Origin of the sequence: Janibacter sp. LM (assembly GCF_039631275.1) — a bacterium.
In the GTDB taxonomy this organism is placed as follows: Bacteria; Actinomycetota; Actinomycetes; order Actinomycetales; family Dermatophilaceae; genus Janibacter; species Janibacter terrae.
Genome location: NZ_JBDIVG010000018.1, coordinates 54668 through 110616 on the forward strand (window position 1 = coordinate 54668; position 55949 = coordinate 110616).

At 72.3% G+C, this 55949-nt stretch carries 56 protein-coding genes and 1 riboswitch (2 of these 57 running past the window's edge); of the genes, 27 read left to right on the top strand and 29 right to left on the bottom strand.

The window, feature by feature from the left end; all coding sequences use genetic code 11:
- The 7 genes from ABC138_RS10860 to ABC138_RS10890 all read left to right on the top strand — a co-directional run.
- A protein-coding gene (locus tag ABC138_RS10860) for an agmatine deiminase family protein (RefSeq protein WP_068322891.1) crosses the window boundary here: on the top strand, positions 1-378 show its end. The gene continues 669 nt to the left of window position 1, outside the view; 378 of the gene's 1047 nt are visible here — the last part of the coding sequence; the start codon falls outside the window, past its left edge; the stop codon is at positions 376-378.
- Positions 375-1043 (top strand): lysoplasmalogenase family protein, encoded by a 669-nt coding sequence (locus ABC138_RS10865; protein ID WP_345913682.1) that lies wholly within the window; start codon positions 375-377, stop codon positions 1041-1043. Before ABC138_RS10860 ends, ABC138_RS10865 begins: the two co-directional genes overlap by 4 nt.
- Before the next feature lie 39 nt (positions 1044-1082).
- On the top strand, positions 1083-1499 hold the full coding sequence (locus ABC138_RS10870; RefSeq protein ID WP_345913683.1) for a MarR family transcriptional regulator: 417 nt from the start codon (positions 1083-1085) through the stop codon (positions 1497-1499).
- Complete coding sequence (locus tag ABC138_RS10875) at positions 1496-1969, top strand: DUF2306 domain-containing protein (RefSeq protein WP_345913684.1); 474 nt, start codon at positions 1496-1498, stop codon at positions 1967-1969. The genes ABC138_RS10870 and ABC138_RS10875 overlap by 4 nt, the downstream gene beginning before the upstream one ends.
- Before the next feature lie 63 nt (positions 1970-2032).
- Positions 2033-2323: a hypothetical protein gene (locus ABC138_RS10880; RefSeq protein WP_068322882.1), complete on the top strand. Its 291-nt coding sequence runs from the start codon at positions 2033-2035 to the stop codon at positions 2321-2323.
- A gap of 33 nt (positions 2324-2356) precedes the next feature.
- Entirely contained in the window at positions 2357-6895 is a 4539-nt protein-coding gene (locus ABC138_RS10885; RefSeq protein WP_345913685.1) for a DEAD/DEAH box helicase, read from the top strand.
- Between the two features lie 2 nt (positions 6896-6897).
- Complete coding sequence (locus ABC138_RS10890; RefSeq protein WP_068322878.1) at positions 6898-7761, top strand: DNA-formamidopyrimidine glycosylase family protein; 864 nt, start codon at positions 6898-6900, stop codon at positions 7759-7761.
- An 11-nt stretch (positions 7762-7772) separates the two neighbouring features.
- Here ABC138_RS10890 and ABC138_RS10895 read toward each other — a convergent pair whose 3' ends face one another.
- From ABC138_RS10895 to ABC138_RS10920, 6 genes are all read right to left on the bottom strand, one after another.
- Entirely contained in the window at positions 7773-8072 is a 300-nt protein-coding gene (locus ABC138_RS10895; RefSeq protein ID WP_068322875.1) for a helix-turn-helix transcriptional regulator, read from the bottom strand.
- A gap of 61 nt (positions 8073-8133) precedes the next feature.
- The gene (locus ABC138_RS10900; protein ID WP_068322872.1) at positions 8134-8619 is read right to left on the bottom strand and encodes a CinA family protein; all 486 of its coding nucleotides are present in this window, start codon (positions 8617-8619) and stop codon (positions 8134-8136) included.
- Positions 8606-9226, bottom strand: a complete 621-nt coding sequence (gene pgsA, locus ABC138_RS10905; RefSeq protein WP_068423645.1) for a CDP-diacylglycerol--glycerol-3-phosphate 3-phosphatidyltransferase — start codon at positions 9224-9226, stop codon at positions 8606-8608. The genes ABC138_RS10900 and pgsA overlap by 14 nt, the downstream gene beginning before the upstream one ends.
- Positions 9227-9267: 41 nt before the next feature.
- Positions 9268-10671, bottom strand: coding sequence for a 30S ribosomal protein S12 methylthiotransferase RimO (rimO, locus tag ABC138_RS10910; protein WP_068322870.1), 1404 nt, complete (start codon positions 10669-10671; stop codon positions 9268-9270).
- A gap of 41 nt (positions 10672-10712) precedes the next feature.
- Positions 10713-11417 carry an ion channel gene (locus tag ABC138_RS10915; protein WP_068322867.1) on the bottom strand — a complete coding sequence of 235 codons (705 nt, stop codon included), beginning with the start codon at positions 11415-11417 and terminating at the stop codon, positions 10713-10715.
- Positions 11418-11484: 67 nt separating this feature from the next.
- Entirely contained in the window at positions 11485-14304 is a 2820-nt protein-coding gene (locus ABC138_RS10920; RefSeq protein ID WP_345913686.1) for a DNA translocase FtsK, read from the bottom strand.
- A gap of 111 nt (positions 14305-14415) precedes the next feature.
- Between ABC138_RS10920 and ABC138_RS10925 the strand changes: the two genes are divergently transcribed.
- Together ABC138_RS10925 and ABC138_RS10930 are read left to right on the top strand one after the other, a co-directional pair.
- Positions 14416-15060 carry an A24 family peptidase gene (locus ABC138_RS10925; protein WP_338537881.1) on the top strand — a complete coding sequence of 215 codons (645 nt, stop codon included), beginning with the start codon at positions 14416-14418 and terminating at the stop codon, positions 15058-15060.
- Positions 15061-15133: 73 nt separating this feature from the next.
- Positions 15134-15249: riboswitch (SAM riboswitch) on the top strand.
- A 42-nt stretch (positions 15250-15291) separates the two neighbouring features.
- Complete coding sequence (locus tag ABC138_RS10930) at positions 15292-16509, top strand: aminotransferase class V-fold PLP-dependent enzyme (protein ID WP_345913687.1); 1218 nt, start codon at positions 15292-15294, stop codon at positions 16507-16509.
- 147 nt (positions 16510-16656) lie between these two features.
- On the opposite strand, the gene ABC138_RS10935 is transcribed toward ABC138_RS10930, so the two are convergent.
- Together ABC138_RS10935 and dapA are read right to left on the bottom strand one after the other, a co-directional pair.
- Complete coding sequence (locus ABC138_RS10935) at positions 16657-18342, bottom strand: ribonuclease J (protein ID WP_345913688.1); 1686 nt, start codon at positions 18340-18342, stop codon at positions 16657-16659.
- Entirely contained in the window at positions 18339-19232 is an 894-nt protein-coding gene (dapA, locus tag ABC138_RS10940) for a 4-hydroxy-tetrahydrodipicolinate synthase (protein ID WP_345913690.1), read from the bottom strand. The genes ABC138_RS10935 and dapA overlap by 4 nt, the downstream gene beginning before the upstream one ends.
- A 43-nt stretch (positions 19233-19275) precedes the next feature.
- On the opposite strand from dapA, the gene ABC138_RS10945 reads away from it, so the two are divergent.
- From ABC138_RS10945 to ABC138_RS10960, 4 genes are read left to right on the top strand one after another with little or no spacing between them, the layout of a single operon-like run.
- Entirely contained in the window at positions 19276-20085 is an 810-nt protein-coding gene (locus ABC138_RS10945; protein ID WP_345913691.1) for a thymidylate synthase, read from the top strand.
- Positions 20082-21074 (top strand): dihydrofolate reductase, encoded by a 993-nt coding sequence (locus ABC138_RS10950; RefSeq protein ID WP_345913692.1) that lies wholly within the window; start codon positions 20082-20084, stop codon positions 21072-21074. Before ABC138_RS10945 ends, ABC138_RS10950 begins: the two co-directional genes overlap by 4 nt.
- A gap of 37 nt (positions 21075-21111) precedes the next feature.
- Positions 21112-21741 (top strand): SatD family protein, encoded by a 630-nt coding sequence (locus tag ABC138_RS10955; protein WP_068423406.1) that lies wholly within the window; start codon positions 21112-21114, stop codon positions 21739-21741.
- Complete coding sequence (locus ABC138_RS10960; RefSeq protein ID WP_345913694.1) at positions 21738-22499, top strand: hypothetical protein; 762 nt, start codon at positions 21738-21740, stop codon at positions 22497-22499. Before ABC138_RS10955 ends, ABC138_RS10960 begins: the two co-directional genes overlap by 4 nt.
- A gap of 27 nt (positions 22500-22526) precedes the next feature.
- Here the strand turns inward: ABC138_RS10960 and ABC138_RS10965 are convergent, their stop codons facing one another.
- Positions 22527-23516 (bottom strand): SMP-30/gluconolactonase/LRE family protein, encoded by a 990-nt coding sequence (locus ABC138_RS10965; RefSeq protein ID WP_345913695.1) that lies wholly within the window; start codon positions 23514-23516, stop codon positions 22527-22529.
- A 76-nt stretch (positions 23517-23592) separates the two neighbouring features.
- Between ABC138_RS10965 and ABC138_RS10970 the strand changes: the two genes are divergently transcribed.
- The 4 genes from ABC138_RS10970 to ABC138_RS10985 are packed head-to-tail and all read left to right on the top strand — an operon-like array spanning position 23593 to position 25899.
- Entirely contained in the window at positions 23593-24315 is a 723-nt protein-coding gene (locus tag ABC138_RS10970) for an enoyl-CoA hydratase-related protein (protein ID WP_345913696.1), read from the top strand.
- Complete coding sequence (locus ABC138_RS10975) at positions 24315-24869, top strand: GNAT family N-acetyltransferase (protein WP_068423399.1); 555 nt, start codon at positions 24315-24317, stop codon at positions 24867-24869. Before ABC138_RS10970 ends, ABC138_RS10975 begins: the two co-directional genes overlap by 1 nt.
- The gene (locus ABC138_RS10980; RefSeq protein ID WP_338537876.1) at positions 24866-25582 is read left to right on the top strand and encodes an AzlC family ABC transporter permease; all 717 of its coding nucleotides are present in this window, start codon (positions 24866-24868) and stop codon (positions 25580-25582) included. The genes ABC138_RS10975 and ABC138_RS10980 overlap by 4 nt, the downstream gene beginning before the upstream one ends.
- Positions 25579-25899 carry an AzlD domain-containing protein gene (locus ABC138_RS10985; protein ID WP_068322831.1) on the top strand — a complete coding sequence of 107 codons (321 nt, stop codon included), beginning with the start codon at positions 25579-25581 and terminating at the stop codon, positions 25897-25899. Before ABC138_RS10980 ends, ABC138_RS10985 begins: the two co-directional genes overlap by 4 nt.
- Before the next feature lie 18 nt (positions 25900-25917).
- Here the strand turns inward: ABC138_RS10985 and dapB are convergent, their stop codons facing one another.
- Complete coding sequence (gene dapB / locus ABC138_RS10990; protein WP_345913698.1) at positions 25918-26658, bottom strand: 4-hydroxy-tetrahydrodipicolinate reductase; 741 nt, start codon at positions 26656-26658, stop codon at positions 25918-25920.
- 114 nt (positions 26659-26772) lie between these two features.
- Here dapB and ABC138_RS10995 point away from each other — a divergent pair, with 114 nt between their 5' ends.
- Positions 26773-26940 (top strand): hypothetical protein, encoded by a 168-nt coding sequence (locus tag ABC138_RS10995; RefSeq protein ID WP_169701824.1) that lies wholly within the window; start codon positions 26773-26775, stop codon positions 26938-26940.
- Positions 26941-27073: 133 nt separating this feature from the next.
- Here the strand turns inward: ABC138_RS10995 and ABC138_RS11000 are convergent, their stop codons facing one another.
- The 7 genes from ABC138_RS11000 to lpdA form a co-directional block, all read right to left on the bottom strand.
- Entirely contained in the window at positions 27074-29503 is a 2430-nt protein-coding gene (locus tag ABC138_RS11000; RefSeq protein WP_338537874.1) for a polyribonucleotide nucleotidyltransferase, read from the bottom strand.
- 176 nt (positions 29504-29679) lie between these two features.
- Positions 29680-29949, bottom strand: coding sequence for a 30S ribosomal protein S15 (rpsO, locus tag ABC138_RS11005; protein ID WP_068322822.1), 270 nt, complete (start codon positions 29947-29949; stop codon positions 29680-29682).
- 124 nt (positions 29950-30073) lie between these two features.
- Positions 30074-30370 (bottom strand): hypothetical protein, encoded by a 297-nt coding sequence (locus ABC138_RS11010; protein ID WP_068322819.1) that lies wholly within the window; start codon positions 30368-30370, stop codon positions 30074-30076.
- Positions 30371-30397: 27 nt separating this feature from the next.
- Complete coding sequence (locus ABC138_RS11015; protein WP_345913699.1) at positions 30398-31312, bottom strand: hypothetical protein; 915 nt, start codon at positions 31310-31312, stop codon at positions 30398-30400.
- Positions 31309-32151 (bottom strand): hypothetical protein, encoded by an 843-nt coding sequence (locus ABC138_RS11020; RefSeq protein ID WP_345913700.1) that lies wholly within the window; start codon positions 32149-32151, stop codon positions 31309-31311. Before ABC138_RS11020 ends, ABC138_RS11015 begins: the two co-directional genes overlap by 4 nt.
- Positions 32152-32158: 7 nt before the next feature.
- Positions 32159-34078, bottom strand: a complete 1920-nt coding sequence (locus tag ABC138_RS11025) for a M6 family metalloprotease domain-containing protein (protein WP_345913701.1) — start codon at positions 34076-34078, stop codon at positions 32159-32161.
- 206 nt (positions 34079-34284) lie between these two features.
- A complete protein-coding gene (gene lpdA / locus ABC138_RS11030; RefSeq protein WP_345913702.1) occupies positions 34285-35682 on the bottom strand; it encodes a dihydrolipoyl dehydrogenase in 1398 nt (465 codons plus the stop codon).
- 77 nt (positions 35683-35759) lie between these two features.
- Here lpdA and ABC138_RS11035 point away from each other — a divergent pair, with 77 nt between their 5' ends.
- Both ABC138_RS11035 and ABC138_RS11040 read left to right on the top strand, forming a co-directional pair.
- A complete protein-coding gene (locus tag ABC138_RS11035) occupies positions 35760-38057 on the top strand; it encodes a carbon starvation CstA family protein (protein WP_345913703.1) in 2298 nt (765 codons plus the stop codon).
- Entirely contained in the window at positions 38054-38257 is a 204-nt protein-coding gene (locus ABC138_RS11040; protein ID WP_068322804.1) for a YbdD/YjiX family protein, read from the top strand. The genes ABC138_RS11035 and ABC138_RS11040 overlap by 4 nt, the downstream gene beginning before the upstream one ends.
- Here ABC138_RS11040 and ABC138_RS11045 read toward each other — a convergent pair whose 3' ends face one another.
- The 9 genes from ABC138_RS11045 to ABC138_RS11085 are packed head-to-tail and all read right to left on the bottom strand — an operon-like array spanning position 38258 to position 47328.
- On the bottom strand, positions 38258-40255 hold the full coding sequence (locus ABC138_RS11045) for a penicillin-binding transpeptidase domain-containing protein (RefSeq protein ID WP_338537869.1): 1998 nt from the start codon (positions 40253-40255) through the stop codon (positions 38258-38260). It abuts the gene before it with no gap.
- Positions 40252-40740 (bottom strand): rod shape-determining protein MreD, encoded by a 489-nt coding sequence (gene mreD / locus ABC138_RS11050; RefSeq protein WP_169701823.1) that lies wholly within the window; start codon positions 40738-40740, stop codon positions 40252-40254. Before mreD ends, ABC138_RS11045 begins: the two co-directional genes overlap by 4 nt.
- Positions 40737-41513 carry a rod shape-determining protein MreC gene (gene mreC / locus ABC138_RS11055; RefSeq protein ID WP_068322794.1) on the bottom strand — a complete coding sequence of 259 codons (777 nt, stop codon included), beginning with the start codon at positions 41511-41513 and terminating at the stop codon, positions 40737-40739. The genes mreD and mreC overlap by 4 nt, the downstream gene beginning before the upstream one ends.
- Positions 41513-42562 carry a rod shape-determining protein gene (locus ABC138_RS11060; RefSeq protein ID WP_303621104.1) on the bottom strand — a complete coding sequence of 350 codons (1050 nt, stop codon included), beginning with the start codon at positions 42560-42562 and terminating at the stop codon, positions 41513-41515. The genes mreC and ABC138_RS11060 overlap by 1 nt, the downstream gene beginning before the upstream one ends.
- 1 nt (position 42563) lies before the next feature.
- Positions 42564-42998, bottom strand: coding sequence for a nucleoside-diphosphate kinase (gene ndk / locus ABC138_RS11065; RefSeq protein ID WP_255218238.1), 435 nt, complete (start codon positions 42996-42998; stop codon positions 42564-42566).
- A 14-nt stretch (positions 42999-43012) separates the two neighbouring features.
- Positions 43013-43840, bottom strand: a complete 828-nt coding sequence (locus tag ABC138_RS11070) for an undecaprenyl-diphosphate phosphatase (RefSeq protein ID WP_068322791.1) — start codon at positions 43838-43840, stop codon at positions 43013-43015.
- Positions 43841-43842: 2 nt separating this feature from the next.
- A complete protein-coding gene (locus tag ABC138_RS11075; RefSeq protein WP_169701822.1) occupies positions 43843-44238 on the bottom strand; it encodes a DUF4233 domain-containing protein in 396 nt (131 codons plus the stop codon).
- A gap of 20 nt (positions 44239-44258) precedes the next feature.
- Complete coding sequence (locus tag ABC138_RS11080) at positions 44259-45698, bottom strand: folylpolyglutamate synthase/dihydrofolate synthase family protein (protein ID WP_068322786.1); 1440 nt, start codon at positions 45696-45698, stop codon at positions 44259-44261.
- 19 nt (positions 45699-45717) lie between these two features.
- Positions 45718-47328, bottom strand: coding sequence for a bifunctional NAD(P)/FAD-dependent oxidoreductase/class I SAM-dependent methyltransferase (locus ABC138_RS11085; protein ID WP_345913708.1), 1611 nt, complete (start codon positions 47326-47328; stop codon positions 45718-45720).
- An 89-nt stretch (positions 47329-47417) separates the two neighbouring features.
- Between ABC138_RS11085 and ABC138_RS11090 the strand changes: the two genes are divergently transcribed.
- From ABC138_RS11090 to ABC138_RS11120, 7 genes are all read left to right on the top strand, one after another.
- Positions 47418-47975, top strand: a complete 558-nt coding sequence (locus ABC138_RS11090) for an XRE family transcriptional regulator (RefSeq protein WP_345913709.1) — start codon at positions 47418-47420, stop codon at positions 47973-47975.
- 69 nt (positions 47976-48044) lie between these two features.
- Positions 48045-49076, top strand: coding sequence for an iron-siderophore ABC transporter substrate-binding protein (locus ABC138_RS11095; protein ID WP_345913710.1), 1032 nt, complete (start codon positions 48045-48047; stop codon positions 49074-49076).
- Between the two features lie 10 nt (positions 49077-49086).
- Positions 49087-50106, top strand: coding sequence for an iron chelate uptake ABC transporter family permease subunit (locus ABC138_RS11100; RefSeq protein ID WP_211596799.1), 1020 nt, complete (start codon positions 49087-49089; stop codon positions 50104-50106).
- Positions 50103-51161, top strand: coding sequence for an iron chelate uptake ABC transporter family permease subunit (locus ABC138_RS11105; RefSeq protein ID WP_345913711.1), 1059 nt, complete (start codon positions 50103-50105; stop codon positions 51159-51161). The genes ABC138_RS11100 and ABC138_RS11105 overlap by 4 nt, the downstream gene beginning before the upstream one ends.
- Positions 51158-51967: an ABC transporter ATP-binding protein gene (locus ABC138_RS11110; RefSeq protein ID WP_338537862.1), complete on the top strand. Its 810-nt coding sequence runs from the start codon at positions 51158-51160 to the stop codon at positions 51965-51967. Before ABC138_RS11105 ends, ABC138_RS11110 begins: the two co-directional genes overlap by 4 nt.
- Positions 51968-51993: 26 nt before the next feature.
- Complete coding sequence (locus ABC138_RS11115) at positions 51994-52332, top strand: helix-turn-helix domain-containing protein (RefSeq protein ID WP_068322765.1); 339 nt, start codon at positions 51994-51996, stop codon at positions 52330-52332.
- Entirely contained in the window at positions 52329-52835 is a 507-nt protein-coding gene (locus ABC138_RS11120) for an SRPBCC domain-containing protein (RefSeq protein ID WP_068322761.1), read from the top strand. The genes ABC138_RS11115 and ABC138_RS11120 overlap by 4 nt, the downstream gene beginning before the upstream one ends.
- 216 nt (positions 52836-53051) lie before the next feature.
- On the opposite strand, the gene ABC138_RS11125 is transcribed toward ABC138_RS11120, so the two are convergent.
- The 3 genes in view from ABC138_RS11125 to ileS are tightly spaced (at most 7 nt apart) and all read right to left on the bottom strand, a layout consistent with a single transcriptional unit that may run on beyond the window.
- Positions 53052-53756, bottom strand: coding sequence for an LrgB family protein (locus ABC138_RS11125; RefSeq protein WP_345913712.1), 705 nt, complete (start codon positions 53754-53756; stop codon positions 53052-53054).
- On the bottom strand, positions 53749-54108 hold the full coding sequence (locus ABC138_RS11130; RefSeq protein WP_068322755.1) for a CidA/LrgA family protein: 360 nt from the start codon (positions 54106-54108) through the stop codon (positions 53749-53751). The genes ABC138_RS11125 and ABC138_RS11130 overlap by 8 nt, the downstream gene beginning before the upstream one ends.
- Before the next feature lie 7 nt (positions 54109-54115).
- Positions 54116-55949: the 3' portion of an isoleucine--tRNA ligase gene (gene ileS, locus ABC138_RS11135; protein ID WP_068322751.1), read on the bottom strand. 1484 nt of this gene lie beyond the right edge of the window; only the last 1834 of its 3318 coding nucleotides appear in the window; its start codon lies beyond the right edge, outside the window; its stop codon occupies positions 54116-54118.

The following is a 55949-nucleotide window of genomic DNA, read 5'->3' on the forward strand; positions in this document are numbered from 1 at the left end:
TTCACCGAACCGGGGCACGTGCTGCTGCACTGGCAGGAGGACGAGTCGCACCCGGACCACGCGGTGAGCCGCGAGATCGAGCAGGCGCTGCTCGCGGCGACCGACTCCGCCGGACGCCGGCTGGAGGTCACGCGCATCCCTGCGCCCCGGACGCTCACGGACGACGAGGGACCGGTCGACTGGTCCTACGTCAACCACCTGGTGTGCAACGGCGGGGTCGTGGCCTGCGTCTTCGACGACCCGCACGACGAGCGGGCGCTCGAGATCCTGCGCGAGGTCTACCCGGGCCGCGAGGTCGTCGGCGTCGATGCCCGCCCGCTCTTCGACCGCGGTGGCGGCATCCACTGCATCACCCAGCAGCAGCCGGAGTCCTCGTGAGGCCCGACCTGCTCGGCTACCTCCCGCTCGCCGTGGCGACGACCGCGGCCGACGTGCTCGGTCGCGACCGCGCCCACCTCGTGAGCAAGCTGGCGCTCGCCCCGACGCTCGCAGCCGGGGTGCTCTCGACCCGGTCCGGGCGCAGCCCCCGCCGCACCGGCACCCTGCTCATCGCGCTCGTCGGCTCCACCGTCGGGGACTGGTACATGTACCGCTCGAGCCGGACCGAGGGCGAGCTGTCACGGGCGATGATGCGGCGGGGCGCGAGCGCCTTCGCCGTGCAGCAGGCCGGCCTCGTCGCCCTGCTCGTGCGGGACGGCGCACGGCCCCGACGGGTACCGGTGGGCGTCGCGGCGACCACCCTGGCCGGGCTCGCCGTCCTCGACTCCGACGGAGGGGCTCCCGACGCGGTGCTCACGGGCTACGGTCTCCTGCTCGGCTCGATGTCGGCGCTGGCCTTGGGCGACGGTGGCCGCGCACGCACCGGGCGGGCCGTGGCCCTCGGCGGGGCGCTCTTCCTCGTCTCCGACGCCGCGATCATCGTCGGGCAGCGGTTCGCGACGTCCCCTCGGGCACAGGCGATCTCATCCGGCGTGATCCTCTCGACCTACACGGCGGCGCTGGCGCTGCTCGTCCACGGGCTGCGCGACGAGGTCACCCCCTGATACTTGCGGGCGTAACTTACTGCTGCAAGTATGTAGGTCATGAGCACGCTCGCCCATGACCTCCACCTCCTCGTCAAGGCCCTCGACCGGTCCGCGGAGGTGCGTCTGGCCCCCTTCGGACTGACGTACGCGCGCTACCTCGCCCTGCTCGTGGTCGGCGACGCCCCGGGGCTGACCCAGCGTGACCTCGCCGCGAGGCTCGGGCTGAGCGAGGCTTCCGCCAGCCGCACGACCACCGGGCTGGGCGAGCACGGCTGGATCGACATCGCCCGGACGCCCGGATCCGGCAACCGCCGCACCCTGGCGCTCACCGAGGCTGGTCGCGCGCTGCTGGACCGCGCCGGCACGAGCCTCGGCCGGGACTTCGACGACGCCGTCCGCGCCATCGGACGCAGCCCCGAGGCCCTGGCCCGCGACGTGCGCCGGCTCACCGCCCTCCTCGCGGAGTCACCATGACCCCGCTGCTCGTCGCCCACCTGCTCGCCGCGCTCGTGGCCCTGCCGCTCGGCGGCCACCAGCTCTTCCGGCCGACGAAGGGGGACGTCCGTCACGTCCTCCTCGGCCGGGTCTGGGCGGGGCTGATGATCTGGGTCGCGCTCAGCTCGTACTGGATCCGCGACATCCGCGACGGTGAGCTGTCCCTGCTGCACATCCTCTCGACCGTCACCCTCGTCACCGTCACCCTCGGGGTGGTCCAGGCGCGACGGGGCAACATCGCCGCGCACAGGGGCAACATGCGCGGCAGCTGGCTCGGGCTGTGCGGCGCCTTCGTCGGCGCGGTGGCCGTGCCGGACCGCGCGATCCCGACCTTCGTCGTGACCCGACCGATCGAGGCACTCGTCGTGGTGGTGCTGGTCGTCGGACTGACCGTCGGGTTGGTCAGGGTCGGGGCGATGCTGGCGCGGGAGCGGGTGACGACCAGCTGACGGTTGTCCACAGATGTGCGACGGGCCCTCGGCGTGTCGCGCCGGGACGCCTATCGTGGAGGGATGACGGCGGCGGACATCGAGCGCAAGGTGCGGCAGCACGAGAACGACATCTCGGCGATCTACACGATGATCGCTGACATCCACAACACCCAGGGACGACACACCAACCGGTTCAACGAGCTGACCGAGGACGTCGGGGCACTGGGCGAGCGCATGTCATCGATCGAGACGCGGATGACCTCGCTCGAGGGCAAGGTCGACTCGCTCGAGGGCAAGGTCGACTCGCTCGGGGGCAAGGTCGACTCGCTCGGGGGCAAGGTCGACCAGGTGCTGGAGCTGCTCCAGCGCTGAGCTGTCGGTGGTCGGTGGCAGGCTGTCCCTGCGATGACCAACGACATCCTCGAGAGCTTCTCCCCCGCGACCGCGGCATGGTTCCGCGACAGCTTCGCCGCGCCCACGGAGGCCCAGACCGGGGCGTGGAGCGCGATCAGCGGTGGCAGCCACGCGCTCGTCGTCGCCCCGACCGGGTCGGGCAAGACACTGTCGGCCTTCCTCTCGGCGCTCGACCGGCTCGCCTCCACGCCGCGACCGGAGGACCCGCAGGCGCGCTGCCGGGTGCTCTACATCTCCCCGCTCAAGGCCCTGGCGGTCGACGTCGAGCGCAACCTGCGCGCCCCGCTCGTCGGCATCGGCCACGCCGCCGACCGGCTGGGACTGCCGGCGCCGCAGGTCTCCGTGTCCGTCCGCTCGGGTGACACCCCGGCGAACGAGCGCCGCGCCTTCGCCAAGGCGCCGACCGACGTGCTCATCACGACGCCCGAGTCGCTCTTCCTCATGCTCACCTCGGGGGTCCGCGACGCCCTGCGCGGGGTCGACACGATCATCATCGACGAGATCCACGCGCTCGCCGGGACCAAGCGCGGCGCCCACCTCGCCCTCTCGCTCGAGCGCCTCGACGCCCTCCTCGAGTCCCCCGCCCAGCGCATCGGCCTGTCCGCGACCGTGCGCCCGGTCGACGAGGTCGCCCGCTTCCTCGCCGGCGGCCGTCCCGTCGAGATCGTCCAGCCCGAGTCGACGAAGCAGTGGCAGCTCGACGTCGTCGTCCCCGTCGCCGACCTCACCGACCTCGGGGAGCCGACGGGCGACCTCTCCGGTGCTGCGGCCGGCGAGGAGCGCCGGGCGTCGATCTGGCCGCACGTCGAGGAGCGGGTCGTCGACCTCGTCGAGCAGCACCGCTCGACCCTCGTCTTCGTCAACAGCCGCAGACTCGGTGAGCGGCTCACCGGGCGGCTCAACGAGATCCACTCCGAGCGGGTGGGGCAGGAGACCATCCTGGCCCGCGCCCACCACGGCTCGGTGAGCAAGGAGCAGCGCTCGCTCATCGAGGAGGACCTCAAGGCCGGCCGCCTGCCCTGCGTCGTCGCCACGAGCAGCCTCGAGCTCGGCATCGACATGGGCGCGATCGACCTCGTCGTCCAGATCGAGTCCCCGCCCTCGGTCGCCTCCGGCCTCCAGCGCGTCGGCCGCGCCGGCCACCAGGTCGGCGCCGTGAGCCACGGTGTCGTCCTGCCGAAGTTCCGCGGGGACCTCGTCCAGTCCGCCGTCGTCGTCGAGCGCATGCGCGCCGGCGAGATCGAGGCCCTGCACGTCCCCGCCAACCCGCTCGACGTCCTCGCCCAGCAGGTCGTCGCGATGTGCGCGCTCGACGACTGGCAGGTCACCGAGGTGGAGGCGCTCGTGCGGCGGGCGGCCCCCTTCGCCTCCTTGCCGGCGACGCTGCTGCACGCGACGCTCGACATGCTCGCCGGGCGCTACCCGTCCGAGGACTTCGCCGAGCTGCGGCCACGGATCACGTGGGACCGGGTCGCCGGCACCATCGTCGGGCGGCGCGGGGCGCAGCGACTGGCGGTGACGAGTGGGGGCACGATCCCCGACCGCGGCCTCTACGGCGTCTTCCTCGCGTCCGGCGACGGCCCCGGCCGACGGGTCGGCGAGCTCGACGAGGAGATGGTCTACGAGTCGCGCGTCGGCGACGTCTTCACCCTCGGCACGAGCAGCTGGCGCATCGAGGACATCACCCACGACCAGGTCCTCGTCACCCCCGCCCCCGGGCATCCGGGCAAGCTGCCCTTCTGGCACGGCGACCAGCTCGGGCGCCCCGCGGAGCTCGGCGCCGCCGTCGGTGGCTTCCTCCGGGAGGTCGGCGGGCTCGACGCGAAGGGGGCGCACGCCCGCCTCGCGCAGGCCGGCCTCGACGAGTGGGCCCGCGACAACCTGCTCGCCTACCTCGACGAGCAGCGCACCGCCACCGGTCACCTGCCCGACGACCGCACGATCGTCGTCGAGCGCTTCCGCGACGAGATCGGCGACTGGCGGGTGGCGCTGCACTCCCCCTTCGGCGCGCAGGTTCACGCGCCGTGGGCGCTCGCGATCTCCGGGCGCATGCGGGAGCGCTTCGGCATCGACGTGCAGGCGATGCACGGGGACGACGGGATCGTCCTGCGTCTCCCGGACATCGAGCTCGACGCAGCGCCGGACTCCGGCGCCGTGAGCACCCAGGTCCTCGACCTCATCACCCTCGACCCGGCCGACGTCGAGCGGGCGGTCACCGAGGAGATCGGTGGCTCGGCGCTCTTCGCCGCGCGCTTCCGCGAGTGCGCCGCCCGGGCTCTGCTGCTCCCCCGGCGCCGGCCCGACCGACGTCAGCCGCTGTGGCAGCAGCGGCAGCGGGCCGCGGCGCTGCTCGAGGTCGCGAGCGGTCACTCCGACTTCCCGATCGTGCTCGAGGCCGTGCGCGAGTGCCTCCAGGACGTCTTCGACGTGCCGGCGCTGACGGAGCTCATGACGCACATCGCCGGGCGCCGGGTGACGCTCGTCGACGTCGAGAGCCCACGGCCCTCCCCCTTCGCCGCGTCACTGATGTTCGGCTACGTCGCCCAGTTCCTCTACGAAGGGGACTCCCCCCTCGCCGAGCGGCGCGCCGCGGCCCTGACGCTCGACCCCAGCCTGCTCGCCGACCTCCTCGGGCGCGGCGAGCAGCTCGCACTGTCCGACCTCCTCGACCCGGCCGCGGTGGAGCGCACCGCCGCCGAGCTGCAGAGCCTCACCCCGGAGCGCGCGGCCCGCGACGGCGAGGACCTGCTGGACCTGCTGCGGGTGCTCGGCCCGCTCTCCGTGGCCGAGCTCGACCGACGCAGCCGGCTCGACGAGGAGGACGTCCGCGCCGCCCTCGCCGAGCTCGAGCGCGGCCGCCAGGTCATCCCCGTGCGCGTCGCCGGCGAGGACCGCTGGGCGAGCACCGAGGACGCCGCCCGCCTGCGCGACGCCCTGGGCGTCAGCCTGCCGCCGGGGCTCGCCGACTCGATGCTCCAGCCGACGAGCGACCCGCTCGGTGACCTCGTCGCACGATATGCCCGCACCCACGTCCCCTTCGCGGCGGCCGACCTCGCGACCCACTACGGCATCGGCCGCGCGGTCGCCACCGACGCCCTGCGGCGCCTCGTCCAGACCGGCCGGCTCGTCGAGGGCGACCTGCTGCCCGTCGAGTGCGGCGGCCGGGGCGGCGAGTTCTGCGACGCCGAGGTGCTGCGGACCCTGCGGCGCCGATCGCTGGCCGCCCTGAGGCACGAGGTCGAACCGGTCGAGCCGCGGCAGTACGCACGCTTCCTGCCGGCGTGGCAGGGCGTCGGGCGTCGCATGCGCGGACGTGACGGCGTGCTGCGGGTCGTCGAGCAGCTGAGCGGGGTCCCGGTCCCGGCCAGCGCGCTCGAGTCGCTCGTCCTGCCCGCGCGCGTCGACGACACGGTCAGGCCGATCCTCGACGACCTCATGGCGACCGGTCAGGTGCTCTGGGCCGGCCACGGCAGCCTCCCCGGTGACGACGCGTGGATCAGCCTGCACCTCGCCGACGGCGCCGACACGACGCTCCCGGTCCCCGACGCGTCCGGTCTGGGCGATGTCGAGGAGCGGGTCCACGCGGCGCTGGCCGGCGGAGGCGCCTACTTCTTCCGCGACCTCTCCGACGCCCTCGCCCGCAGCCGGGCGGAGGACGAGGAGCGGATCGACGACGAGGAGCTCGCCGACACGCTGTGGTCGCTCGCCCACCGCGGGCTGGTCACCGGCGACACGCTTGCCCCGGTCCGGGGTCTGCTCGCCGGTGGACGCACCGCGCACAAGGCGCAGCGCCGGCCGACCCCTCGGGGCCGGTACGGCGGTCGGCCGCGGCTGGGCCGTGCCGCCCTGCCTCAGCGCAGCGGGCCCTCGCGCGCCGCCGGCCGGTGGTCTGCGTTGCCGATCGCCGAGAGCGACCCGACGACGCGCATCCACGCGGCCGCCGAGGGCTTGCTCGACCGGCACGGCGTCGTCACGCGCGGCGCCGTCGTCGCCGAGGAGGTCACCGGCGGCTTCGCGGCGATCCACCGCGTGCTCGGGGCCGCCGAGGAGGCCGGCCAGGTGCGGCGCGGCTACTTCATCGAGGGGCTGGGGGCCTCGCAGTTCGCGGTGCCGGGCGCCGTGGACGAGGTGCGCTCGACCCGCGCTCCCGAGGGGCCGGTCGTGCTCGCGGCGACCGACCCTGCCAACCCGTGGGGAGCGGCGCTGCGCTGGCCCGAGCGGGACTCCGGGCACCAGCCCGGCCGCAAGGCGGGGGCACTCGTCGTCGCGGTGGACGGGCAGCTCGTCCTCTACGTCGAGCGCGGCGGGCGCACGCTGCTGTCCTGGGAGAGCGACGAGGAGTCCCTCGCCCTGGCCGCGCGCGGGCTCGCCGACGCGGTGCACCGGGGCGCGCTCGGCCGCCTCACGGTGCAGCGGGCCGACGGCGCTCCCGTGCTCGGGTCGCAGGACCCGCTCGCGCGGGCCCTCACCGACGCCGGGTTCACGATGACGCCGCGGGGCCTGCGGCTGCGGCCGAGCGGGCGGGGCTGACCGTGCCCGAGGGCGACACCGTCTGGCGGACGGCACAGCGGCTGCACGCTGCCCTCGCGGGCCGGCGCGCGCTGCTCGTCGACATCCGGTGGGGTGAGGTCGACGAGGCGCCCTTGCGCGGGGCGGTCGTCGACGAGGTCGTGCCCCGGGGCAAGCACCTGCTCCACCGCTTCGACTCGGGCTGGACCCTGCACACGCACCTGCGGATGGAGGGATCCTGGCGGGTCGAGGCGGCGGGGTCCGAGGCGGCGAGGCGCTCCCTTCGCCGCCCTGACCTGCGCGCGGCCATCGGCAACGACGACTGGACGACGCTCGGGCTGCGGCTCGGTGAGCTCGACGTCGTGCGGCGTGACGAGGAGCACCGGCTCGTCGGGCACCTCGGACCCGACATCCTCGGGGACGACTGGGACCCCGACCTGGTCGCCCGACGGATCAGCGAGCAGCCGGAGCAGGTCTCGGTCGCCGCGGCGCTGCTCGACCAGCGCGTCCTCGCCGGCGTGGGGACCTTCTGGGCGAGCGAGGGGCTCTTCGTCCAGCGGCTGCACCCGTGGCGTCCGGCGGCGGACCTGGGCGACGACGAGGTCACCGCCCTGCTCGCCCGCCTGCACGAGCTCATGCTGCGCGGCCGGGAGCACGCGGTCCAGTCGGCCACCGGCATCCTGCGCGCCGACCAGCGGGCGTGGGTGCACGGACGGTCGGGTCGCCCCTGTCGACGCTGCGGCCAGACCGTGCGGGTCGCCCCTCTCGGGCGCCAGGGGCCGGACCGGGTCTTCTTCTCCTGCCCGGGGTGCCAGGGAGGGGTGGGGCCGACGGACGACGGCCGACCGCAGGGGCCGCTCGGCTCCCGCCGACGGCCACGGCCCTGAGGCCGAGCCGATCAGGCCGCGGAGACGACGTCCTCGGACCGGTTGGCGACCGGCAGGGTCACCGGAGCCGAGGCGCGCTCGGCGCGGTCGGCCCGCTGGGCGATCTCGGTGAAGACGAGCGACATCGGCATCTCGAGGGCGGTGCAGATCGAGGCGAGCAGCTCCGAGCTCGCCTCCTTCTCCCCGCGCTCGATCTCGCTGAGGTAGCCGAGGGAGACGGAGGCCTTGGCGGAGATGTCGCGCAGGGTCCGGCCCTGGGCACGGCGCGCATCGCGCAGCACGTCCCCGAGCTCCTCACGCAGCAGCACCATCGCGCTCACCTCCTACCTCGCATCTACTGGTTCCAACCGTACCCCGCCACCCCGACAACGGTCAGGGTGAGTCCCGCACGGCGAGGTCCAGTGCCGCCTCCACCGCCCCGGACCGCACGGCGTCCCGATCCCCCGTCAACGCCAGGCGTCGCGTCCGTAATCCGTCGGGGGTCAGGCACGCCAGCCAGACCGTCCCGGCGGGGTGTCCCTCGCTCGGCCCGGGGCCGGCGACCCCGGTCGTCGCGATGGCGACGTCGACGCCGAGGACGCGGGCGGCCCCCTTCGCCATCTGCGTCGCGACCTCCTCGTCGACCGTCCCGACCCGGGCGACCAGCTCGGGGTCGACGCCGAGGACCTCGATCTTGACCGCTGGGTCGTAGGCGACGACGGATCCGCGGAAGACCGCGGAGGCCCCGGGGACGTCGACGATCGTCGCCGCGAGCCGACCACCCGTCAGGGACTCGGCGGTGCCGAGGGACCACCCGACGGCGCGAAGGGAGGCCAGCAGCCCGGCGGCACCCGCCGGCGAGCCGTCAGCGGCCGCCACTGGCCCGACGGGCGCGCTTCATCCGGGCGCGATCGCTCGTGGTCCGCAGGGTCAGGGCCTTCATGACGTAGTCGATCGCAGTCGCGATCGTCACGACGAGCGCGGCGACGAGGATGAGCCAGGCGATCCCCCGCCACAGCCACTCGACGGGCAGGCTGCTCAGCGGGATGACGAAGAGCCCGATGGCCAGTGCCTGGAGGAAGGTCTTGACCTTGCCGCCACGGCTGGCCGGCATGACCCCGTGCCGGATGACCCAGAAGCGCAGGAGCGTGATGCCGAGCTCGCGGGCGATGATGACGACCGTGATCCACCAGGGGATCTCGCCGATCATCGACAGCGTGATGAGGCCGGCGCCCGTCAGTGCCTTGTCGGCGATCGGGTCGGCGACCTTGCCGAAGGTCGTCACCAGCCCCTTGGCCCGGGCCAGGTCACCGTCGATGCGGTCGGTGATGATCGCGACGGCGAAGACGCCCCAGGCCCACCAGCGCGTCGCCGGGTCGTCGCCGCCGTCACGCAGCACGAGCCAGACGAAGACGGGGACGAGCAGGATCCGCAGGACGGTCAGCGCATTGGGGAGGTTCCACGGGCTCGGCTCCGGGATCGGCATCGAGATGCCCTCCGGTGCCTCCGGGGTGGGATGGTCCTGGCTCACGCCAGGACCTCCGCGACGAGGTCGATGCCCTCGGTGCCGACCACCTCGGCAGCGACGAAGGCGCCGATCTCGACACCCTCGAGCGCACCGGTCAGCAGCGTGACGCCGTCGACGTCGGGGCCCTGGTGCGCGGCGCGGCCGCTCACCTCACCGCTCTCCTCGTCGACGTCCTCGACGAGCACCTCGACGACCTGGCCGATGCGCTCCTCGGCACGCTGCGCGGTGAGCTCCTCCACGAGCCGGGTGAGGCGGTCGACCCGCGTGGCGATGACATCGGGGTCGATCTTGTCTGTGAGCAGCTCGCCCTCGGTGCCGTCCTCGTCGGAGTACCCGAAGACCCCGACCACGTCGAGCCGCGCCCCGACGAGGAAGCGCTCGAGCTCGGCGACGTCCTCCTCGGTCTCCCCGGGGAACCCGACGATGACGTTGGAGCGGATGCCGGCCTCGGGCTGGCGCTCACGGATGCCCTCGATGAGGCCGAGGAAGGAGTCGGTGTCACCGAAGCGGCGCATCCGCCGCAGCAGCGGACCGGAGGCGTGCTGGAAGGAGATGTCGTACCACGGCACCACACCCTCGGTGCTCGCCATCGCCCGCAGCAGGCCGGGGCGGATCTCGGCGGGCTGCAGGTAGGACACCCGGACGCGCTCGATGCCCTCGATCGTGGTCAGCTCGGGCAGGACCTGCTCGAGGAGGTCGAGGTCGCCGAGGTCCTTGCCGTAGGACGTGGAGTTCTCGCTCACGAGGAAGAGCTCACGCACGCCCTGGGTGGCGAGCCACCTCCCTTCGGCCACGACGTCGCTCGGGCGGCGCGAGACGAAGGCGCCGCGGAAGGCCGGGATGGCGCAGAAGGCGCAGCGCCGGTCGCAGCCAGAGGCGATCTTCAGCGGCGCCCACGGCTTGTCGTCGAGACGGGCGCGCGGGAGGTCACCAGCGCCGTGACCCGGCACGGAGAGCTCGCTCGCGTCCCGCTCGACCGGGGAGATCGGCAGCAGCCTGCGGCGGTCGCCCGGGGTATGGGCCTCGGGGGCGTGCCCGTCGAGGACCGCTCGCAGGTGGCTGGACATGTCGGCATACGAGTCGAAGCCGAGGACCGCGTCGGCCTCGGGCAGCTCGTCCGCCAGCTCCTTGCCGTAGCGCTCGGCGAGGCAGCCGACCGCCACGACCTTCTGCGTGCGTCCGTGCTCACGCAGGTCGTTCGCCTCGAGGATCGCGTCGATCGAGTCCTTCTTGGCCTGCTCGATGAACCCGCACGTGTTGACGACGGCGACGTCGGCCTCGGCCGCGTCGTCGACGAGGGTCCAGCCCTCCGCCGACAGGCGCCCGGCGAGCTCCTCGGAGTCCACGTCGTTACGGGTACACCCCAGGGTGACGAGGGCGACGCTACGGGTGGGGACGGACATGCCCCCCACTCTAGGTGCTCGGTGCAGGGCGACGGACACCGTCAGCTGCGTGCCCGCATCACGGTTAGGGCGACCAGACGCGAGATGACCATCGCGACGTAGAGCACGCCGCTCAGCTGCTCGATGATCACTGCCGCTCTGGCGTGCGGTTTGACTGCGCCCACATCCGAGAGCCCGACACTGGTGAGGTTGGCTCCGGAGAAGTAGAGCAGCTCGAGGAAGGTCTTGCGGCCCTCGCCGGTGTGACCGGTGAAGGAGCCGGGCGCCAGAGTCTGGATTGCGACGAAGAGGTAGGCGAAGCCGAAGAGCAGCACGGTGAAGGCCGCCCCGACGGCGAAGAGCTCGTCCTTGGTCACCCAGGTGTCGGCGAACATGTACGAGACGAGGCCGTAGGCGACATAGAAGTAGAAGACCGCCAGGAGCGCGTGCGCGGTGAAGCCGACGACGTGGTCGGCAGGTTCGAGGACGGACCAGACCTCGAGGACGAAGGCGGGAAAGCCGATCAGCAGCGCGAGCCACGTCAGGGCCGGGGTGGAGCGCACGACCCAGATGCCGAAGGTCACCGCGAACAGCGACAACGACGTGATGACCACGCGTCCCCAGGGTTCGGACTCGACCCACGGCAGCAGGATGATCGCGAACAGCTGGATCGCGACGAGGACAGCGGATGGCTGCTTGCGCACCACCGCGGCCCAGTACCGGGCACCCGTCGGTCGGCTGTCGAGCTCGTACCAGGCCTTCGTCATGCGGCAACCCTAGACTCGCCCGTCGCCGACGGCCCGCTGATCCTGCCCCCGCTCCTGCGCCGGCCGGTCAGTGACGGTCGGTGAGGGACCAGGCGTCCTCGTCGTCGTCCTCGGTCCACTCCTCGACGACCTCGGTACCGATGGGGTCCGTCGGGTAGCGGTTGTGCGGCGCAGCCGGTGATCCCTCGCGCACGTCGATGACCGCGGTGTCCCCGGCGGCGGCCTCGGCCTCGGTGACGACGACGGCCTCGTCCTCGTCGTCGTGGGGGTCGCCCTCGTCCCCGGTGGACGCCGGCGGCTCCTCGCCGCGCATCAGGGCGAGGGTGGTCGGCAGGTCCTCGGGCGTGATGAGCACGTCGCGGGCCTTGGAGCCCTCGGACGGCCCGACGACGCCGCGCGACTCGAGCAGGTCCATGAGGCGACCGGCCTTGGCGAAGCCGACGCGCAGCTTGCGCTGGAGCATGGAGGTCGAGCCGAACTGGCTCGTGACGACGAGCTCGGTCGCCTGGAGCAGCACGTCGAGGTCGTCGCCGATGTCCTCGTCGATCTGCTTCTTGGGCGTCTCGGGGGCGACGTCCTCGCGGTAGGTCGGCTTGAGCTGACCGGTCACGTGGCTGACGACGGCCTCGATCTCCGACTCGGTGACCCAGGCGCCCTGGACACGCATCGGCTTGGACTTGCCCATCGGCAGGAAGAGCGCGTCACCCTGCCCGAGCAGCTTCTCCGCGCCCGGCTGGTCGAGCACGACGCGCGAGTCGGCGAGCGACGAGGTGGCGAAGGCCATCCGTGAGGGGACGTTGGCCTTGATGAGGCCGGTGACGACGTCGACCGAGGGTCGCTGGGTCGCGAGCACGAGGTGGATGCCGGCCGCGCGCGCGAGCTGGGTGATGCGCACGATCGAGTCCTCGACGTCGCGCGGGGCGACCATCATCAGGTCGGCGAGCTCGTCGACGATGACCAGCAGGTAGGGGTAGGGCTGGATGACCCGCTCGCTGCCGGGGATCGGCTCGACCTTGCCGGCCCTGACGGCCTTGTTGTAGTCGTCGAGGTGCTTGTAGCCGAAGGTCGCGAGGTCGTCGTAGCGCATGTCCATCTCGCGCACGACCCACTGCAGGGCCTCCGCCGCCTTCTTGGCGTTGGTGATGATCGGCGTGATGAGGTGCGGGATGCCCTCGTAGGCCGTCAGCTCCACGCGCTTGGGGTCGACGAGCACCATCCGCACCTCGTCGGGCGTGGCCCGCATGAGGATCGAGGTGATCATCGAGTTGACGAAGGAGCTCTTGCCGGAGCCGGTGGCGCCGGCGACGAGGAGGTGCGGCATCTTCGCGAGGTTGGCGATGACGTAGCCGCCCTCCACGTCCTTGCCGACGCCCATGACCATCGGGTGCTCGTTGTTGCGGGCGACGTCGGACCGCAGCACGTCGCCGAGGCAGACCATCTCCTTGTCGGCATTGGGGATCTCGATGCCGATGGCGGACTTGCCCGGGATGGGGCTGAGGATGCGCACGTCGGCCGAGGCGACCGCGTACGCGATGTTCTTCGACAGCGCGGTGACCCGCTCGACCTTCACGCCCGGGCCGAGCTCGACGACGTACCGGGTAACGGTCGGGCCGCGGTGGAACCCGGTGACCTGCGCGTCGATGCCGAACTCGTCGAGGACGCTCGTCAGGGACTCGACGACCTTGTCGTTGGCCGCCGAGCGCTCCTTGTGGGGTGCGCCGGGCTTGAGGTGCTGGCTGTCCGGGAGCGTGTAGGTGACGTCGCCGGCCAGGGCCAGCTGCTCGACCCGCTGCGGCAGCTGGGTCGTGGGCGGCGGCTCCAGGGCCGGCTTGTCCGCACTCCTGATCGGCGCGACGACCGGGTTCTTGGTCGGCCGCTTCTCCCCCGGACGGGGACCGTCGGTGGCCGCGGCATCCGCGGCCGGCTCGTCGACCGCGTCGACGGGCGCGGCGGCGCCCTTGCGCTTGCGTCCCTTCCCCGCGGGCTGGACCACCGCGGCCTGGTCGAAGGCGGTGTCGCCGTCGCGCTCGCCCAGGTTCTCGTCGTCGTCGAAGGTGCGCCGACGCCGGGCCCGCGCGACCGCGGCCTGGGGAGCGTCCCCCTTCGCCGCGACGTCGGCGCTGGTGACGTGCGAGGGGACCTCCCCGGTGAAGGCGGCCCGGACGTAGGCCAAGCGCTGCGGCACCTCGTGCAGGGGGGTGCCGGTGAGCAGGAGGAGGCTGAAGAGGCCGAGGAGGACCAGCAGGATGATGGCCGGCCACTCCGTGACCGCCGTGGTCAGGGGGTCCGCGGCGAGGAAGCCGACGATGCCGCCCGCGTCCCTCATGGGCCCGGCGCCGTCCGGCGGCTGCGGGATGTCCTTGGAGACGTGCGTCAGGCCGGAGACGGCGAAGAGCAGCCCCGCCGTGCCGAAGCCCAGGCGAGCGTCGGCCGCGGACTCGCCGGCCGAGCGCAGCAGGCGGACCCCGAGGAGCAGCAGGACGATCGGCAGCGCGTAGGCCACCCGGCCGAAGGTGCCCGCGAAGACCGCGTGCACGACGTCACCGAAGGCGCCCGACAGGCCCCACCACTCGCGGACCGCGACGACCAGGGCCAGCGCGAGGGCCAGGAAGCCCCACCCGTCGCGCCGGTGCTCGGGCTCGATCTCGCCGGCACTCGTGCCGATCCGGCGCACGCCGGCGCCGGTGGCGTGGGCGACGCCCACCCACGTCCTGTGGACCGCGGCCAGCGGCAGCGGGAGACCCCCGCCGGACGCGGCCTTCTTGCGCGGGGCGGCGGTCTTCTTCCCCTTCGCAGCGGACGTGCGACCCGACGGACGGGTGCTGCCCTTGGGGCGCGACGAGGCGCCCTTGGTGCTGCGCGAGGAGGTCGACGGACGAGTGGCCATGTTCCGCAGGTTAGGCGAAAGCCCCGCCCGACACACGCGTCACACGCGCAACAACGGCAACCTGTGGAGATCGGGGAGCGGCCCCGCCACCCGCCGAGTAGCGTCGCCGCCGTGGACGCACGCACCCTCATCGTCGCCCTCCTGGCGCTCGTCGGCGGCGTGGTCGGGTACCTCTGGCTGCGCACCGGGACGTACCGGCGGGAGGACGAAGGGGGTCCCCTCCCCCGACACCTGTGGGTCCTGCCGGTCGCCCCCTCCGTCGGGTGGGCGATCGCCCGCGGGCTCTCCGACCTGCCGTGGCCGGTGCTCGCGGCACCGCTCTCGCTGGCCCTCGCCGGCCTCGTCCTCGCCGCGGTGGACGCCGACGTCCACCGCCTGCCCAACGCGATCACCCTGCCCCTGGTCCCCGTGCAGGCCGTGCTGCTCACCTTCGCCTCCGCCGCGACCGGCGAGTGGGAGGCGTTGCAGCGGGCCGGGCTCGCGGCCCTGCTCGTCGGGGGCGGGACGCTCGCGCTCGCTTTCCTCCTCTTCGGCCGCTCGATCGGGATGGGCGACGCCAAGCTCATGGTCTCGATCGCGCCGACGCTCGCCTGGCTCGGCTGGACGCACCTCGTCGTGGGGGTCTGGGTGGGCTTCGTCATCGGTGGACTCGCCGCTCTCGCACTGCTGCTCGCGCGCCGGGCCGACCGGGGGACGCACCTCGCCTTCGGTCCCTACCTCGTCGCCGGAGCGGTCATCGCCGTCGCCCTCGGCTGACGTCCCAGGTGGCGAGATGCGCCTCGCCTCCTCTCGACACGGACCCACCGGTGTCCGATATGGTCATCCGCAAGGTCACGAGTACCAGCGACAAGCCCCGGCTAGCTGGTCGGCAACCCTCCTCCGCGGTGGGGTGCTCCGGGTGACGACCTGGCCGGCGACGCCATTGTCGCCCGGCAAGCGCGGACTCGTGGTCGACACCCGGGTCCCTGACGGACCAGGAGCATCCCCATGACCGTGTCCCACGTGCAGCAGACCTCGACCGACCTCCCCCGCCTCGTCTCCGAGGGCCTGACCTACCGCGACCGCGACGGCTCGACCGTCGAGTACGCGCACCTCGACCACGGGGCGACGACCCCGGCCTTCGAGGCCGTCGCGCAGGAGGTCGCCACCGCCGCGGTGACCTACTCGTCCGTTCACCGCGGTGCCGGCTTCGCCTCCCGGGTGACCAGCTCGCGCTACGAGCAGGCTCGCGAGAGCGTCGCCGACTTCGTCGGGGCGCGTGAGGACGACCAGGTCGTCTTCACCCGCAACACGACCGACTCCTTCAACCTGCTGGCCCGGGCGCTGCCGGCGGGCACGAAGGTCTTCGTCTTCGCCTCCGAGCACCACGCGGCCCTCCTCCCGTGGGGCGACGCGCTGCGGCTGCCCGTGCCGCACAGCCGCGACGAGGCCGTCGAGCTCCTCGAGCAGGCCCTGCGCAACCACCCCGCAGAGCACCGCCTCGTCGTCGCCACGGGCGCGTCCAACGTCACGGGCGAGCACTGGCCGATCGAGCGCCTGGCCGCGGTCGCCCGCGAGCACGACGCCCGCTTCGCCCTCGACGCCGCCCAGGTCGCGCCGCACCGTCGGGTCGACATCGCTGCCCTCGGGATCGACTGGGTCGCCTTCTCCGGCCACAAGATCTACGCCCCGTTCGGCGCCGGGGTGCTCGTCGGCCGCAGCGACTGGCTCGACGCCGCCGACCCCTACCTCGCCGGTGGCGGCGCCACCGCCCGCGTCGGTCTCGACACGACAGAGTGGACCTGCGGTCCGGCCCGGCACGAGGCCGGCTCCCCCAACGTCCTCGGCGCGATTGCCCTGGCGAGGGCCTGCGAGATCATCGCCGAGCGCGAGCGGGCGATCATCGACCACGAGCAGGCCCTGCGCATCCGACTGCTGAGCGGTCTGGCCGGGATCGAGGGTGTGCGCGTCCACACGCTCTTCGGCGGTGGAGAGGGCGCCCCCGTCGCGGCGATCACGGTCGACGGCCACGACAGCAGCGAGGTCGCGCGCATCCTCGGCGACGACCACGGCATCGGTGTGCGCGACGGCAAGTTCTGCGCGCACCTGCTCGTCGACGACCTGCTCTCCGAGCACGAGCAGGACACCGCGGTGCGGATCAGCGCGGGCCTCGGCACCACCCCGGCGCACATCGACCGGCTCCTCGGCGCCCTTCGCGCCCTCTGACCCTCCTCGGGTGAGGTCGAAGGGGGGACCCGGCAGTCCCCCTTCGCTCAGCAAGAGAAACCTCGCCTTCGCAAGAGTCTGAAACTCTTGCGAAGGCGAGGTTTATCGGGTCACCCGAGAATCCTGGGACGCGCGGGGCACCGTCTCCTAGGCCGCCACGACCACCGGGATGATCATCGGGCGGCGACGGATCTTGCCGCCGACCCAGCCACCGACGGCGCGGCGCACGACCTGCTGCAGCTGGTGGGTGTCGGTCGTGCCCTTCCTGGTCGCCTCGTCGAGCGCGGCGATGATCTTGGGCTTGACCTGGGTGAAGATCTCGTCGTCCTCGGCGAAGCCGCGGGCGGTGATCTCGGGGCCGGCGATGACCTTGCCGGTCGAGGAGTCGACGACGACCATGACCGAGATGAACCCCTCGTCGCGCAGGATGCGGCGGTCCTTGAGCAGCTCCTCGGTGGTGCCGCCGACGCTCGAGCCGTCGACGTAGACGTACCCACAGGGCACGGCGCCGGCGATGCGGGCGCGGCCGTCGACGAGGTCGATGACGACACCGTCCTCGGCGAGCACGACGTGGTCGGGGTCGACCCCGGTCTGGATCGCCAGCTCGGCGTTGGCCACGAGGTGGCGCCACTCGCCGTGGACCGGCATGACATTGCGCGGCTTGACGATGTTGTAGCAGTAGAGCAGCTCACCGGCGCTCGCGTGACCGGACACGTGCACCTTGGCGTTGCCCTTGTGCACGACGTCGGCACCCAGGCGCATGAGGCCGTTGATGACGCGGTACACGGCGTTCTCGTTGCCGGGGATGAGGCTCGAGGCGAGCAGCACGGTGTCCCCGTCGCCCACGTCGATGCGGTGGTCGCGGTTGGCCATGCGCGACAGGGCCGCCATCGGCTCGCCCTGGCTGCCCGTGCAGATCAGGACGACCTCGTTGTCCGGGTAGTTGTCGAGCTTCTTGACGTCGACGAGCACGCGGTCGGGCACGTGCAGGTACCCCAGGTCCGCAGCGATGCCCATGTTGCGCACCATCGAGCGACCGACCATGGCGACCTTGCGGCCGTTGCGCTCGGCGGCGTCGAGCACCTGCTGGACGCGGTGCACGTGGCTGGAGAAGCAGGCGACGATGATCCGGCGCTGCGCCTTGTGGAAGACGGTGTCGATCGCGGGACCGATCTCGCGCTCGGGCGTGGTGAAGCCCGGCACCTCGGCGTTGGTCGAGTCGGTCATGAAGAGGTCGACGCCCTCCTCACCGACGCGGGCGAAGGCCCGCAGGTCCGTGAGGCGACGGTCCAGCGGCAGCTGGTCCATCTTGAAGTCACCGGTGTGCAGGACCGTGCCGCCCCCGGTGCGCACGAAGACCGCGAGCGCGTCGGGGATCGAGTGGTTGACGGCGATGAACTCGCAGTCGAAGACGCCGAAGGACTCGCGCCCGCCCTCCTTGACCCCGAGGGTCCAGGGCTTGATCCGGTGCTCCTTGAGCTTGGCCTCGACGAGGGCCAGCGTGAGCGTCGAGCCGACGAGCGGGATGTCGGGCTTGTGCTTGAGCAGGTAGGGCACAGCGCCGATGTGGTCCTCGTGGCCGTGCGTGAGGACGATGGCCTGCACGTCGTCGAGCCGGTCGAGGATGTACTCGAAGTCCGGAAGGATCAGGTCGACGCCGGGCTGGTGGTCCTCGGGGAAGAGGACGCCGCAGTCGATGACGAGCAGCTGGCCCTCGTGCTCGATGACCGCCATGTTGCGTCCGACCTCACCGAGGCCGCCGAGCGGGATGATGCGCAGCGCGCCCGGGGCGAGGGCGGGCGGCAGCAGCAGGTCGGGGTGCGGGTGGCTCATGCTGCCCCGATCCCGGAGGCGGCCAGACCCTTGCGCAGGATGTCGAGGTGCTCGTCCGGCCCCTCGACGTAGGGCAGGCGCACGCTCGCGTGCTCGATGACGCCGAGCTCGACGAGGGCGGCCTTGGCCATGATCGCGCCCTGCGAGGTGGACATGATCGCGTTGGTCACGGGGATGAGGCGGTGGTGGATCGCGCGGGCGGCGGCGAGGTCACCGGCGTCGACGGCCTCGACCATCGCCCGGTACTCGCGCCCCGCGACGTGGCCGACGACGGAGACGACGCCGTGGGCGCCCTGGGCGAGGTGCGCGAGGTTGACCTCGTCGGCACCGGAGAACCACAGCAGGTCGGTCGTGGCCATGACCTCGGAGGAGGCCCAGAGGTCGCCCTTGGCGTCCTTGACGGCGAGGATCCGCTCGTGGTCGGCGAGCGCGATGAGCGTGTCCACTGCGAAGGGGGTCGCGGTGCGCCCCGGGATGTCGTACAGCATGATCGGCAGCTGCGCCGCGTCGGCGATCGCGCGGGTGTGGGCGAGCAGGCCCGCCTGCGTCGGCTTGTTGTAGTACGGCGAGACGACCAGCAGGGCGTCGGCGCCGGCGCGGGTCGCGGCCTGCGACATCTCGATGGCGTGCGCCGTGTTGTTGGAGCCGACCCCGGCGGTCACGGCCAACCGGTCACCGGCGGCCTCCTTGACGGTCTCGACCATCGCGATGCTCTCGGCGGAGCTGAGGGTCGGCGACTCGCCGGTCGTGCCGTTGACGACGACACCGTCGTGTCCGGTGGCGACGAGGTGCTCGACGAGGTCGGTGACACCCTTCGTGTCCACCGCGCCGTCTGGGGTCATCGGGGTCACCATCGCGGTGATCACCCGGCCGAAGGGGGAAGTCGTCATGCGTCTCAGGGTAGCCGTCGGTGGGGACGTCTATCGTGGCGCCATGCGCCAGTACCTCGACCTCCTCGAGCACGTCCGCGACCACGGGGTCGACAAGTCCGACCGCACCGGCACGGGGACCCGCAGCGTCTTCGGCCACCAGATGCGCTTCGACCTGGCCGCGGGCTTCCCGGTGCTCACGACCAAGAAGCTGCACCTGCGCTCGATCATCGGCGAGCTGCTGTGGTTCCTGCGGGGCGACACCAACGTGCACTGGCTGCAGGAGCGCGGCATCAGCATCTGGGACGAGTGGGCCGACGAGCAGGGCGACCTCGGTCCCGTCTACGGGCACCAGTGGCGCTCGTGGCCCGCACCCGACGGTTCGAGCATCGACCAGATCGCCGGGGTCATCGAGGGCCTGCGCACCAACCCCGACAGCCGGCGGCACATCGTGTCCGCGTGGAACGTCGCCGAGGTCGGGGACATGGCGCTGCCGCCCTGCCACACGATGTTCCAGTTCTACGTCACGCCGGCGAGCGAAGGGGGCAGGCCCACCTTGTCCTGCCAGCTCTACCAGCGCAGCGCCGACGTCTTCCTCGGTGTCCCGTTCAACATCGCCTCGTACGCGCTGCTGACGATGATGGTCGCCCAGCAGGTCGACATGGAGCCGGGTGAGCTCGTGCACACCCTCGGTGACGCGCACCTCTACCTCAACCACCTCGAGCAGGCCGACCTGCAGCTGACCCGCTCCCCCGGCCCGCTGCCGAGGATGGAGATCGCCCACCGCGACTCGATCGACGCCTACGAGATCGAGGATTTCACGCTCGTCGGCTACGAGGCCGCCCCGAGCATCAAGGCGCCGATCGCCGTATGAGCCGGCCCCGCCCCGTCCCCGAGGACCTGCGTGGCCGCGTGCCGCTCGTCGCCGCCTCGTACGCGGTGATGACCCGCGAGGGCGCCTCCGGCACCGAGGTGCTGCTGCAGCTGCGCCGGGGCACCGGCTTCATGGACGGCTGGTGGGCGTGCGGCGCCGCCGGCCACGTCGAGGACGTCGCACCGCCCAGCGAGGCGCTCGCCCGCGAGGTCGACGAGGAGCTCGGCGTGCGGGTCGTCACGGCGTCGCCGCTCACCACCGTGCAGCGCTCGACGCTGGCGGGACGTCTCGAGCAGCGCGCCGACTTCTTCTTCCACGTCACCGACTGGGTCGGCGAGCCGACGTTGCGGGAGCCGGACAAGGCGGCGGACCTGCGGTGGTGGCCCCTGGCCGGGCTGCCGGCGCGGGTCGTGCCGCACGAGCGGGTCGTGCTGGAGGGGCTGCGTGACGGGGGGCCGCCCCCCTTCGTCGAGCTGGGCCACGACCAACGGCTCGTCCTCGTCGCCGCGCTCGGCGCCAACCGTGCCATCGGCGTCGACGGCGGCATGCCGTGGCACCTGCCCGAGGACCTCGCGCACTTCAAGGCCCTGACCATGGGCGGGGTGATGATCATGGGCCGGCGCACCTGGGACTCCATCGGGCGCGCGCTGCCCGGGCGCACGACGATCGTCGTCACCTCCGACCCCGCTTGGTCGGCCCCCGGCGCCGTCGTCGTCCACTCGCTCGCCGAGGCCCTCGTCGCGGGCGGCCCCGGAGAGGTCTTCGTCGTCGGGGGCGGCGAGATCTACCGCCAGACCATCGCCCTGGCCTCGCGGCTGGAGCTGACCGAGATCGACGCCGCGCCCGACGCCGAGGTCTTCTTCCCCGAGGTCGACCCCACGGCGTGGCACGAGGCGCGGCGCGAGGCGCGAGAGGGCTTCGACTTCGTGACCTACGAACGGAACCCCTCATCAACCGCAGAGGTTGATTTTCGTTTAGATCAACGTTAGCGGTTGATTTATCGATGAATTCACCTATGGTGTTGACATGAGCACCGTGGCCACCCTCATCGGGGACGTCGTCGGATCCCGGACCACCCCCGACCGTCACGCCCTGCACGACGCCCTCGAGACCGCCCTCGAGACCGTCAACACGATGACCTCGCCCGTCCAGCCGCTGCGGATCACCGTCGGCGACGAGTTCCAGGGTGCCTGGACGCGCCGCGGCGAGGCGGTCCACGCGGCCCTGCTGCTGCGCCTGGCGCTCCTGCCCGCCGTCGACACCCGCTACGGCCTCGGGTTCGGCGAGGTGACAGCACTCAGCGACGACGGCGCCGTCCAGGACGGTCCCGGCTGGTGGCTGGCGCGCGAGGCGATCACCCGCGCCAAGGACGACGAGGAGCGCACCCGCGCCGACGGCCGGGTCGTGCGCACGCGCTGGTGCGAGGACTCCCCCACGGGCCTGGCCATCGACGCCGCCGTGCGCCACCGAGACCTGCTCATCGCCGCGCTCGACGACCGCTCGGTCCGCCTGCTGCGCGGGCTGCTCGCCGGGCGCACCCAGCGCCAGCTCGCGGCCGACGAGGACATCTCCGCGGCTGCCGTCAGCAAGCGCGTCCACGTCGACGCCCTCGACCAGCTCATCCGCCTCGACGCCGACCTGGAGGTCCTCCCGTGAGCGTGCTCGCCGCCCTGCTCGTCGCCGTCGGCGCCGCTGACCTGCTGCGCAGCCTCGGCCCCCAGCCCTCCGACGCCGGCCGCGAGACGCGTGGCGTCCCGGCCGCCGGCCTGCTCGTCCTCGTCGTCGTCGCGGCCGCCGCCGGCCTGCTCACGACCTGGGGCGGGGTCGTCCTCACCGCCCTGGCCGTCGTGGGCCTCGTCGCCTGGCTCGTCTGCGCGGAGCGGGCCGACCGCGGGAGCGGTCACGCCCGGGCCCTCGCGGTCTTCGCCCTCGCCGTGCTCGCGCAGCTCCTCGGGTCGGGGTGGGCGCCGCCGGTCGGCGGGTGGTTCGCCGACTGGCTCGCGTGGAGCCACCTGCCCTGGCAGCCCGATCCCGACCGGGCGCTCCTGCTCGCCGGCCTGGCCCTCGTCCAGCTCGCCACGGGCAACCGCCTGGTGCGCCTCGTGCTCGTCACCACGGGCGCCCTGCCGGCCCGACCGCTCCCGGGACGCAGCGACGGCGAGCTGCGCGGCGGGCGGCTGCTCGGCCCGCTCGAGCGGCTCTTCATCCTCGGCCTCGGCCTCGCCGGCGAGCTGACCGCGGCCGGGCTGGTCATCGCCGCCAAGGGCCTCATCCGCTGGCCCGAGCTGCGCTCGCACGCCGACGACGACACCTCGCCCGGAGCCATCGGGATCGACAAGGTGACGGAGTACTTTCTCGTCGGCAGCTTCGTCAGCTGGCTGGTCGCGATGACCGCCCTCGTGCTCGCCTCCTGACGACCGCGGCCGAGCGGGTGCCTCGCTTCAGCGCGGCACGTCGATCCACGCGAGCGCCGGCTCGACGAGACTGCCCAGCCAGACGCGCCCGTCCTGCTCCCGCACGCCGGTGGCCATGTGCCAGTCGGTGGCGTCCGCCGAGAGGTCGTGCACGAGCACGCCGGAGTCGTCGTGGGCGGTGACCCGGACGGTGCGGCGCGGGCTCGGCTTGAGCGCGTCCGGCAGCCGCAGCGCCAGGTCGCGCACCCGCTGCGGGCCGCGCTGGAGCAGGCCGAGGACCGGGTCCGGCGGGGAGGCGATCGCCGACCAGACGAGGCCGTCGGAGCCACGGGAGATGTTGTCGGGATACCCCGGCAGCCCGTCGACGAAGACCTGCTCCGCGGGAGGCGCGGCGGCACTCCCTTCGTCCCCCACGACGTGACCCGCCGCCGGCCGGCCAGCGTCCAGCCCGACCCGACGGATCCGCCCGAGCGCGCACTCGGCGACGAGGACGGCGCTCTCGTCCGCGAGCAGCGCGACGCCGTTGGCGAAGGCCAGCCCGTCGAGGACGGTCTCGACGCTGCCGTCGACGTCGCGGCGCAGCAGGCGACCGCTGCGGGTGTGGTCGACGAGGTCGGACTTCCACTCGTCGATGCCCCACCGACGCGAGGAGTCGCTGAACCAGACCGTGCCGTCCGCGGCGACCGCCGCGTTGTTGGTGAAGGCCAGACGCGTCCCGTCGACGTGCGTCACGAGCTCGTCGATCCCCAGGTCGCCGTCGACGTCGACGGCGAGCAGGCCGCGGCGTGCGTCGCACACGAGGAGGCGGCCGTCCGGCAGCCACTCCAGTCCGAGCGGTCGGCCGCCGGTCTCGACGACCCGCTCGCTGCGACGGCCGTCCGGGGTGATGACGATCACCGCCCCGTCGGCGGTGCCCGTCCACACCCGCCCGTCCGGCCCGAGGAGGACGTCCTCGGCTCCGGCGCCGGGCACCGGCACCGTGGTGATCTCGACGGTCGTGGGCTCGTGGTGGTCCATGACCCCACCCTAGGGACGACGGGCGGAGGAAGGGAGGGCCCGCGGGCCTCCCTTCGCCGCTTCGTATGCTGGCGACGTGCCCATCACCAGCGAGACCACCGATGCCGTCACGGTCCTGACGATCGACCGCACCCATCGCCGCAACGCCCTCGACCTGACGACGCTCGAGGAGCTCCACGCAGCAGTCGTCGCAGCCGTCGGGTCCGGTTGTCGCGCGCTCGTGCTCACCGGTGCCGAGGGGCACTTCTGCGCGGGCGCCGATCTCACCGAGCTCGAGGACGTGTCCTTCACCGAGCGGCTCGCCGAGGTTCTCCAGCACCTCGCCGGCGTCCCGATCACGACCGTCGCCGCGATCTCCGGCTCGTGCATGGGCCTGGGCATGCAGCTGGCCGTCGCCTGCGACCTGCGTGTCGTCGACGCACCAGCCCGTTTCGCGGTACCGGTCGCCAAGCTCGGCCTCATGGTGGACAAGTGGACGCTCGACCGGGTCGCGCGCTGCTGGGGCGAGGGCGCCGCCCGCCACATGGTGCTCACCGCCGCCGTCCTCACCGAGGACGACGCGTGGCGCCTCGGCTTCGCCCAGGTCCGCGGCGGCCTCGACACCGCGATCGACCTCGCCCGCTCCGCCGTGCCGCTCGCACCCCTGTCGCAGGCCGGGTCCAAGCTCGGGATGGGCGCCGCCCCCGGCCCCGACGGCGACTACTCCGCCGCCTTCGCCCGCGCCTGGGCGAGCGAGGACCTCGTCGAGGGCCAGCGTGCCTTCGGCGAGCGCCGCACCCCCACGTTCGTCGGCCGCTGATGACCACCGCCGACGCCAGCGTCCGCAGCGCCACGGTCAACGACGCACCTGCCGTCGGGCAGACCCAGGCGCTCGTGTGGCAGGAGGCCTACGACGGCATCGTGCCGCCGCAGGTGCACGCCGCCTTCGACCCCCAGTCCTTCGCCACCGCCTGGCGCGACTCCCTGCGCACGCCGCCCCAGGGGGTGCACCGTCTCCTCGTCGCCTGCGCCGGCGAGCAGGTCGTCGGCTTCGTCGCGATCGGTCCGAGCCAGGACCCCGACGCCGGGCAGGCGACCGGTGAGGTCACGGCCCTCGGCGTGCACCCGATGCACCGCCGGCAGGGCCACGGGTCACGACTCGTCAACGCCGCCGTCGACATCCTGCGCGAGGCCGGTGCCGAGCACGTCGCCGCCTGGTGCCTCGTCGAGCACGAAGGGCTGCGCGCCTTCCTCACCGGCTCCGGGCTCGAGCCGGACGGCGCCTACCGCGACCGGGTCGTCTCCCCCGACGGTGCCACCGCACGCGAGGTGCGCCTCACCGCGGCGGTGGCGGACCCCCCTTCGCCCTCGTGAGCGAAGCCGTGCGTGAGGTCGCCGAGGCCCGCAAGCAGGGGCTCTCGATCGGCATCGCGAGCGGGACGTACGGCATCAGCTTCGGCGCCCTGTCGATCGCTGCCGGGCTCGACCTGTGGCAGACGATGGCGTTGTCGCTGCTGCTCTTCACCGGGGGCTCGCAGTTCGCCCTCGTCGGGATCATCGGCTCCGGCGGCAACCCCGTGACGGCCGTCGCGACCTCGACCCTGCTCGGGATCCGCAACGGCCTCTACGGCCTGCAGCTCGCCCGGATCCTGCGACTGACCGGGTGGCGCCGGGTCACCGCCGCGCAGCTGACGATCGACGAGTCGACGGCGATCTCGCTGGCACAGAGCACACCCGAGGGGCGCCGGGCCGGGTTCTGGGCCGGCGGCACCGGGGTCTTCGTCTTCTGGAACCTCTCGACGCTGCTCGGCGCGCTCCTCGGCAACGCCCTCGGCGACCCCCGGGTGTGGGGTCTCGACGCGGCGGCGGCAGCGGCCTTCGTCGCCCTCATCTGGCCCCGGCTGCAGGACCGCACCGGTCGGGTGACCGCGGCGCTCGCCGCCGCGATCGCCCTCGTCATGCTCGTGCCCACGCCTGCCGGCGTACCGGTCCTGCTCGCCGCGATCGCCGCCGTCGTCGTGGGCCTCCTCGACCGCACGCCGAGCACGGCGCGCGACATCGAGCAGCCCGAGGGGGACCTGCTGTGAGCACGACCGCCCTGTGGGTCACCGTCCTCGCCGCGTGCGCGCTCGGCTTCGCGGCGAAGTACGCCGGCTACCTGGTGCCGGAGTCCCTCGTCGACGGACCGAGGCGCTCGCGGATCATCGGCCTGCTGCCGGTCGCGCTGCTCGCCGGGCTGCTCGTCACCCAGAGCGTCGGCGGTGGCGACGGGATCGTCCTCGACGCCCGGCTGGCCGCCGTCGCGCTGGCCGTCGTGCTGATGTGGCTGCGGGCGAACTTCGTCGTCGTCATCTTCGGCGCGGCCGCCCTGGCCGCAGGCCTGCGCGCACTCGGCTGGGGCTGACGGACCCGACCTCGGGTCTCACAGGCCCAGGACGTGCTCCAGGCCGACCGTGACGCCGGGGTGCTTCGCGACCTCACGCACACCGGTGAGGACACCGGGCATGAAGGAGACCCGGTCGAAGGAGTCGTGGCGGATCGTCAGCATCTCGCCCTCGTTGCCGAGGAGGACCTCTTGGTGGGCGACGAGGCCGCGCAGGCGGACCGCATGCACCGGGACGCCCTCGACGCGCGCACCGCGGGCGCCGTCCGGGTCCTCCGTCGTCGCATCCGGGACCTCGCCGAGCCCCGCCTCGGTGCGCGCCTGCGCGATGAGCTCGGCGGTACGGGTGGCGGTGCCGCTCGGGGCGTCGACCTTGCGCGGGTGGTGCAGCTCGACGACCTCGACGGACTCGTAGAAGCGCGCGGCCTGCTTGGCGAACTGCATCATCAGGACGGCACCGATCGCGAAGTTGGGGGCGATGAGCACGCCCACTCCCCCCTTCGCCTCGACCTCGGTCCGCAGGGCGGCGGCGCGCTCGTCGGTCCACCCGGAGGTCCCGACGACGACGTGGACGCCGCGCTCGACGCAGTGGCGGACATTGCGCTCGCTCGCGGACAGGACGGTGAAGTCGATGGCGACGTCGGCGCCGCCGAGGTCACCCAGGTCGTCCCCGTCGTCGAAGCGGGCGACGAGCTCGAGGTCGTCCGCCCCCTCGACCGCCTCGCACGCCGTCCCACCCATGCGCCCCGCGGCGCCGATCACTGCCACCTTCGTCGTCATGGGCACAGCCTACGAAGGGGATCAGCACGCGACGCCACCGGCGGGTTGTTCACCTTCTGTTCATGTCGGTGCTATGGTCCGACATGAACACAAAGTGAACAGGAGGTGTCCGTCATGACCGTTACCCATCTCGAGCAGGCCGATCCGAAGAAGGCCGAGACCACTCGCCCCACCCCGAGGCTGACCTGCACCTGGGTCGCCGTGCGCGGAGAGGACGGCGAGACCCGCATGGAGATGCGCTGGCTCGACGAGACCCGTCGCACCGCACGTCACGCTGCCTGAACGAGCCACCGCTCCCCCAGCCAGGAAGCCCCGCCACCACGTCGCTGGTCGCGGGGCTTCCTCGTGTCCCCACGCACGACGAAGGGGGCCGACCCTCCCGTGGGAGAGCCGGCCCCCTTCAGGGACCCTGGGGTCAGTCGTCCTGAGCGGCACCGGACTCGTCGGAGCCCGACCCGGACACGGACGCGGGGCCCGACTCGCTGGCCTCGTCGTCACCGCGGCGGCGACGACGGCGACCGCCGTCGCGACCACCCTCACGACCACCGTCGCGACCACCCTCACGACCACCGTCGCGACCACCCTCACGGCGACCGCCACGACCACCCTCGTCGTCACCGCCGGAGGCCATCTCGGCCTCCTGCTCGGGGGTGAGGACGGCGGCGAGGCTGAGCTTGCCGCGCGGGTCGATCTCCTTGAGCTCGACCTGGACCTTCTGGCCGATGCCGAGGATGTCCTCGACCGCGTCGATCCGCTTGCCGCCGACGAGCTTGCGCACCTCGGAGATGTGCAGCAGGCCGTCCTTGCCCGGCAGGAGCGAGACGAAGGCACCGAAGGTCGTCGTCTTGACGACGGTGCCGAGGAAGCGCTCACCGACCTCGGGCATCTGCGGGTTGGCGATCGCGTTGATCGCGTTGCGCGCGGCGTCCGCGGACGGGCCGTCGACCGCACCGATGAAGACGGTGCCGTCGTCCTCGATGCTGATGTCGGCGCCGGTGTCGTCCTGGATCTGGTTGATCATCTTGCCCTTCGGGCCGATGACCTCACCGATCTTGTCGACGGGGACCTGGACGGTGATGATGCGCGGCGCGGTCGGCGCCATCTCGTCCGGGGTGTCGATGGCCTCGTTCATGACGTCGAGGATGTGCAGACGCGCGTCGCGGGCCTGGGTGAGCGCGCCACCGAGCACGGAGGCGGGGATGCCGTCGAGCTTGGTGTCGAGCTGGATGGCCGTGACGAACTCACGGGTACCGGCGACCTTGAAGTCCATGTCGCCGAAGGCGTCCTCGGCGCCGAGGATGTCGGTCAGCGCCGCGTACTGCGTCTGGCCGTCGACCTCGTCGGAGACCAGGCCCATGGCGATGCCGGCGACCGGCGCGCGCAGCGGCACACCGGCGTTGAGCAGCGACAGGGTGGAGGCGCAGACGGAGCCCATCGAGGTCGAGCCGTTGGAGCTCAGCGCCTCGGAGACCTGACGGATCGCGTAGGGGAACTCCTCGCGGGGCGGCAGCACCGGCATGAGCGCACGCTCGGCGAGCGCTCCGTGGCCGATCTCGCGGCGCTTCGGGCTGCCGACCCGGCCGGTCTCACCGGTCGAGTAGGGCGGGAAGTTGTAGTTGTGCATGTAGCGCTTCTTGGTGACCGGGCTCAGTGAGTCGATCTGCTGCTCCATCTTGAGCATGTTGAGCGTGGTGACACCCATGATCTGGGTCTCGCCGCGCTCGAAGAGCGCCGAGCCGTGGACGCGCGGCAGCACCTCGACCTCCGCGCCGAGGGCGCGGATGTCGGCGAGGCCACGGCCGTCGATGCGGACCTTGTCGCGCAGGATGCGCTGGCGGACCTGCGCCTTCTGCACGGAGCGGTAGGCGGCGGACAGCTCCTTGTCCCGACCGAAGAACTCGCCGGGAGCCTCCTCGGTGCCCGCGAGGGAGGCCTTCATGGCGTCCTTGATCTCGTCGAGCCGGTCCTCGCGCTCGACCTTGCCGGCGATCGTCAGCGCGGTCGCGAGATCCGCGGAGGTCGCAGCCTCGACGGCGGCGTAGGCGTCGTCCTGGTAGTCGAGGAAGATCGGGAAGTCCTCGACCGGCTTCGCGGCCTTGGCAGCGAGGTCGGCCTGGGCGTCGCACAGGACCTTGATGAACTGCTTGGAGGCCTCGAGGCCCTCGGCCACGACCTCCTCGGTCGGGGCGGTCTTGCCCTCGTTCTTCACGAGGTTCCACGTGGACTCGGTGGACTCGGCCTCGACCATCATGATCGCGACGTCGTCACCCGCGATGCGGCCGGCGACGACCATGTCGAAGGTCGAGCGCTCGATGTCGCTGAAGTTCGGGAAGGCGACCCACTGGCCGTCGATGAGCGAGACGCGCACCGCACCGATCGGGCCCGAGAAGGGCAGACCGGAGATCTGGGTGGACGCGGATGCCGCGTTGATCGCGAGCACGTCGTACTGGTGGTCCGGGTGGACGGACAGGACGGAGATGACGACCTGGACCTCGTTGCGCAGACCCTTCTTGAAGGTGGGGCGCAGCGGGCGGTCGATCAGACGGCAGGTGAGGATGGCGTCCGTGCCGGGACGACCCTCACGGCGGAAGAAGCTGCCCGGGATGCGACCCGCGGCGTACATGCGCTCCTCGACGTCCACCGTCAGGGGGAAGAAGTCGAAGTGGTCCTTCGGGGTCTTGCCGGCCGTCGTGGTCGACAGGAGCATGGTCTCGCCGTCGAGGTAGGCGACGACGGCGCCGCCGGCCTGCTTGGCGAGGCGCCCGGTCTCGAACCGGACCGTGCGGGTGCCGAACTGGCCGTTGTCGATCGTGGCCTCGGCGAACTGGATCTCAGGACCCTCCATCGGGTCCTCCTTTTCTCTCTGCTACCGGGTGCATCGTCGTTGTGCCCCGGTCATGTCTTCGGTGGTGACGGTCTTCAGTTGTCGCATCTTCAGTTGTGGTTCCTCCGGGGTTCACACTGTCCCCGGATACGCGAAGAAGCGGCCCCCAGTCTCGGGAACCGCTCTCCACGACATACTTATCGGCGCAGGCCGAGGCGCTTGATCAGCGCGCGGTAGCGCTCGATGTCGGTGCTCTCCAGGTAACGCAGGAGGCGGCGACGCTTGCCCACGAGGAGCAGCAGACCACGACGGCTGTGGTGGTCGTGCTTGTGCTCGCGGGAGTGCTCGGTGAGGTCCTTGATGCGCTGCGTGAGCATCGCGACCTGGACCTCGGGGGAACCGGTGTCACCTTCGACGGTGGCGTACTCGGTCATGATCTGCTTCTTGACTTCAGCGGTCAGCGGCATGCGGTGACACTGCTCCATTCCTGGGTTGTTGCGCGGCGCGCCCGGGCTGGTTCACCGGGGCTCTTGGATCCGCGGCCGATCTAACGGCAACCCGTGCAGATTACCAGTGCGTCGCCCACGCCCCCTAATCCGCGGGGGGCCCCTCGTCCGCGACGGAGCGGACCGTGATGCGGCGGGGGCCGGTCACCTCGACCTCGACCACCCAGGACGGCTCGCCCGACAGCCTCTCGACGAGCTCCGGGGGGACGAGCGCGGTGTACTCGTCGCCCGCGGCGTCGGTCATGAGGTGGGCCACCTCCCCGACCGGCTCGGTGCGCTCGACGCTCACGGGCACGGTGCACCACCCCGGCGCGGGCCCCTCCTCGGGACGCGAGCCCGGGGCGCACCACACGAGCGAGCGGTTCTCCATCGCCTGCACCATCTCGACTCCTTGCTCCGGGCCGCGGTCTCAGGCCGCGTCGCGTCCAGCCAACCATGTCGCGAGCGAGTGCGCGATGGGCATCCCGGTCGGCTCCTCGAAGCAGCTGTACGCGGGCGACGGGTTGACCTCGAAGCACCACCACCTCCCGTCCTCGTCGTGCAACAGGTCGACCCCCGCGAAGGGCAGCTCGAGCTCCTCGGCGAGCCGCACGCAGCCTCGCGCCAGGTCGTCGGGCAGCTCCACGGGCGTCATCGCGGTCCCCCCGCCCCCCTCCGGGTAGCGGTAGTCGAGCGTCTCCGAGTCGACGGCACAGGCATGCACGGTGTCACCGACGACGTGCACCCGCACGTTGGTCCCGGTGAGCAGCCGCTGGAACTGGGTCGGCAGGTGCCGGACCCGCTCGAGGTCGTCCAGGCGCTCCCCCGCCAGCTCGTGCACGACGGACCGCACGCCGCTCACCGACTTGTAGACCACCCGCCCGTGTCGTCGCAGGAAGCGCCGCGCCTCCTCCGGGTCGCTCGTGACCAGCGTCTCCGGCACGTCGAACCCCAGCGCGCGGATCAGCGCAGCCTGGTACGGCTTCGAGGTGTTGCTCGACATCGCACGCGGGCGGTTGGCGACACGCAGCGGAGCGACATCCGCCCACGCGGTCATCGCCGCGAGGGCCGCCTCCTGCCGACGGTCGCGAAGGGGGTCGGGGACCAGACCGGCGACGTCCGGCCCGCTGAGCCGGAGGTAGAGGCCGGTGGCGCGCGAGAGGTCCACGCGCGCGCCGTGCCGACCGCACCAGGCACCGACGACCCCGCCGCGCACCTCGACCTCGAGCTGCCAGGCGTGCGCCTCCTCCTCGGCGAGCAGGAGCACCTCCATCCCCTCCCGGGAGGCCCGGTCGAGCAGGAGGCTCACGGGTGGCTCGCTGGGGCTGCCGACGACGATGATCATGCGACGCGCCTGCCCGCGTGCTCCGCGGCGCGCCCCTCGAGGTGTCGGGCCAGCATCTGCAGACCGGCCGGTGCCGTCGTCGTGGGCACCGGGTCCACCCCGAGGACCTCCGGCCCCCCGGGGCGCGGCCCGGGCACCGACAGCAGCACGCTCGCGACCTCGAGGTCGAGGGAGCGCACGAGGGCGCGAAGGGGACCGACCAGGCCGGCGGGCGCGTCGACGACGTCCCCGCAGACGAGGACCTGCCGGCGCCCGGGCGGGATCTCGGAGCTGCCGACCATCGGCTCGGCGAGCACCGGCCGCCCTGGCCCGCGGCCGGGGGCGTCCACGTGGCGCGGGATCCCCCCTTCGACCCAGGGGCGGCGCTGCCCGCCCGGCCAGCGTTCCCCGGGGACCCGGGCCGCGTCGGCGGCGAGGAGGAGGTCCGGGGTCGCCAGCCCGACCGCGGCACAGGCGGGCGCCAGCCGCAGGAGGTCCGGCGCCGTGCCGCACAGGGCCCCCGGGCTCGGCCGGTTGACGACGACCTCACGACGGCTCCACAACCAGGACAGCCCGGCGGCGTGCATCTCCGCCGCCGCGTACTCCGCGTCGGCCGACCGGGCGAAGGGGCGGGCCCGGAAGGTGACCGCGCGACACCAGATGACGTCGTACCCGGGCGGTTCGGGCTCGAGGTCGCTCGCGCACGGGCCCGACGCCGGGGTGTGGGTCGTGCTCGCCCGCGCGAGGTGCAGGTCGTCGGCGAGCTCGACCCTCCCCACCCCCCGGCGGCGCAGCACGGCGGCCACGGCCATCGCGGTGACGTCCCGGGGTGGGGCGATGATCAGGATCGACGGGACCATCGCGGGCTCAGCCGGGCGGCAGGGTGTCGAACTCGGCCTTGGCCCCGGTCGACCCCTCCTCGACCGCCGACCGCAGCGCGTCCGGGCCACCGCTGCTGCGACCGAGGTCCGGCCGCTCCGCCTCGCCGATGAAGGGCTCGGCACCCTCGCTCCAGCCCTCGTCGGGCCCGCTGCCGCCCAGCGACTCGAGGAGACCGTGGACCGCCGTCTCGAGCGCATCGAGCCGGGCCTCGAGGTCGCCGACCGACTCCGCGGCCGGGTCGGGCGCGGACGACCACCACTGCCCTCGGCCGAAGGGACGTTCGGCGAACTTCTCCCCGAACTTGTTGTCGGGGAACTTCTCCTCACGCAGCCCCTTGCCGTCACGGACGTCCTTGAGCCCCTTGCCGCGGTCGTCGCGCAGGTCCTTGATCGGCTTGCCGTCGCGCAGGTCCTTCATCGGTTTGACGTCGACGTCGGGCCACCGCTTCCACCCGTCCCGGATGTCCTTGATGTCCTTGGCCTCCCGCAGCTTGGGTGCGGTGAAGCAGCGCACCTTCAGCTGGACGGTCATCGCGGCGGACGAGGCCGGGATGGCGGAGATCTCCACGCAGGTGGACGCCCCGGCGAAGGACGTGCTGCTCGGCGTCGACGAGTCGTTGAAGGTGGTGTTGCCGGACGAGCCGGGGAAGGGGTCGCCAGCATCCCCGCGGTTGGTGTTGAGCTCGAGGTGCCGACTGCCGTCGGCCTGGAGGAGCCCGACCTTGTAGTGCGACTCGTTGGTGTTGCCGGTGACCGCCTCGTCGATGTGCCACACGAGCAGATCGGCCCCCGGCAGCGACTGGTCGTAGCCCGTGCGCTGCCGGTTCTCGACGAGGAAGTACTCGTTGCCACCCAGCCCGTCCTTCCACAACCGGTAGGCGGTGCGGCCCGTCTTGATGTCGTTGATCGTGACCGTCGCGTTGGTCGACTGCACGACGACGCTCGCCCACCCCTGGGTGAGCTTGCACCAGGCGGACGGGTGGGTCGGGCGGTCACCGCCGCCGCCCCACGAGCCTCCTCCCATGAGGCACCAGTTGCCCACGCCCTCGGACGTGCCGTCGGTGTCGTACAGGTCGGGCCAGCCGAAGATCAGGTGCCCGATCTCGTGCGCGCTGACGCCGATCTTCGCGTCCTCGGGGATGGTGAGGTAGGCGAAGACCTTGGTGCCGTCGACGGTGCGCTCGGCGGGCAGGACCCACTTGTGCGACCAGATGTCGGTGGCCTGCCCGGTCTGCTCGGCACCGCGGCCGGCGTGCACCACGATGAAGGCGTCGACGAACCCGTTGCCGTCGTTGTCGTAGGGCCCGAAGTCGACGTCGGCGTTGGCCGCGGACAGCGCGTCGTTCGCCATCGTCCGCGCGTTGGGCGTGGTGGCCTGCGTGCCGTTGGCGCTCCCCGCGTAGCTGGCCAGGGTGCGGGGCATCCGGTACGGGCCCACGACCTCCCCGGTGATCGTCACGAGGCCGCCCGACACGTCGGAGAAGTACTCCGTCACGCTCCCGGCGGGGAGCTCACCGTACGAGAAGAAGAGCCGGCTGAAGCGGTCGTCGGCGTCCGCTGCCATCGTCTTGTCGGAGAAGTCCACGAGGACGACGACGACCCGCACGTCCCCGCGGAGGGGGGCCCGGTCCAGCGCCGCGCGCTGGGCCACGGCGGCCGTCGTCCCGGTCGGGAAGTACGTGCCGGGGAAGATGAGCCCGTCGTCGAAGCCGACGTGGTCGGGCGCCTTGAGGGTCAGGTGGTCGGCGAGGGTCCCGAGCTCCTGGTCGCGGACCTGCTCGCGCAACCGTTGGAACTGCTCCTTGAGCTGTTCGTTGAGCTCGGGGTCCGGCGCGACGACGCACAGGTCGTCGACGCGGTGTGGTCGGATCGTCCGAGGCCGTGCTGTATCGCTGTGACTGTCCATGATGACTCTCCGTCAAAACCATCGACCCCGGGTCCTGTCCGGGGGAACAGCAGCTGCGCCATCTCATCCTGACAGCGCCACCACCGGGCGACAAGGTCCCGGCCAGCCCTGTCGCCCAGCGGTAGTCGGCGCCCTCGGCGGCACCTGGGGAGGACGAGCGAAGGGGGGCGCGGCCGATGTGGCCGCGCCCCCCCTTCGTCAGTGCGTCAGAGGTTGATCATGTGCCCCGCGATGCCCTCGACGGCCTCCTTGACCGCCTCGGAGAGCGTCGGGTGCGCGAAGACGTTGCGGGCGACCTCGTCGGCGGTGAGGTCCCACTTCTGCGCCAGGGTGAGGACCGGGAGCAGCTCGGTGACGTCGGGGCCGATCATGTGGGCGCCGAGGATCTCGTTGTGCTCGGCGTCCGCGACGACCTTGACGAAGCCGACCGCGTCGCCCAGGCCCATGGCCTTGCCGTTGGCGGTGAAGGGGAAGGTCGCCGTCTTGACGTCGTACCCCTTCTCCTTCGCCTGCTCCTCGCTGTAGCCGAAGGAGCCGATCTGCGGGTGGCAGTAGGTCGCGCGCGGGATGAAGTCGTACTCGACCGGCATGGTCTCGGCGCCGTTCATGTGCTCCGCGGCGACGACGCCCTGGGCCTCGGCGACGTGGGCGAGCATGAGCTTGGCGGTGCAGTCACCGATGGCGTAGACGTTGTCGACGTTGGTGCGGCAGTACTCGTCGATCTCGATGGCGCCGCGCTCGGTGAGCTGGACGCCGATGGACTCGAGGCCGTAGCCCTGAGTGCGCGGGGCGAAGCCGATGGCGGACAGGAGGCGGTCGGCCTCGAGCACCTGGGAGTCGCCCCCCTTCGCCGGGGTGACGGTGACCTTGACGCCCGAGCCGGTGTCCTCGACGGACTCGACCTTCGTGCCGAGCATGACCTTGACGCCGAGCTTCTTGTAGTGCTTGGCCAGCTCCTTGGACACGTCGGCGTCCTCGGTGGGGACCATGCGGTCGAGGAACTCGACGATCGTCACGTCGACGCCGAAGTTCTTCATGACGTAGGCGAACTCGACGCCGATGGCACCGGAGCCGGCGATGATGATCGAGCCGGGGAGGTTCTCGTCGAGGATCTGCTCCTCGTAGGTGACGACGTTCTTGCTCACCTCGACGCCGGGGAGCATGCGGGTGGTCGCGCCCGCGGCGACGATCAGCTTGTCGAAGGAGACGGTCTTGGTCTCTCCGTCGTTCAGGGCCACGTCGACCGTGTTGGCGGAGGTGATCGTGCCCCAGCCGTCGATCTCGGTGATCTTGTTCTTCTTCATGAGGAAGTGGACGCCCTTGACGATGCCGGCGCTCACCTGGCGGGAGCGGGCGTGCGTCGGCCCGAAGGACATCGTGACGTCGCCCTCGATGCCGAACTTCTTCTTGTCGTGGGTCAGCGTGTGCGCGAGCTCCGCGTTCTTGATGAGCGCCTTGCTGGGGATGCAGCCGACGTTGAGGCAGACACCGCCCCAGTACTTCTTCTCGATCACCGCGACCGTGTTGCCGAGCTGCGCGGCGCGGATCGCCGCCACGTAGCCACCGGGTCCGGCACCGAGCACAACAACGTCGAAATCAGCCATGGCCGACAGCCTAGCCACAGGTCGACTACGTTCAGACACGAGTCCGCATCACACCGCCGTGAGCAGCAGGAGTGACCATGAGCCAGCAGGCCGGGTCGAGTCCCCTCGTCGAGGAGAGGGACGGCGTCGAGCGGGTCCGTACCGACAGCGACCGCCCTCCTGTCGCGGTGCGCGCACCGCACCTCGTGACGGGAAGGGAGAAACTCGTCTTCGCCCTCATCGGCCTGCTCGGGGCGATCGGCTGGGCGATGATCGCGGTGGTCCGCGGCGAGCACGTCACCGCGGTCTGGTTCGTCTTCGCGGCGGTGTGCACGTACATCATCGGGTACCGCTTCTACGCCCGCCTCGTCGAGTACAAGGTCCTCAAGCCGCGTGACGAGCGCGCCACCCCCGCAGAGGAGTTCGAGAACGGCAAGGACTTCATGCCAACCGACCGGCGGGTGCTCTTCGGGCACCACTTCGCCGCGATCGCCGGCGCCGGTCCGCTCGTCGGTCCTGTCCTCGCGGTGCAGATGGGGTACCTGCCCGGCACGCTGTGGATCGTCTTCGGTGTCGTCTTCGCCGGCGCGGTGCAGGACTACATGGTCCTGCACCTGTCGATCCGCCGTGGCGGTCGCAGCCTCGGCCAGATGGCCCGGGACGAGCTCGGCCGGGTGGGTGGCACGGCCGCGATCGTCGGCGTGCTCGCCATCATGCTCATCCTCATCGCGGTCCTCGGCATCGTCGTCATCGGCGCGCTCGCCAACTCCCCCTGGGGCGTCTTCTCCATCGCGATGACGATCCCGATCGCCCTCTTCATGGGGCTCTACCTGCGCTTCCTGCGGCCCGGTGCCGTCGGCGAGGTCTCGCTCATCGGCGTCGTCCTGCTCGTCGTCGCGATCATCGGTGGCGGCTGGGTGTCGGACCACCCGACGCTCTCGGGCACCTTCACCCTCGAGCCGATCACGCTGGCCTGGCTGCTCATCGCCTACGGCTTCGCTGCCTCGGTGCTGCCGGTCTGGCTGCTCCTCGCCCCGCGCGACTACCTGTCGACGTACATGAAGGTCGGCACCATCGCGCTGCTGGCCATCGGCATCCTCGTGGCACGCCCCGAGGTCAGGATGCCGGCGGTCACCGAGTTCGCCTCGACCGGGACGGGGCCGGCCTTCGCCGGCTCGCTCTTCCCCTTCCTCTTCATCACCATCGCCTGCGGAGCGCTGTCCGGGTTCCACGCGCTGATCGCCTCGGGCACGACGCCGAAGCTCATCGAGAAGGAGAGCCAGGCCCGCTTCATCGGCTACGGCTCGATGCTCACCGAGTCCTTCGTCGCCGTCATGGCGATGGTCGCGGCCGTGAGCATCGACCAGCACATCTACTTCGCGATGAACGCCCCGGCGGCCCTCACCGGCGGCGAGCCGGGCAGCGCCGCCGACTACGTCAACGGCCTGCCGCTCCTCACCCCCGGCGGCGGCCCGGTCCCGCCGGTCGACGCGGCGACGCTGCAGCAGGCCGCGGACAGCGTCGGCGAGGAGACGATCATCTCCCGCACCGGTGGGGCCCCGACGCTGGCCTTCGGCATGAGCGAGGTCATGAGCGTCTTCGGCGGCGACTCGCTCAAGAGCTTCTGGTACCACTTCGCGGTGATGTTCGAGGCGCTCTTCATCCTCACGACGGTCGACGCCGGCACCCGCGTGGCGCGCTTCATGTTCTCCGACGCGCTCGGCAACCTGCCCGGCCTGGGCCGCTTCAAGGACCCGTCGTGGCGGCCGGGCGCGTGGCTGTGCAGCTTCCTCGTCGTGGCCGGTTGGGGCTCGATCCTCGTCATGGGCATCCTCGACCCGCTCGGCGGGATCTACACGCTCTTCCCGCTCTTCGGCATCGCCAACCAGCTGCTCGCGGCGATCGCGCTGGCGGTGGTGACGACGATCATCGTCAAGCAGGGCAACCTGCGCTGGGCCTGGATCCCGGGAGTCGCCCTCGTGTGGGACCTGGTCATCACGCTGTGGGCCTCCGCGCTGAAGATCTTCAGCAGCAACCCCAAGATCGGCTACTTCGCCCAGCGCGACGCCTTCGTCGAGGCCCGGGACAAGGGTGAGCTGCTCACCGGGGCCAAGAGCGCCGCGGACATGGACAAGATCATCTTCAACTCCGGCGTCCAGGGCGCGCTGTCGATCATCTTCGCGGTGCTCGTCGTCATCGTCGTCGTCGCCGCGGTGGCCGTGATGGTCCGCGCGGCCCGCGCCGGTGGCCTGCCGACGAGCGAGACGAAGGGGGTCCCCTCCCGGATCTTCGCGCCGTCCGGCCCGATGGCGACCCCGGAGGAGAAGGCCGTCCTCGCCGAGTGGCGAGAGGCGGGCCTCGAGCCCTCCCCCGCGGCCAGGCGCGGCCACCGATGAACGCGGTGACGGGCTCCCCCTTCGACGTGCTGCGGCGGATCGGCCGCTTCGTGTCGGGGGTGACCGGCGCCGACCGCTACGAGCGGTACGTCGAGCACCTGCAGCGGGTCCACCCGGGCGCTCCCGTGCCGACGCGAGCGGAGTTCTGGCGGGCGCACTACGAGGAGCAGGAGCGCCACCCGGGCACCCGCTGCTGCTGATCAGTCCCGGACGCCCGCGAGCGTCTCGTGGATCTCCCTCGCGATCGGCGCAGCGGACGCACCACCGGTGCCGCCCTGCGACACGACGACCGCGACGACGTAGCGCGGCCTGGTCGTCGGCGCGTAGGAGACGAACCACGCCGTGTCCTCCTTGCCGTAGACCTCGGCGGTGCCGGTCTTGCCGGCAACCGGCCAGCGGCGCAACGGGAAGCCCTCGAAGGCCGAGCGGGCGGTGCCGCCGGGCTCCGAGACGACGTCACCGAGCGCGACCCGCAGCAGCGCGCCCGACTCCCCCGGCAGGTCGACCTGGCGGGCGGTCGGTGCGTCGATCGCGGTCCTGGTCCCGTCGGGGGCGATGCCCGCGCGGGCGAGGTGCGGCGCCGGCTCGCGCCCGTCAGCGGCGATGGTGCCGTAGACGCGGGCCATCTGGAGCAGGGTCGCCGTGACGTCGCCCTGCCCGATCGACAGGTTGGCCTCGTCGCCGGGACGGAACTGGTAGCCGTTGTCGCAGTTCTCCCGGGCGATCGCGGTGAGGTAGGCGCGGCGGGTGGGGTCGGCGATCTCCGGGTGGCCGCGCTCGGCCTCGCGGCAGGAGGCGTCCTTGGTCGTGTCCCACCACTCCTGCTTCCAGGCGCGGTCCGGGATGCGGCCCGCGGACTCGGCGGGCAGGTCGATCCCGGTCGGCTCGCCGAGCCCGAGGTCGCGCGCGGTGTCGATGAGGGGGTCACCGTCGTCGTCGGCGGACAGGCCGCCCTGCTCGCGCCACACGTCCTCGGCGACGCGGTAGAAGACCGTGTCGCAGGAGACCTTGATCGCCTCGCGCCAGGTGATCCACCCGTAGGCCCGCGACTCGAAGTTGTTGAAGGTCCGGTCCCCGATCCGGTGCGAGGCGGAGCAGTTGACCTCGTCGTCGAGGTCGGTACCCGCCGCGACGGCGCCGGGCAGGGTGACCGCCTTGAAGGTCGAGGCCGGGGGCTGCGCCACCCCCGCCACGCGGTCGATGAGCGGGCTGCCGTCACCCTCGGTGAGCCGCTCGTACTGCTCCTGGGTCACGCCGCGCGACCAGACCGAGGGGTCGTAGGTCGGCACGCTCGCGGAGGCGACGACCCCGCCGTCGCGCAGGTCGAGGACGACCGCGGCCGCGCTGTCGGCGGCGTTGCCGCGCGCCCTCGCGTCCCGGATCCCCTGGGCGAGAGCGGACTCCGTGCGGCGCTGGATCGGCAGGTCGAGCGTGGTCACCAGGTCCGACCCGGGGACGGGCTCGCTCCGGCCCACCTCCTCGACGGCGACCCCGCGGGCGTCGACGCGCACGTCGCGGTACCCGGGGCGCCCGCGCAGCAGCTCGTCGTACTGCCGCTCCAGGCCGGAGGCGCCGACGAGGTCGTCGGCCGAGATCGCGCCCCCCGAGGCCTCGACGGTCGCGGCATCGGGTCGCGCGAGGTACCCGGTGGTCTGCGGGGCGCCGCCCCCCTTCGCCCGTGGGTAGCCGCGGACCGGCTGCCGGGTGACGGCCACGCCCGGGTAGAGCTCGGGACGCTCGGTGATCGCCGCGGCATCGGCCGGGTCGACGTCGACGGCGACCGGCACCGGGACCAGGGCGGAGCCGGGCCAGCAGGCCGGCGGGTCGGCCGCCCCGGGTGCACCGCAGAGGGTGGTCCTCCCCCACAGCCGCGCGAAGGGGAGGTCCAGCGCCTCGCTGAGTCGGCGGACCGTCGCGCGCCCGCCGTCCGGGGCATCGGCGAGCGAGGCGCGGTCGATCGTCAGGTCGGTGCGCACCGCGTTGTCGACGAGCGGTCGGCCGTCGCGGTCCAGGATCCGGCCGCGCAGGGCGGGCAGCGCCACGCGGGTCGTGCCCGGGCCCTGCACCCCGGGGTCCGCGGCCGGGTGGTCCGTGAGCTGCAGCTGACCGAGACGCCCGAGGAGCACCCCGGCCATGAGCGCGAGGACGGCGAGCGAGGCGAGCATGCGGGCCTGCATGCGGGGCGCGCGAGGCCTCATGCCAGTCCCCTCGTCACGAGGGTGGCCTCGAGGCGCTCGACGAGGCCGACGACGACGAGACCGAGGGTCGCCGTGGCGAGCACCTGCCAGCCGAGCGCTCCCCATGCCACCGGCCGCGCGCTGGCGAGATCGATGAGCACGGGCGCCGCCCGGGTGACGACCACAGCGAGCACGACGACCGGCACCGGCCACCACCACGGGTGGCCGGAGCGCCGTCGGGCCGTGCCGGCGACCCACCCGGCCGCCGCGTAGGCCAGGCCCGAGAGACCGAGCGGCGCACCGACGGGCGGGGCGAGGTCGACGAGCCAACCGCCGACGAGCCCGATGAGCGCCCCGGAGGGCGAGCCCGCGGCGAGGGCTACGCCGACGACGACGAGCAGGACGAGGTCGGGCGGGGCGAGCACCCCTCGGGCGCCGAGCGCGAGCACGGCGACGAGGGCGAGGGCGAGGGCGAGCAGGCGCACCGGCCAGCGCAGGCCGCTCACGGGGTGCGCCGGCTCGTGCGGCCGGGACCGACGACGACCGCGACGACGTCGACGGTCGCGAGGTCGACCGCGGGATCGACGACGGCGGTGTCGGTGAGGGCGCCCGCGGCGTGCTCGACGCGCGTCACCGTGCCGACGTGGATCCCGGGCGGGTACGGCCGTTGCCCGGGGCTGCCGAGCGTCGTGACGTCGTCCCCCTTCGTCGTCCGGGCGCGGGTGAGCTGGGTGATGACGAGCTCGTCCGCGGCGTGCGTCGTCGTGGGGTCCGACCCCGACAGGGTGCCGATGACTCCTCGCGGCCCGGTGCGGACCCCGACGCCCGCATCGGGCGCTCCGACGACGGCGACGTCGGCGCTCCAGTCGGCGACGGAGACGACCCGGCCCACGAGGCCGTCCGGGGCGATGACCGCGCTGTCGACGCGCACGCCGTCGCGACGGCCGACGTCGATCGTCACCCGCTCCGGGCCGGACGCCCCGGCGCGGTCGAGCGCGACCACGCGCGCGCTGACCGTGCGCAGCTCGCCCGCGTCGAGCTCGTCGAGAGCCCGTCCCGCACGGGCCTGCTCGCGCAGGGTCCGGATCTCCTCGGCGAGGCGGATGTTGTCCCGCTCGAGCCGGTCGGCCTCGTCGTCACCGGGCGCGACGAGGCGCTCGACGGGGCCCAGGACCGCGTCGCCGGCCCCGCGCAGGGGGCCGAGCGGCGCACCGGCGAGGTCCGCCAGCAGCACGAGCAGCGTGAGCGCGAGCAGCACGGGCAGGACGCGGCGACGCATCAGAACCGGTGGCCGTCGACGAGGACGGGTTGCAGTGCGGCGAAGTCGTCGACGCACCGGCCGGCGCCGCGCACCACGGCGCGCAGCGGCGCGTCGGCGACGGTGACGGGGACGCCGAGCTCGTGGCGCAGCCGCGCGTCGAGCCCGCGCAGCAGCGCGCCACCGCCGGTGAGGGTGATGCCGCGCTGGAGCACGTCGCCGGCGAGCTCGGGCGGGCAGCGGTCGAGGACGTCACGGACCAGGCCGACGACCTCACCGACGGGCCCGGCGATGGCCCGCCGGATCTCGGCCGAGCCGACGTCGACGGTCTTGGGCAGGCCCGTGACGAGGTCGCGGCCGCGCACGCGCGTGGACACCTCGGTGGCGAGCGGGAACGCGGAGCCGACCTCGACCTTGATGTGCTCGGCGCTCCGCTCCCCGAGCAGCAGCGAGAGGTGGCGGCGCACGTGGTCGACGATGGCGTCGTCGATGGCGTCGCCGGCGGTGCGGGTGCTGCGCGAGGCGACGATCCCGCCGAGCGCGATGACGGCGACGTCGGTCGAGCCGCCGCCGATGTCGACGACCATCGAGGCCTGGGTGTCGGTCACCGGGAGGCCGGCGCCGATGGCGGCGACCATCGGCTCCTCGACGAGGTAGACGCGCCGGGCTCCGACGCGCAGGACGGCCTCCTCGACCGCCCGACGCTCGACACCCGTGATGTCGCTCGGGATGCACACGACGACGCGCGGGCGGAAGACGCGGGACATGCCGACGCGGTCGGTGAACCACCGCAGCATCTGCTCGGTGGCATCGGGCTCGCTGATGACCCCGGCGCGCATCGGACGCACCGCCCGGACGGCCCCGGGCGTGCGCCCGAGCATCTCCTTGGCCCGGGTGCCCGCGGCGACGAGCTCCCCCGTCTCGGCACTCACCGCGACGACGCTCGGCTCGTCGAGGACGACGCCGCGATCCTGGTGGTGGATCAGGGTGTTGGCGGTCCCGAGGTCGATGGCGAGGTCACGGGCCAGGCGTGGGAGCCCTCGGCGTCCTCCTCGTGCTCCCTCCGCCACGTCAGAGCTTCGGGAACCAGATGCCGATCTCACGGTCGGCGGACTCCGGCGAGTCGGAGCCGTGGACGATGTTCTCGTCCACCGCGCCGGCCCACTTGCGGCCGAGGTCGCCACGGATCGTGCCGGGGGCCGCCTCGGTCGGCTTGGTCGCGCCGGCGAGCGAACGGAAGCCCTTGATGCACTCCTGGCCCTCGATGACGACCGCGGCCACGGGGCCGGAGGACATGAAGTCCAGGAGCGGCTCGTAGAAGGGCTTGCCCTCGTGCTCGGCGTAGTGCGCGGCGAGCTGCTCCCGGGTCGGGGTGACCACGGAGAGCGCGACGAGGGTGTACCCCTTCGCCTCGATCCGGCGGATCACCTCACCGGTGAGGCCACGGCGGAAGCCGTCGGGCTTGACGAGGATCAGGGAGCGTTCGGTCTGCACGGTCTCGGTCACGGGCCCCAGCGTAGTCACGCGCTGATCGTGCCCGTACCCAGCAGGGCGAAGAGGCCGAGCGCCAGGAGGATCCGGTAGACCATGAAGGGGGTGAAGGTGTGGGTCGTGATGTAGCGCATGAACCACGCGATGACGGCGTAGCCGACGACGAAGGCGATGAGGGTGGCCACGATGATCGGCGTCCAGCCGGTCTCGCCGGTCCCTTCTCCCCCGGCGATCTTGACGACCTGCAGGCCGCCCGAGGCGATGACCGCGGGGATCGCGAGGAGGAAGCTGTATCGGGCCGCGGCCTCACGGGTGTAGCCCATGAAGAGACCGCCGGCGATCGTGCCGCCGCTGCGGGAGACCCCCGGCACGAGGGCCAGGGCCTGCCAGAGGCCGTAGAAGATGCCGTGCTTCCACGACAGCTCGGTCAGCTCGCGGCGCTGGGTGCCGAGCCGCTCGGCGGCCATGATGACGAGGGCGAAGACGAGCAGCATCGTCGCGGTGATCCACAGGCTCCGCAGCGAGGTCTCGATCTGGTCCTGGAAGAGGATGCCGAGGAGGCCGATGGGGATGGTGCCGATGATGACGAGCCAGCCCATGCGCACGTCCGGGTCGTCCCTGGCGACCTTGCCGGCGAGCGAGAGGCACCACTTGCGGATGATCGTCGTGATGTCGCGCCAGAAGTAGATGACGACCGCGGCCTCGGTGCCCAGCTGGGTGATCGCGGTGAACGCCGCGCCCGGGTCCTCCTGCCCGAGCAGCTGCCCGACGATCGAGACGTGGGCGCTGGAGCTCACCGGGAGGAACTCGGTGAGCCCCTGGACGAGCCCGAGGATGATGGCGGTGATGAGGTCCAAGGTCAGCTCTCCTGCTGGGTCGTGGCGCGGGCGGCCTGTTCACGATCGACGCGTCGGCCCACGCGCTGGCAGTAGCCGTACAGGAGCGCGAACATCGCACCGACGACGAACATCATCGGCACGAAGAGTCCCGACAGGATGGAGAGAACCTGGACGACCCATCCCAGGGCCGGCCCGAAGGGCCGCTTCATCACACCCGCGGAGACGAGCGCGAGGACGGCCAGGCCGCAGAGCAGGACGAAGGGGGTCAGCCCCGCGATCACCGCGTCCTGGTCCGGGTCGAGGCCCCGGCTCGTCAGGGCGCCGAAGAAGATGACGAGCGCCTGGCCGCCCACGACGGTGGCGAGCATCCGCCACATGAACTTGCCCTGGGGGCGCGGCTGCTGGTCGGGAGTCACGGTGGTCAAGGGTAAGCGGCTCACTCGTCGTCGAGATCCACCGGCACCTCGACCGGCGGGGCGACGGGCTCCTCGACGTCGGTCACGCCGAGGAGCAGGCGCACCTCACCGACGGTGACGATGGACCCGGTCGCGACGACACCGCCGGCGACTCCCCCTTCGTCCGCCAGCTCGGCCGCGCGGTCGAGCGCGTCGGGCAGCTCGTCGACGACCGTGACGCGGTGGTCACCGAAGACCTCCCCGGCGATCTCGCCCAGGCGGTCGGGACGCATCGCGCGCGGGGAGGTCGAGCGGGTGACGACGACCTCGTCGAGCGCCGGCTCGAGGGCCTCGAGGATCCCGACGACGTCCTTGTCCTTGAAGATCGAGACGACGCCGACGAGGTGGCTGAAGGTGAAGGAGTCCTTGAGCGCCTCGGCGAGGACCGCCGCGCCGTGCGGGTTGTGGGCCGCGTCGACGATGACGGTGGGGCTGCGGCGCACGATCTCGAGACGACCGGGCGAGGTGGCCGTGGCCAGCCCGGCGGCGAGGACCTCCTCCCCGAGCGGCTGCTCTCCCCCGCCGAGGAAGGCCTCGACGGCCGCGACGGCGAGCGCCGCGTTGCCCGCCTGGTGCGCGCCGTGGAGCTTGAGCAGCAGGTCGGGGTGGTCCCCGGCGAGGCCGCGCAGGGAGATGACCTGGCCGCCGACCGCGACCTCGCGCTCGAGGACCCCGAAGTCGGCTCCCTCGACCTTCAGCTGCGCGCCGACCTCCTCGGCCCGCTCGCGCAGGATGTCCAGGACCTCGGGCTCCTGGGGGGCGCTCACCGCGATGGCGCCGGGGTGGATGATCCCCGCCTTCTCCGAGGCGATGTCCTCGATGGAGTCACCGAGGAAGTGCTGGTGGTCGAGCCCGACGGGGGTGATGACCGCGACGTCGGCCTCGAGCACGTTGGTCGCGTCCCACGACCCGCCCATCCCGACCTCGATGATGGCGATGTCGATCGGCGCGTCGGCGAAGGCCGCGTAGGCGAGCGCGACGAGCACCTCGAAGTAGGTCATCCGCGGTCCACCCTCGGCGACCGAGCGGGTGTCGACCGCGTCGACGAAGGGGGCGATGTCCGCCCACGCGTCGAGGAAGGCCTCGCGCGTGATCAGCTCCCCGCCGATGGTGATCCGCTCCCGGATGTCCTGCAGGTGCGGCGAGGTGAACCGTCCCGTCTTCAGGCCCGACTCGCGCAGCACCGACTCGATGATCCGCGCGGTCGAGGTCTTGCCGTTGGTGCCCGTGACGTGGATCGCCGGAAAGGTGCGCTGCGGCTCGCCGAGCAGGTCCATGACCGCCCGGATGCGGTCGAGGCTGGGCTGCAGGTCGTGCTCGGGCGCACGCTCGAGGATGCTCTCCTCCACCTGGCGCATGCGCTTGCGCAGCTCGAGGTCGGCGGCGGCCTGCCGCTGGGCGGCGTCGGGGGCGGGGCTCATGCCGCAGATTGTCCCATCGTCAGGCCCCACGGCGTGCACGCAGCACGACGTCGTGCACGTGGTGCGCGGAGACCGCGCCGGCCGGGCGCTCCCGGCGCTCGTGGACCTCGACGACCCATCCGGGTCGCTCGGCGATCGCGGCGACGAGGTCATCGGTGTCGACGAAGGCGTGGTGGTCGAAGGGCCGGGTCCGGTCCGCGTCGCCGTGCGTCGCGGTCTCGTCCATGTCGTGCGTGTCGTGGTCGACGACGACGAGGTGGCCGCCCGGCGCGACGGCGTCGAGCACGTGGGCGACGCCGCGGCCGTCGGGCGTCCGCGGGACGGATGCGTAGGCGGCTGTCACGAGGTCGTGCTGCGCGGAGCCGAAGGGGGCAGCAGCGTTGACGTCGGCCTGCACCAGGACGATGTCGAGGCCGCGGTCGCGGGCGGCGGCACCGACGCGCTCGAGCGCGAGGGTCGAGATGTCGTTCGCCGTCACCCGCCAGCCCTGCTCGGCGAGCCAGAGGGCGTCGCCCCCTTCGCCGGCGCCCACGTCGAGCGCGCTGCCGGGAGCGAGGCCCGTGGCCTCCGCGACGAGCGAGCCGTTGGGGTTGCCGCTCCACTGCAGGTCGCGGGAGGAGTAGCGCCCGTCCCAGTCCGCGGCGTGGGCGAGGGGCCGGGCCGCGGCCTCCATGTCCTCGCGGGCCAGGTCGAAGCCGACCATGCTGCCCACGCGGCTGCCCGCCGCGGCTGTCGGCAGGACCTGGAGCATCGGCTCGGCGAGCGTGCCGGTGGCGTAGACGCCGGGGACCGCGGTCTCACCCGTCACGCCGTCGGCCTCGACGTACGTGGCGACGCCGCTCGGGTGCTCGCAGGCCATGAGGCCCACCCCGGCGAAGGGGGCGACGCGGGCGTGCAGCCGCGTCATGACGTGGAGGGTGTCGGCGTCGACGACGGTGCCGTCCTCGAGGCGGATCCCGATGAGCGCTCCCGAGTCGTCGCTGATCACGCGCTCCGCCCGGGCCACGACGACGCGCACCCCGGCCTCCCGCAGCTGCTGCAGCTCGGGCGCGTCGGCGACCACGCCGTCGTGGACGAGCACGGTGAGGTCGGCGGTGAGCTGCCGGAGCAGCGGCAGCGGGTGCAGACCCGTCGCCGACGTCACCATCGAGACGATCCGCCGGTCCCGGGACTCGTACCCGTGGCAGAACGGGCAGTGGATGACCGCGCCGCCCCAGTGCTCGGCGAGACCCGTCACGTCCGGCAGCTCGTCGGTGAGGCCGGTCGCGGCGACCACCCGGCGGGCGTGCACGACGTGCCCCCCGGAGAGCTCGATGCGGAAGCCGCCCTCCTCGCGGGTCACCGCGGTGGCCCGGCCGGTGAGCACCTCGGCGCCGTAGGAGCGCACCTCTTCGCGGGCGATCCGCAGGAAGTCGGCCGGGGAGCGTCCCTCGTGCCCGAGGTAGCTGTGCATGTGGTCGGCCGGGGCGTTGCGGGGCTCGCCGGAGTCGACGACGATGACCGACCGGCGCTGGCGGGAGAGCTGCAGGGCCGCGGCCAGGCCGGCGGCGGACCCGCCGACGACGGCGACGTCGACCTGCCTCTCGATGACGGGGGCGGAGTGGCTGCTGGCGTGACCCTGGGTGCTCATGACGTCCACCGTAGGCTGGTCTGGCGTATGCTGCATACACCCTTGCAGTATTCGCAAGGCCGCCGTGGCGCACCCGACCAGGAGGACCCGTGAGCGAGATCGAGCAGACCGTCCGCACCCGGCTCCGCGGCCTGCGCACGGCCCAGTCGCTCTCGCTCGACGACCTGGCCGAGCGCTCCCACCTCAGCCCCTCGACGATCAGCCGCATCGAGACCGGCAAGCGAGCGATCAGCCTCGACGTCCTCCTGCCCCTCGCCCGCGCCCTGCGCACCGACGTCGAGACCCTGCTCGCCGAGGACGTCGACGAGGACGTCGTCATCCGCCCGACGCCGACCCGGGAGGACGGACGCACGACCTGGATGCTCACGAAGGCCACGGGCTCGACGGCAGCGATGAAGGTGCGCCTCGAGGCGAGCGCCCGCGCACCGGAGCAGCGCGTCCACCCGGGCCACGACTGGTTCTTCGTGCTCGAGGGCCGGGTCCAGCTCCTCCTCGGCGATCGCACCATCGTCGTCGAAGCCGACGAGGCGGCGGAGTTCGAGACGATGACGCCCCACTCCTTCGGGGCGCTGGACGGGCCCGCCGAGGTCATCATGATCTTCGACCGGGACGGGCACCGGGTGCACCGCCACGACGGACGGGACTGACACCTCCATTCACTCGCGCGATTGAGTAGGTTAGCCTCTCCTAACCATCCATCGACCTGAGGTTCTGCCATGCCCCTGCCCCGCCTGCGCACCACCGGTGTCGCCCTCCTCGTCGCCGCACCCGTCGCCCTGAGCGCCTGCGGCTCGGACCCCGCCACCGACGCCGCCGCGACGTCCGGCTCCGACGACTCCGCATTCCCCGTGAGCATCGAGTCCGCCCTCGGCACCGCCGAGATCACCGAGAAGCCGAAGAAGGTCGTCACCCTCGGCCAGGGCTCCACCGAGACCTCGATCGCCCTCGGCACCGTGCCGGTGGGCATGGAGGAGTACGCGTGGGCCGCCGACGAGTCCGGCTACACGCCGTGGGTCCACGACGCCGTCAAGGACGAAGGGGGCACGCTCCCGGAGTTCGTCGGGGCCGGCGAGGAGCTGGACCTGGAAAAGATCGTCGAGCTCGAGCCCGACGTCATCCTCGCCCCCTGGTCCGGCATCACCCAGGAGCAGTACGACTCGCTGAGCGAGATCGCCCCGACCGTCGCCTACCCGGACAAGGCGTGGAGCACCGACTGGGACGAGCAGATCGAGATCATCGGCGAGGCGCTCGGCGAGGAGGAGCAGGCCCGGGGTGTCGTCGAGGACCTCGAGCAGCAGCTCGCCGACGAGGCGAAGAAGCACCCCGAGTGGGCCGAGCACACCTTCTCGTACGTCTACACGACACCCGACACCCTCGGTGTCTTCCTGCCGACGGAGCAGCGCGCCGCGATCGTGCAGAAGCTCGGGCTGAAGCCCGACCCGGTCGTCAAGACCCTCGAGGAGACCGAGGGAACCGACTCCGCGGTCATCGGCTACGAGAACGCCGACAAGCTGAACGACAGCGACCTGATCTTCACCTTCTACAGCGATCCGAAGGCCAAGAAGCAGGCGATGGACAACAAGCTCTACGCCTCGATCCCGGCGATCAAGCAGGGCGCGGTCGTCGCCGGCGAGGACAACGCCTTCGTCACCGCCTCGTCGATGATCAACCCGCTCACCGTGCCGTACACGCTCGAGCGCTACCCGAAGATGATCGACAAGGCCGTCGCCAAGGCCGACGGCAAGTGACCCTCGGCTGGTGACGAGCACGCCCTCCGCACGACGCACCCCACGGACCGCCTTGGTCCTCGTGGGGTGCGTCGTCATGCTCGCCCTCATCTGCTTGGCCTCCCTCGCCGTCGGATCCAAGTCCACGTCACTGCCCGAGGTGATCGGCGCTCTCACCGGGCGGCCGGACACCTACCTGGCGACCGTTCTCGACTCACGCATCGAGCGCACCCTGCTCGCGCTTGCGGTGGGGGTCGCGCTGGCCCTGTCGGGGGCGCTGATGCAGGGCGTGACCGCCAACCCGCTCGCCGACCCGGGGCTGCTCGGCATCAACGCCGGTGCGGCTGCCGCGATGGTGACCGCGAGCGCCTTCTTCGGCGTGGCGACGGGGTCGACGGCCTCGGCATGGGTCGCACTGCTCGGCGGTGGGATCGCGGCGCTCGTCGTCCACACGATCGGCACGGTGGGTGGCGGCGGCGCCAGCCTGGTGCGCCTCGTCCTCGCTGGTGCGGTCGTCGCGGCGGTGCTCAGCGCCTACGTCCAGGGGCTCGCACTGTCGATGCCCCAGCACTTCGACAGCTACCGCTTCTGGGTCGTCGGATCGCTGGGTGACGGTGGGCTCGACCAGCTGCGGTCGGTCGCCCCCTTCCTCATCGTCGGGCTGGTCCTCGCTCTGCTCTCGGCGAGCGGCCTCAACGCCCTCGCCCTGGGCTCGGAGACCGCGACCGGCCTGGGGGTCAACACCACCCTGCTGCGCACTGCTGCTCTCGGCGCGGCAACCCTGCTCTGCGCGGCGGCAACCGCAGCCGTCGGACCGATCGCCTTCGTCGGTCTGGCCGTCCCCCACATCGTGCGGACCCTCGTCGGCCTGGACATGCGCCGACAGCTCATCACCTGCCTGCTCGTCGGCCCGATCGTGCTGCTCGGGGCGGACATCATCGGTCGGGTCGTGCTGCGACCGCAGGAGCTCATGGTGGGGGTGGTGACGGCCTTCGTGGGGGCACCGGTCCTCCTTCTCGCGGTCCGGCGCCTCGGGAAGCGGGCGGCATGAGCACCCCGTGGACCACCTCGGAGCCCGTCATCGGTCTGGGTCGCCGTGTCCGACTGCCGGTGCGCCGAAGGGTGGCACTCCTGGGCCTCGTCCTCGTCGCCCTGGTCGTCGGCGCGGCTGTGGCGACGTTGTCGATGGGGCGGCTCGGCATCCCGGTCATGGAGCTGCCGGCAGGCATCGCCGATGTCCTGGTCGGGGACGCGCAGGGCAAGGCCAACTTCGTCCTCGGCAACCTGCGCGGGCCGCGGCTGGTCGTCGCGCTCGGTGCCGGTGCAGCGCTCGGTGCCTCCGGCGCGCTCTTCCAGTCGGTGACCCGCAACCCCCTGGGCAGTCCCGATGTCATCGGGGTCAGCGCGGGTGCAGGCGCCGGTGCTGCCTTCGTCGGGCTGCTCGTGCCCAGCGCCACCTCGATCGTGACCGGCTCCGTGGCCGGCGCCGCGATCGCCGTGGGGCTGGTGGCCGTGAGTACCGGCACCGGCCTGTCCAACCCGATGCGCATGGTGCTCGCCGGCATCGGTGTCTCGGCGATGGCCTACGCCTTCACCCAGTACGTCGTCTACGTCATGGCCCGGGACAAGTCGTCGGTGCTGGCGGCCTACATCAACGGCAGCCTCAACGCCCGCGGCTGGGACCAGGCGGCGACGATCTGGATCGTCCTCGCCGTGACCGCCGTTCCCCTGGCGATGCTGTCGGTGCCGCTCGGGATGACCGAGATGGGCGACGAGGTCGCCGCCTCGCTCGGCGTGCACTCCGGCGCGGTCCGGCGAAGGGCGGTGCTCCTGTCCGTCCTGCTGGCCGGCGGTGCCGTCGCGGTCGCCGGGCCGATCTCCTTCGTCGCCCTGACCGCACCGCACATCACCCGCCGGTTGGCCCGCAGCGCCCGGCCACTGCTCGGGCTGTCCGCGGTGACCGGCGCCCTCCTGCTGTCCCTGGCGGACCTCGCCACCCAGCAGGTCCCCCTCCTCGACGGGCTGCCCGTCGGCATCCTCACCCTGGCGATCGGTGGCGTCTACCTCGGCCTCCTGCTCGTCGGCGAATGGAAGAAGGCCACATGACGCTCCTCGCTGCCCACCAGGTCACCGTCGGCTACGGGGGCGAGCCGGTCATCCCTTCGCTCGACCTGGCGATCGAGCAGGGTGACTTCATGGTCGTCGTCGGACCCAACGGCTGCGGCAAGTCGACCTTGCTCAAGGCGCTGTGCCGGGTCAACCGGCCCTCGGCCGGCCGCGTCGAGATCGACGGCGAGGACGTGCACCGGATGCGTGGACGCGCTGTCGCGCAACGGATCTCGCTGCTGCCCCAGAGCGCGGTCGCCCCCGAGGGCATCACCGTCGCCGAGCTCGTCGCCCGCGGTCGGCACCCGCACCACACCCTGCTGCGGCAGTGGTCCCCCGACGACGACCGGGCCATCGCGGCCGCGCTGCAGCGGACCCACCTGGGCGACCTCGCCGACACCCCGGTCGCCACTCTCTCGGGCGGTCAGCGCCAGCGCGCGTGGGTCGCCATGGTGCTCGCGCAGGACACCGAGGTCATCCTGCTCGACGAGCCGACGACCTTCCTCGACATCGCCCACCAGTACGAGCTGCTCGAGCTCTTCGCCGAGCTCAACCGCGAGGGCCGCACGGTCGTCGCCGTGCTGCACGACCTCAACCAGGCGGCTCGCTTCGCCTCCCGTCTCGTGGTGATGAGCGAAGGGAGGATCCGCGGCGACGGCCACCCCACCTCGGTCCTCACCGCGGAGCTCGTGCGTGAGGTCTTCGGCCTGGCCGCCGACGTCGTCGACGACCCCCGGTCGGGCACCCCGCTCGTCGTCCCGCACGTCCGGTCCGCCGCACTCCCGACCTCGACCATTGACAGGTGACTAAATAGTCACCTATCCTCGGTGGGGTGACCGACGACCTCGTCTTCAAGGCCCTGGCGGACCCCGTCCGCCGGGCCCTGCTGGACGCGCTCCACGAGCAGGACGGGCGCACCCAGTCCGAGCTCGAGGAGGTCGTGCGAGAGCGCTGGGAGATGACGAGGTTCGGGGTGGCCAAGCACCTGCGGCTGCTCGAGGAAGCGGATCTCGTCGTCACCCGCAAGCAGGGGCGGAGCAAGCTGCACTTCCTCAACGCCGTCCCGATCCGGGCGATCCACGACCGCTGGATCGACAAGTACACGGCCGCGCGGGCCTCCGCGCTGCTCGACCTCAAACGTGTCTTGGAAAAGGACAGGGACCAGTCATGAGCGACATCCAGATCCACCGCATCTTCATCAACGCCACCCCGGAGCGCGTGTGGGAGGCGATCACCACCCCCGAGTTCAGCCGTCTCTACGGGTACACCGGCGACGTCTCCTACGACCTGACCCCCGGCGGCCACTACGAGCACCGGGCGAGCGAGGAGATGAGGTCCATGGGCATGCCCGAGGTCGTCGTCACCGGCGAGGTCCTCGAGGCCGACCCGCCGCGTCGCCTCGTGCAGACCTGGGCACCGACCTGGATCCAGGACGAGGAGCCGGGCACCGTCACGTGGGACATCGAGGCCACCGCCGACGGCGCCACCCGCCTCACCCTGACCCACGACCTCACCGGTCGACCGCAGACGGCGAGCCAGGTCGCCGGCAACCCCGACCCGTCGGGCGCCGGCGGTGGCGGCTGGCCGTGGGTCCTCTCCGGCATCAAGTCGGTGCTCGAGACCGGCCGGCCGATGGAGGAGCAGGTCTGGCAGCGGCAGGCCGAGGCCCTCTGACCCGGGCGGACGAAGGGGGGAGGTCGCCCGCGCGGGCGACCACCCCCCGGCGTCCGCCCGGGGCAGACGGCCGCGGCCGGCCGCGGCCGTCTGCCCCGGGCGGACGCCGGGGGGTGGTCGCCCGCGCGGGCGACCTCCCCCCTTCGTCTGCATTGCCCTAGGGGAATGCAACCCCCGGCGACCGCTCGTCTGCATTGCCCTATGGGAATGCAGGGGTCAGAGCAGCGCGACGACGACCGGCACGAGGATGCTCGTCAGCAGCGCGGTCAGACCCATCGCGAGCCCGGCGAAGGCGCCCTCGACGATGCTGTCGTGCAGCGAGCGAGAGGTGCCGACTCCGTGCGACACGGCTCCCATCGCCAAGCCGCGGACCCGCCGGTCCTGCACGCCCATCCGGTCGAGCGCCCACGGCCCGAGGACGGCGCCGAGCATCCCGGCGAACATCGTGAAGACCGCGACGAGCGCCGGCACACCACCGATGCTGTCGGCGATCGCGATGGCCACGGGTGTGGTCGCCGCCTTGGGGGCGATGGTGTTGGCCAGCGCCTCCCCGCCCCCCAGGGCGCGCACGGTGAGCACCGCGGAGCCGATGGAGACCAGCGCGCCGGCGGGCAGGGCGACCGCGAGCGGCACGGCCATGTCGCGCAGGTGGTGGGCCTGCCGGTGCAGCGGCACCGCGAGAGCCACGGTGGCGGGACCGAGGACGAGGTGCACCAGCGACCCCCCGGTCATGTACGTGTCGTAGTCGATGCCCAGCAGCGCGAGCAGGGCGATGACGAGCCCGGCCGCGACGAGCACGGGCTGGGCGAGCGGGTGCCCGTGCGTGCGGGCACGCAGCCACAGACCCGCCCGGTAGGCCAGCAGGGTGACGAAGACCCACGTGACCGGCGAGTCACGCAGGAAGTCCAGGGCGTCACCCATGGACGTCCTCCCCGCGACGACGCGTGAGCCACGAGGCGAGCAGCGCCACGGTGACCAGGCCGGCGGCCCACGAGACCACGAGACCGCCGCCGATCGGCAGCCACTGCCGGGCGATCTCGGAGGCGTGGACCATGATCCCGACCGTCACCGGGACGAAGAAGAGCTGGAGGTGGCGCAGCAGCCCGTCGGCGAAGCGCAGGGTGCCCGAGGTCTCCCCCGGCCGGCGCAGGGAGAGGACCCCGAAGAGGAGCACCATCCCCACGACCGGGCCGGGGATCGAGATGCCGAGCGCGCGGACGAGGACCTCGCCCACCAGCTGGCACCCGAGCACCCAGAGGATGCCGTTGATCATCGGGGCCTCACAGGCGGGTGACCTTGACCCGCACCCTCTCGTTGCCCGAGAGCTCGGTCTCGACGACGCCATCGCCCAGCGGCAGCGCCTCGAGGTTCGGCGCCGAGCCGAACTGGCCCGCCAGGGTCTCGTCGACGATGAGCCCCTGGTGGGCGACCGTCGCCTCCCACACCGGCTGCGAGCCGGTGATCGTCAGGCTGATCCGGTCCGAGACCTCCAGACCGGCCTGCTTGCGGGCGTCCTGCACGGCCCGGACGACGTCGCGGGCCAGCCCCTCGGCGGCGAGCTCGTCGGTGACCTCGGTGTCGAGGACGATGAACCCGCCCACGGACCCGGGGAGCATGGCGGTGGCGCGCTGGCTCCCTTCGTCATCGGCGGCGACGGTCTCGAGCGTGTACTCGCCCTCGACGAGCTCGATCCCGCCGGCGGTGACGGTGCCGTCCTCGGCGACCGACCAGTCCCCGGTCTTGGAACCCTTGATCGCGACCTGCACCTGCTTGCCCAGGCGTGGTCCGGCGGCGCGGGCGTTGACCGCGAGCCGCTGGCTCACGCCGAACTCCTGCGCGGCCGGGTCGGTGATGTCGAGCAGGCTCACCTGGCGCACGTTGACCTCGTCGGCGACGATCGCGCCGAAGGCCGTCAGCCGCGCGGCCTCGGGCACGACGACCGTGAGGTCGCGCAGCGGCAGCCGGTTGCGCAGCTTGTTGGCCTTGCGCAGGCCGCTCGCCGAGCTGCAGACCGCGCGCGCGGTGTCCATCGCGACGACGAGCTCGTGGTCGGCCGGCAGGTCCTGCGCCTGTGGCCAGTCGGCGAGGTGCACCGAGCGCTCCCCGGTCAGACCGCGCCAGATCTCCTCGGTCGTGAGCGGGAGAAGGGGGGCGGCGACACGGCAGAGCACCTCGAGCGCCGTGTAGAGCGTGTCGCAGGCGGCCTCGGCGTCCGTCCGGTCTGCACCGGTCGCCCAGAACCGCTCGCGGCTGCGCCGGATGTACCAGTTGGTCAGCACGTCGGTGAAGGTCCGCGTGCTGTCGCAGGCACCCGCGATGTCGTAGACGTCCATCCGGGCGGTCGCGTCCTCGACGAACTCGCGCAGCTTGGCCAGCAGGTAGCGGTCGAGCGGGTCCGACGACGCCGTCGACCACTTCGCCTCGTAGCCGGACCCGTCGGCCCCGCCCAGCGCGTTGGCGTAGAGCGTGAAGAACGAGTAGCTGTTCCACAGCGGGATGAGCACCTGGCGCACACCCTCGCGGATGCCCTGCTCGGTGACGACGAGGTTGCCGCCGCGCAGGATCGGGCTGCTCATGAGGAACCAGCGCATCGCGTCGGCGCCGTCGCGGTCGAAGACCTCGGAGACGTCCGGGTAGTTGCGCAGGGACTTGCTCATCTTGTGCCCGTCGTTGCCCAGGACGATGCCGTGGCTGATGACGGAGGAGAAGGCCGGCCGGTCGAAGAGCGCGGTGGCCAGGATGTGCAGCGTGTAGAACCAGCCGCGGGTCTGGCCGATGTACTCCACGATGAAGTCGCCCGGGAAGTGGTGCTCGAACCACTCCGCGTTCTCGAAGGGGTAGTGCACCTGCGCGTAGCTCATCGACCCGGAGTCGAACCACACGTCGAGGACGTCCTCGACGCGGCGCATCGTGCTCCGGCCGGTCGGGTCGTCCGGGTTGGGGCGGGTCAGCTCGTCGACGAAGGGGCGGTGCAGGTCCGGCACGTCCGGGTTCTCCGGGTCCCTCGGCAGCCGCCCGAAGTCGCGCTCGATCTCCTCGAAGGAGCCGTAGACGTCGATGCGCGGGTACGCGGGGTCGTCGGACTTCCACACCGGCACCGGGCTGCCCCAGAAG

Bases quoted from the DNA above. Each gene is read 5' to 3' on its own strand.
- ABC138_RS11025 (WP_345913701.1), bottom strand. From the start codon at position 34,078: ATGGACAGTCACAGCGATACAGCACGGCCTCGGACGATCCGACCACAC.
- ABC138_RS11015 (WP_345913699.1), bottom strand. From the start codon at position 31,312: ATGATCATCGTCGTCGGCAGCCCCAGCGAGCCACCCGTGAGCCTCCTG.
- ABC138_RS11020 (WP_345913700.1), bottom strand. From the start codon at position 32,151: ATGGTCCCGTCGATCCTGATCATCGCCCCACCCCGGGACGTCACCGCG.
- ABC138_RS11045 (WP_338537869.1), bottom strand. From the start codon at position 40,255: ATGAGGCCTCGCGCGCCCCGCATGCAGGCCCGCATGCTCGCCTCGCTC.
- ABC138_RS10945 (WP_345913691.1), top strand. From the start codon at position 19,276: ATGCGCCAGTACCTCGACCTCCTCGAGCACGTCCGCGACCACGGGGTC.
- ABC138_RS10995 (WP_169701824.1), top strand. From the start codon at position 26,773: ATGACCGTTACCCATCTCGAGCAGGCCGATCCGAAGAAGGCCGAGACC.
- ABC138_RS11095 (WP_345913710.1), top strand. From the start codon at position 48,045: ATGCCCCTGCCCCGCCTGCGCACCACCGGTGTCGCCCTCCTCGTCGCC.
- ABC138_RS10915 (WP_068322867.1), bottom strand. From the start codon at position 11,417: ATGACGAAGGCCTGGTACGAGCTCGACAGCCGACCGACGGGTGCCCGG.
- ABC138_RS11000 (WP_338537874.1), bottom strand. From the start codon at position 29,503: ATGGAGGGTCCTGAGATCCAGTTCGCCGAGGCCACGATCGACAACGGC.
- pgsA (WP_068423645.1), bottom strand. From the start codon at position 9,226: ATGCCGATCCCGGAGCCGAGCCCGTGGAACCTCCCCAATGCGCTGACC.
- ABC138_RS10875 (WP_345913684.1), top strand. From the start codon at position 1,496: ATGACCCCGCTGCTCGTCGCCCACCTGCTCGCCGCGCTCGTGGCCCTG.
- ABC138_RS10870 (WP_345913683.1), top strand. From the start codon at position 1,083: ATGAGCACGCTCGCCCATGACCTCCACCTCCTCGTCAAGGCCCTCGAC.
- ABC138_RS11010 (WP_068322819.1), bottom strand. From the start codon at position 30,370: ATGGTGCAGGCGATGGAGAACCGCTCGCTCGTGTGGTGCGCCCCGGGC.
- ABC138_RS10975 (WP_068423399.1), top strand. From the start codon at position 24,315: ATGACCACCGCCGACGCCAGCGTCCGCAGCGCCACGGTCAACGACGCA.
- lpdA (WP_345913702.1), bottom strand. From the start codon at position 35,682: ATGGCTGATTTCGACGTTGTTGTGCTCGGTGCCGGACCCGGTGGCTAC.
- ABC138_RS11035 (WP_345913703.1), top strand. From the start codon at position 35,760: ATGAGCCAGCAGGCCGGGTCGAGTCCCCTCGTCGAGGAGAGGGACGGC.
- ABC138_RS11120 (WP_068322761.1), top strand. From the start codon at position 52,329: ATGAGCGACATCCAGATCCACCGCATCTTCATCAACGCCACCCCGGAG.
- mreC (WP_068322794.1), bottom strand. From the start codon at position 41,513: ATGCGTCGCCGCGTCCTGCCCGTGCTGCTCGCGCTCACGCTGCTCGTG.
- ABC138_RS11080 (WP_068322786.1), bottom strand. From the start codon at position 45,698: ATGAGCCCCGCCCCCGACGCCGCCCAGCGGCAGGCCGCCGCCGACCTC.
- ABC138_RS10920 (WP_345913686.1), bottom strand. From the start codon at position 14,304: ATGGCCACTCGTCCGTCGACCTCCTCGCGCAGCACCAAGGGCGCCTCG.
- ABC138_RS11125 (WP_345913712.1), bottom strand. From the start codon at position 53,756: ATGGGTGACGCCCTGGACTTCCTGCGTGACTCGCCGGTCACGTGGGTC.
- ABC138_RS10885 (WP_345913685.1), top strand. From the start codon at position 2,357: ATGACCAACGACATCCTCGAGAGCTTCTCCCCCGCGACCGCGGCATGG.
- ABC138_RS11040 (WP_068322804.1), top strand. From the start codon at position 38,054: ATGAACGCGGTGACGGGCTCCCCCTTCGACGTGCTGCGGCGGATCGGC.
- ABC138_RS10955 (WP_068423406.1), top strand. From the start codon at position 21,112: ATGAGCACCGTGGCCACCCTCATCGGGGACGTCGTCGGATCCCGGACC.
- ABC138_RS10950 (WP_345913692.1), top strand. From the start codon at position 20,082: ATGAGCCGGCCCCGCCCCGTCCCCGAGGACCTGCGTGGCCGCGTGCCG.
- dapB (WP_345913698.1), bottom strand. From the start codon at position 26,658: ATGACGACGAAGGTGGCAGTGATCGGCGCCGCGGGGCGCATGGGTGGG.
- ABC138_RS10930 (WP_345913687.1), top strand. From the start codon at position 15,292: ATGACCGTGTCCCACGTGCAGCAGACCTCGACCGACCTCCCCCGCCTC.
- ABC138_RS10895 (WP_068322875.1), bottom strand. From the start codon at position 8,072: ATGGTGCTGCTGCGTGAGGAGCTCGGGGACGTGCTGCGCGATGCGCGC.
- ABC138_RS11130 (WP_068322755.1), bottom strand. From the start codon at position 54,108: ATGATCAACGGCATCCTCTGGGTGCTCGGGTGCCAGCTGGTGGGCGAG.
- ABC138_RS11085 (WP_345913708.1), bottom strand. From the start codon at position 47,328: ATGAGCACCCAGGGTCACGCCAGCAGCCACTCCGCCCCCGTCATCGAG.
- ABC138_RS11110 (WP_338537862.1), top strand. From the start codon at position 51,158: ATGACGCTCCTCGCTGCCCACCAGGTCACCGTCGGCTACGGGGGCGAG.
- rpsO (WP_068322822.1), bottom strand. From the start codon at position 29,949: ATGCCGCTGACCGCTGAAGTCAAGAAGCAGATCATGACCGAGTACGCC.
- ABC138_RS11105 (WP_345913711.1), top strand. From the start codon at position 50,103: ATGAGCACCCCGTGGACCACCTCGGAGCCCGTCATCGGTCTGGGTCGC.
- ABC138_RS10965 (WP_345913695.1), bottom strand. From the start codon at position 23,516: ATGGACCACCACGAGCCCACGACCGTCGAGATCACCACGGTGCCGGTG.
- ABC138_RS10880 (WP_068322882.1), top strand. From the start codon at position 2,033: ATGACGGCGGCGGACATCGAGCGCAAGGTGCGGCAGCACGAGAACGAC.
- dapA (WP_345913690.1), bottom strand. From the start codon at position 19,232: ATGACGACTTCCCCCTTCGGCCGGGTGATCACCGCGATGGTGACCCCG.
- rimO (WP_068322870.1), bottom strand. From the start codon at position 10,671: ATGTCCGTCCCCACCCGTAGCGTCGCCCTCGTCACCCTGGGGTGTACC.
- ABC138_RS10935 (WP_345913688.1), bottom strand. From the start codon at position 18,342: ATGAGCCACCCGCACCCCGACCTGCTGCTGCCGCCCGCCCTCGCCCCG.